We start from the raw sequence: 57,671 nt of genomic DNA, 5'->3' as shown, positions 1-57,671 counted from the left end.
ATAGTTGGGGTTTATCAGACTGACCACAACAACGATCACAAGCAGGGACAGCAAAACGGCAGTTTCCTGCCCATAGGCCCGGATAAACTTGAGAAGAGCGGAGGAGGACATGGGACGCAAGGCTTGGCTGGGAGAGTGGCTCACCGCTCGATCTCCTGATGACGGGCGCTATGGGTCATTGCTGCGCCAACGCTCTCAAGCGTGGCTTCGGCGCGCGGAATTTCGGCGACGAGCTTGCCCTCGTTCATCACCATGATGCGGTCGCTCATGCCGAGAACTTCGGGCAACTCCGAGGAGATCATGATGATGGCGATGCCATCGCGAGCCAGTTCGCCCATCAGGGTATAGATTTCAGCCTTGGCTCCGACGTCGATGCCACGCGTTGGCTCGTCCATGATGAGAATGCGCGGCTTGGTTCCAAGCCACTTGGCCACAACCACTTTCTGCTGGTTGCCACCCGACAGTTGGCCCGCGATCTGATCCGCCCCCCATGTACGAATGGAAAGTTGTTTGATCGACTGAACCGCAAGCGAGCGTTCCTTGCGGAGACTGACCAGGAAATAGCGCGAGATACGATCAAGGATCGGGTGGATGATGTTTTCGCGGATTGTTTGCGCCTTGACCAATCCTTGCCGTCCGCGATCTTCGGGGATGTAGGCGATCCCGAGATCACGCGCCTCACGCGGCGAGCGGATTGTGACGGCCTCCCCCCCGATCCGGATTTCACCGGCCGTGGCCGGGGTGATGCCGAACATGGTCAGCGCCAGCTCGGTACGGCCGGCCCCAATCAATCCGGCGATGCCAACGATCTCGCCTGCCCTGACGCTAAGGCTGACATTGCGAACACGCTCGTTGCAGCACAGATCGCGCGTTTCAAGCAGCACATCGCCAAGCGTGACCTCCGCCTTCGGATAAAGCTGAGCGATATCCCGTCCGACCATCATGGACACCAGGGTCGGCTGATCCACTTCGTCTCGGTTGCGCGTACCGATCATGACGCCGTCACGCAGAACGGTGATGCGATCGGCAATGGCAAAGATCTCCGCCATGCGATGGCTGACATAAATGATGCCGACACCGCGATCGCGCAGGCGGCGGACGATATCGAGCAGACGTTTGGCGTCGGTCTCGGCGAGCGCCGCGGTCGGCTCATCCATGATGACGATCCGCGCATCCTGAGACAGCGCCTTGGCAATCTCCACACGCTGGCGATTGGCGACGGAAAGCGTACCAACCACGGCATCTACATCGAGATCCGGACTGTCGAGACTGTCGAGCAGAACTCGCGCCTTGGCTCGCATGCTGCGCCAGTCGATATGACCGACCGAACCGCGTGGGGCATGCCCCAGAAAAATGTTCTCGGCTACGGTCAAATCGGGAAAGAGCAGCATTTCCTGATAAACGGTGGCGATGCCACGCGCGTTGGCTTCCTTGGGCGAAGAAAACTGGACCGCCTCTCCATTGACCCGCATCTCGCCGCCGCTCGGAGTGAGAACTCCGGCAACGATCTTGATCATCGTCGACTTCCCGGCGCCGTTCTCGCCCATCAATGCATGGACTTCACCAGGCCGGACATCGAAGTTTACGCCGGTGAGAACACGAACGCTGGCGAATGATTTGGAGATGTTCGATAGCTCAAGTAGGCAGGTCAATGCATCTTCCCTCCGCCCAATAGACAAACTGCGCGCATTGCATTCGCAGGGGAGCTAGATCAGACAACAGAACCACGCACGTCGCCGGCATCGGCGACGCTAAAACCGGAAATATTGTTCTGCTCGCTTCGCTGACCGCACAATAAAGAGCGCCTCTACCACTCCGGCGGAACGAAGACTGATCTAGCCTGAAACCTCCGCGCGCCTCTCCGCGCATCAACTCAGCTGATTGCCGTTGATCATGTCGGCGAGTTTAGGAGTCCATATGATTGTCGTCAATCTTATATGATTGATTTTTTCACATGAAATGCACGACTCTGCCACAAATCAATCGCAACGTTACAACACTCACCAGCCAGAAATCGCCATCAATTCTATTATCATATTGATTTTAAGTGATTTTCTTGATCTTCCAATTGAGTTTAACATTTGAGATCATTTGCACTGAACAAACACCGTATGATTGCGGATCCTCGTATCATGATCAACGACGATCATAGGCCAATAGCTGCCGATCAGATTGCAGGCCTTCTCGGTCCGCCAAATAGTGGAGTCAGTATCGCCCTAGGCGTCATGCCCAGGAGGGCTGTTCGGTCGTCTGGATGGCGATCATGCCGTTGAGGGCGAGGCGCCGACAAGAATGGCGGGCTTCCAATGCGCGCCAGAGCGCTGTTCGATCCGACTGAATCAGATCAACGCTTTACGCTTTTGTTCCCAAAGCACCATCTTGCCGATCCTCGTTTCACTCCGGTCGGATGATGTTCTTGGAGTGGCAGCTCGGCAGGGCTCGTGTGCAGAGATTATCCGCGAAAGCGAGCCGCTAGATCGCGTCCGGCCAACTCAGGTTAGCCGGACGCGCTCCATCCCATTGTTTCACGCAACTCCGGACGCAAAGTCGGTATCCACTTTTGCCGGGACTAAACACCTAGTTAGGCTTCGTCGGATCCGACGGGCCGCGCGGCGGCCGGAACAAGCCGGCCGCCACACCATCTCACACCCCGATACCGTGGATGCGGAGCAAGGCTTCGGCGTAACGACCGAAGGCATCGTCATAGGCGGCGCGCCGGGCAAGATCGGGCCGCATGGTCTTGTCGGCGTCGACGGCAACGCAGCGCGCGGCGATACTCGGCAGGGATTCCGGCGCACCGGCCTCGCGCCCAGCAGCCCACATGGCTTGCAGGGCACCTCCAAGACAACCGGCCTCCTCGCCCGCCGGTACGACGATCTCGGCGCCGCAGGCGTCGGCGATCAGTTGTCGCCAGGGCGCACTGCGGGCGCCACCGCCGATCAGGAAGATCCGGTCCGGGTCGCGATTGCCGAGGATACGACGCATGGCGCCAGTCACCCCGAAGCTGACCCCCTCGACCATCGCCCGCATCAGGTTTTCAGTGGTCAGGTTGTCGCCCCTGAGGCCGACAAGACTGCCCGTCGCGGTCGGCAGGTCGGGAGTCCGTTCGCCGTTGAGGAAAGGCAGCAGCGTCAGGCCGCCGGCTCCGGGCAAAGTTGCGTCGAGCGCCTCCGACAGGAAGCCTATGTCACGACCGAACGCCGAGGCCATGCGCCCCGTAACGTTGGTGGCGTTCATCGTGCAGATCAATGGCAACCAGCCGCCCGAACTGGAACAGAATGGCGCCACCCAGCCTTCGGCGTCGGTAATCGCTTCGTCGGCGTAGCAATAGGCCGTAGCCGACGTGCCGAGGCTGATCGTGACGACGCCGGCCTCGACGTTGCCGGTGCCGATGGCACCCATCATGTTGTCGCCACCGCCGGCGGAGACGAGGCAGCGAGTCGAAAGCCCGAGCGCCTCGGCGGCAACCGCCGTGAGAGAACCAACGATCGCGTCCGGGGCGATCAATTCGGGAAGCGCGGCGGCAAGGAGACCGCTGCCACCGTCGATGAGATCGAGCGGCGCCGTCGCCCAGACACGGCGGCGGATATCGAAGAAGCCGGTGCCGGACGCATCGCCATATTCGGCCACTGCTCGGCCAGTCAGCCAGTAGTTGAGATAGTCATGCGGCAGCAGGATGCGGTGGATGCGGCGGAAGTTGTCCGGCTCGTTCTCCTTGAGCCACAGCAGCTTTGAAATGGTGTAGCCGGTACGGGGCACGATGCCGAGCTGGTCGAACCAGGCGGTGGCACCTCCCAGTCCTTCGATCAGTGCGTCGTTCTGCGGCGCCGTCTCGGTGTCGTTCCAAAGCTTGGCCGGCCGGATCGGCGCTCCGGTATCGTCCAGAACCACCAGGCCGTGCTGCTGCCCCGAAATGCCAAGGGCAACGATATCGCCGCCAGCAATGCCGGCGTCGGCGATGGCGCCACGAACGGCCGTCGCCATCGCCTCCACCCACCAGGATGGCTCCTGCTCGCGGGCGCCGTTCGCCCGCTCGATGAGCTTATGGGCCGCATGGCCACGGCCAAGCGTGTGGCCGGAGTCATCGACGATCAGCGCCTTGGTGCCCTGGGTGCCGCAATCAATTCCAAGAAACATGGGATTCTCCTCCCGACGCGTCGGGGTACCGACGAGCGACGACAGGAGGGAGAGGCCTCCGCCGTCGCCCGTCGGCCGCTTCAGCAGTAGCGGCGAACGGTTTCCAGCGCTCCTGCCGAATGGAGCGAGGCAAGGGCCTCCTGGTAGGCGGCGACGAAGCGCGGCTCGTCGGCAAGGTCTCCGAACAGCTCGCGATTCTCGATGAAGGCGGTCGGGTTGTCGCGATTGTGGGCGGCGATCGCCATCAGCTTGTCCTTGAGGCGATCGACCACCTCGATCGGCTTGCCCTGTTCGTCGGTGCCCTCGGCATAGCGAGCCCAGCTCGCCACCACCGCCGCCGAGCGGGAGATGTCCCCGCCTGCCTTCAGCTGGGCGCGGATCACGGGCAGCAACCACTTGGGGATGCGGTCGGAGCTCTCGGCGCACAGACGGGCCAGGGTGTCGCGCACTTCCGGATTGGAAAAGCGCTCGATCAGGGTACGGCGATAGCCGTCAAGATCGACGCCGGGAACCGGCGACAGGGTCGGTGTCCCCTCAAGAGTCATGTAGTTGAGCAGGAACTCGGCGAACAGCGGGTTGGCCATCACCTCATGGGCGTAGCGATAGCCGGAGAGATAGCCGAAATAGGTGAGCGCCTGATGGCTGGCATTGAGCAGACGCAGCTTCATCAGCTCGTAGGGCACCACGTCGGCCACCAATTGCGCCCCAACCTTTTCATAGGCCGGACGACCAAGCGGAAAATGATCCTCGATCACCCACTGGGTGAAGGGTTCGCAGACGACCGGCCACGCATCTTCGATGCCGAACCGGCGGGCGACCTCGGCGATATCCTCCTTGGTGGTCACCGGCGTGATGCGATCGACCATGGCGTTGGGGAAGGCGACGTGGCTGGCGATGAAATCGCCCAACTCGGCATCCTTGGCGCTGGCGTAGGCGCAGAACATCTTCTTGGCGACATCGCCATTGCTCTGGATGTTGTCGCAACTCATCACCGTGAACGGGGGGATGTTGCGCGCCCGACGACGGCGCAACGCCTCGGTGACGAGACCGAACACCGTCTTGGGCACCGCATCGGCCTTGAGGTCGTGAGCGACGTCGGGGCTACCGAGATCGAACTCGCCGGTGACGTGGTGGAAGTTGTACCCCCCCTCGGTGATGGTCAGCGACACGATGCGGGTCGATGGCGCCGCCATCAGCTCAAGAACAGTCTCGGGATCGTCCGGAGCATAGAGGAAATCGACGATCGACCCGATCACCGACGCCTCGTAGCGGCCGTCGGGATGCTTGACCATAAGGGTGTAGAGCCCATCCTGGCTGTTCAAAGCGTCGCGCATGCGCTGATCGGCGGCCATGACGCCAACGCCGGTGATGCCCCAGTCCAGCGCCTCGCCCTTGTTCATCAGCCGGTCGAGATACATCGCCTGGTGAGCGCGATGGAAACCGCCGACACCGAAGTGGACCATGCCGGTCGTGACCTTGCTGCGGTCATAGGTGGGGCGGGCGACGGAGGCGGGCAGCGTCGCCAGGTTGGCATTGCTAAGCTTGATCATGATTTGAGACCTAGGAAATCCGTTCAGGAACGCGAGGACAGGCGGAGCTTCAGGCTCTCGAGCAGCACGGCGAGGACGATGATGACGCCTTTGACCACTTGCTGGTGATAGCCGGGAATGTTGAGCAAGTTCATGACGTTGGAGATGACCGAAAGGATCAGGGCACCGATGATGGTGTTGAACACCCGGCCACGACCGCCGGCCAGGCTGGCTCCGCCCACGACCACGGCCGCGATGGCGTCGAGCTCGAAGCCGATGGCAAGGATGGGTGAACCGACGCCGGTGCGGGTCGAGGCGATGATGCCGGCGACGGCACAGGCAAAGCCCGAGATCATGTAGACGCCGAACTTGTAGCGCTCGACGCGAATACCGGCGAAGCGCGTGGCGATCTCGTTGGAGCCGATGGAGATCACCAGCCGGCCGAACACTGTCTTCTTGTAGAGGAACAGCGCCACGGCGAAGCATATGAACAGCACGTAGACGGTGGTCGGCAACCCAAGGAAGGAAGCGATGCCGAAATCGTTGAAGCCTTCGTCGTTGATGAACTCCGGCTGCCCCTTTGAGATGATCAGACCGGCGCCACGGGCGATCGTCATCACCGCCAACGTGGCAATGAAGGGAGCGATGCGGAAGTAGGCGACGAGAGCACCCGAGATGGCGCCAAAGAGCGTTCCGGTCAGAAGGCCGATGATCAGGGCACCGAAGAGGCCGTAGGTCGGGATGGAGAGCGCCACGACGACCGAGACGATGGCCATCAGCGAACCGACCGAAAGGTCGATGCCGCCGGTCAGAATGACGAACAGCAGGCCAAGCGAAACCACACCGAGCGGCACGCACTGCCGCATGATGTTGGTGAAGTTCTCAAACGTGTAGAAGCGATCCGTCAGCAGCATGGCGATCACAAGCATCGCCACGAAGACAATGAGCGTGGACTGGTCGAGCAACAGGGCGACGACGCGCTCGCGCGACCATCTGGACGGCTGGGCGCCGACTGGCACACCCTGGTCCGATACGATCTCGGTCATGGTGGTTTCCTTCCCTTGGGGCTGGTTGGTCATCTCGTTTTCCCCTCACTGGATGCTGCGCTTGGGGATGGCGAGCGACATGATCCGTTCTTCCGAAAGCTCGTCTCCGGCCAGTTCGCCCGCCACATGGCCGTCGGCCATGACGTAGACGCGGTGGCAGAGACCGATGACTTCCGGCAGTTCGGAGGAGATGACGAGAAGGCCTTTGCCTTCCTCGGCCAGCCTATGGATGATGTTGTAGATTTCGGACTTGGCCCCGACATCGACGCCACGCGTCGGCTCGTCGAACACCAGGAAGTCGCAACCGACGTTGAGCCACTTGGCGAGCACGACCTTCTGCTGGTTGCCGCCGGAGAGGCTCATCACCGGATCGCCGAGCTTGCCAAGCTTGATGCGGAGCTGCTCGCGCAGCTTCTGCGTCAGCGTCTGTTCGTGACCGTGGCGGATGACACCGAACCGCGACACGCCGCCGAGGCGCGACATCGTCATGTTGGCGTCGATCCCCATGGCAAGGACGGCGCCCTGCTCCTTGCGGTTCTCCGGGACCAGCCCGATGCCCTGGGCGACGGCGTCGGCGGGATGGGCGACCGACACCTTGCGGCCGTTCTTGACCATCTCGCCATGTTGGTAACGGGCGAAGCCGAAGATGCATTCGGCGATCTCCGTCCGGCCGGAGCCGATCAGGCCGGCGAGGCCGACGATCTCGCCCTTGTGGACGGTGAGATTGATGTCTTCGATGACGCCGCGGCGGGTGAGATGGCGAATCTCGAACAGCGGCTCCTCACGCGGAGGCAGCTTCTCCGGAAACAGCGACTTCAGCTCACGACCGACCATGGCCGTGATGATGTCGTTCTCGCTGCACGTCTTGGGATCGAGATCGCAGATGGTGACGCCATCCTTGACGACGGTGATTCCGTCGGCAATGCGGAAGATCTCCTCGAGCCGGTGCGAGATGTAAAGGATGGTGACGCCCTTGGCCTTGAGGCGGCGCAGGTTGTCGAACAACAGGTCGATCTCGGGCGCCGTCAGCACCGCTGTCGGCTCGTCGAGGATCAGGATGTTGACTTCCTTGGCGAGCGACTTGGTGATTTCCACCATCTGCTGGTAGGCAACGGTGAGATCGCCGGCACGACGACGCGGATCGATCGGGAAGCCAAAGGACTTCAGCAACTGGCCGGCGCGGGCATTGATCGACGTCCAGTCGACAAGCGGTGTCCCCCGGCCCAGGTCGTCGAGAAAGATGTTCTCGGCAACCGACAGATCCGGCGACAGCGCCAGCTCCTGATGAACGATGCCGACACCCTTTTCGCGACTCTGCTGCGGCGTCTCGAAATGGACCTCCTCGCCGTCGAGCAGGATGCGGCCGGCGTCGCGGGTGTAGATGCCGGACAGGATCTTCATCAGTGTTGACTTGCCGGCGCCGTTCTCGCCGACGATCGCGTGGATGGTGCCTTTCTCGACCGTGAGGTTGAAATCGGACAGCGCCCGAACGCCGCCAAAATGCTTCTTGACGCCCTCGATGACGATGGCTGGACTTTGCATGGAAACGACCCTCCCGTCGTTCTACCTGTGGATACGGGTGGGCAAGCTCGCCTGCCCACCCTGCCCTATATCAGTAGAGAGACTCGGGATCGTAGTATTCGTCCACGTTATCCTTGGTGATCAGCAGCGGCTTGATGTACTCGTAGTTATTGAAGACCCGCTTGCCCTCGTGATGGGCCTTGATGATCTCCATGACCTTCTCGGTCAGCAGCTTCGGGTTGTTGGAAGCCGTCGCCTGCAGATCGCCACGCTTGATGGCGTCAAGGGCGAACTTGTAGCCGTCGTGGGCGAAGACCTTGACGTTCTCCAGCTTGCCGGCCGCCTTCAGGGCGCGAATGGCGCCCAGCGCCATGTCATCCATTTCGGAGTAGACCATGTTGATCTTGTCGCCCTGGGCGACGATCGCGTCTTCCATGGCCTTGAGGCCGCCCTGCTGGTCCCAGTTGCCCCAGCCCTGCGTCAACACCGTGAAGGTGGTCGCGCCATAGTCGCGCATCTGGGCTTCCATCACGCCGGCAATGAAGTTGTCGCGGCGAGCTTCGCCGACGAGGTTGCCCTGGTTGCCGGAGATGATCACCGCATTGATCGGGTTGTTGCCGAACTCCTTGACGGCGAAATCGCCGATCAGCCGGTTGTTGGCGGCATTGTTGGCCATGACGCGGGTGATGACGGGGGCGTCGAGCGAGATGTCGCTGTCGAGGTCGATGACCGGGATGCCCTTCTTGGCCGCCATTTCGGTGATCCTGACGCCGGCCGCCGGATCCTGCGGGTTGAGCACCAGATAGTCGATGTTCTGGGACAGCATGTCCTCCACGTCGGCGACCTGCTTGTCCATGTTGCCGGCGGCATCGGTGGTGATGAGCTGATAGCCGGCCTTCTCGGCATTGATCTTCATGTACTCGGTCAAGCCGACGAAGAAGGCCCCATTCAGCGTACGGTTGGCAAAGCCAATTTTCAGGGCATCCTCGGCGCCCGCGGTGGAAGAAAGGCCAAGCGTCATCATTGCCGCGGCAAGCGCAGCGCCCACTAACCTATTCATTTTTCTCTCCGTGAACTTGATATATCGATCGATGATCTATCCACACGATGTAGATCAGGCAGTCGATCGATCCGAGCAGCGTCCTTACACTTATGTGTCTCCCTCGCTGGCCCGATGATTAATGCTCGCATGACGCTTTGTGGCTGACCAAGCAATCTCTGTCGATTATTGTGCAATTTTTGCAAAGATCGAAGACAGTCACCAAGGCTACATGTCTTTCAAACTGCATGATCTTTCTCTCAACCGATTGAGATTTAAGGGATCCGGCCAGACCCAACTGCAAAATCGTATCCAACGGGCGCTTTCCTGCCCTTTTCCACGGTTGTAGAACTTCGGAACAATCGCGGCTTTTCGTGCCGCGGCCGGCAGCGCGTTGTGCATCATTCCCGCCTATCGTCGGAGTCCGCGATGCCCAAACCGTTCGTCAGCCCTGCACGAAGGATCGGCCAGCCATCTCAGGAGGGAAGGCAGGAACGCGCCTGCGGCGACAAGCTTACAAAGTATATTGACTTCAGGGATAACGTTCGCCGGGCGCGCGTTTGCTCCAACTGGCGACATCTCGCGAATGACGAGGCGGCGGCGGAAGGCAAAGCAACAGGCCGCCATTCACACGCGTAAAGTCGGCTTTACCGACCCAATAACACTATCTAGATGAAAGAAGAAAATGGCGCGCTCGAAGAGATTCGAACTCCTGACCCTCAGATTCGTAGTCTCGGGCTAGGCTTTGATTCTGTTGAGCTTTACGGCAAACCGCGTTCAAATTGCCTGACGAAGGATCAATACGTTAGCCTCGGATATGCAAACCGTCGCGGAAGGCCACCCGCCCAAAACGAAACCGCCGCCCAGGCTGGCACCTGGAACGGCGGAGATCGGTATCGCGGAAAATCAAATAGGGTTGCAGTATACCGCGAACGGGCTCGTTTGTCGATAGACCCGCGAGTCGCGGCGGCTATTTTGGGCGGCGAGGCTAACGGCGCAAACGCCTATGTTCCCGGCCCTGGTCACTCCAAAACAGACCGTTCGCTGTCGATCCGCTTCGACCCGGCTGCGCCCGAGGGGTTCGTCGTCAACTCGCACGCCGGAGACGATCCAATCGCTTGCCGGGATTACGTGAAGGCCAAGCTCGGCTTTCGTGGCGAGGTCATGCCGGCAGTCCTTTACGCTCCGCCAAAGCCGACGAATACGGCCGACGCTGATGCAGAGACCAAGACGGCCATCGCTCTGCGCATCTGGCGCGAGGCACGCGATCTGTCAGCAACGCCGGCAGAGACCTATCTCAACCGGCGCGGCGTCTGGCATGTCCTGCCCAGCGGTGCGGACGGCGAGGCCCTTCGGTGGCATCGCGACGGCTTCATGGTTGCCTTGGTTCGCGATATCGAGACGGACCAGCCGAAGGCGATCCATCGGACCTACATCGATGCTAGCGGCAACAAGATTGACCGGAAATGCCTTGGCCCGGTCGGCGGTGGTGCGGTGAAATTCACCGACTCCGCAGACGTGACGCTTTCACTCGGAATCGGTGAGGGCATCGAAAGCACCTTGTCGCTTCGGCGCTTGCCTGACCTCGAAAGCCTCGCGGTATGGTCCCTGCTGTCGGCCGGAGGCGTCGAGCGTTTCCCCGCCCTGCCGGGTATTGAAAGCCTATGGGTGGCGGCCGACGCCGATCCGACTGGACAAGCCGCAGCCGACACCGCTGGCAACCGTTGGGAAGACGCGGGCAAGGAAGCCATCATCATTTCGCCGACCAAGGCCGGCGCCGACATGAACGATATCGGCGGCGAGGTGGCCTCAAATGCTGCACACTGAAATCAACCCGACCGGCTTCCCCGTAATCCCCGGCGTCGAAGTCAAACGCCTGATAAAGGAAATCGACGAGGGCAAGCCTGAAGCGCCGAAGCCCGAACGCAAGCCGGCCCGGAAGTTCGCTTGCCGGTCCGGAAAGTCGATCATGAACACGGAATATGCGGAACTGCGGTGGACGGTGCCGGGCTACCTTCCCGAGGGTCTTTCGATCCTCGCAGGCCGGCAGAAACTCGGGAAGACTTGGCTCGCTCTCGACTTTGCCGTCGCGGTCGCAACTGGTGGTCTCGCCATGGGCGCCGTGCCGTGCCAGCGTGGGGATGTGCTGTATATCGATCTTGAGAATGGCGAACGTCGCATCCAGCGCCGTCTCAAGACTATGTTCCCCGGTGACGGAAGCACCCCGGACCTTGGTCGTTTGGAATTCACCACGGAAAGCCCGGACCTTGGCCCTGAGTTCTTGGCCGCATGTGACGACTGGCGCCTAAGCTGCGACCGGCCGGCGTTGATCGTGGTGGACGTGCTCCAGCGGATCAAGCCGGCGGGAAGCATGGCCCGAAACGCCTACGAGAATGATTACTCCACGATCAGTAGCTTGCAGGCTTGGGCCACGCGCCACGGCGTTTCCGTCTTGGTCCTTCACCATACTCGCAAGGGCGGCGCGGATGATCCACTTGAGGCGCTGTCTGGCTCCAATGGTCTGTCCGCATGTGCCGACACGACATTGGTTCTCGACCGAGACGGCAATGGGGTGACCCTCTACGTACGCGGCCGAGATGTGGAGGAACAGGAGACGGCTCTCAGGTTCGACGGCGGCCTGTGGTCAATCTTGGGTGCGGCGTCCGAGGTGCGACGGACGGATGAGCGGCAGGAAATCTTATCGGTTCTTATCGAGGCGGATGAATCCTTATCGCCTCGCGACATCTCAGTGGCAACCAGCATGCCGCGAAACAACGTGGATCAGCTTCTCTTCAAGATGGGCAAGGCTGGCGAAGTGCTGAAAGCCGGTCGCGGACGCTACATTCACCCCAAAAGGACCGACCTTATCGACGCTCAACCCTCAACCCCCGGTAAGAGCGATAAGGAAATAAGAAACGGGGATGATGAGGAAGGGAGGGAAGGCGATGAGTGATCACGCCTCTTATCCCCTTACCAATCTTATCGCCCCTACATGGAGGCGGGCCGATAATTTCCTCGCACTAGCGGACAAGGTGGCCCGTCTCGGACCGGATCGGCGCGACCCGGAGCGCTTCCATATCGACAAGAGCGAGATCGTCGCGGAGCTTCGCAAGCTGGCGCGGGAGGTGTCGCGTGGCTGATTGGCCGTACAACACCGCCGCATGGCAGAGACTCCGAGCGGCTAAGCTGGCAGAGTCTCCGCTGTGTGAGCCGTGCAAGCGGCGCGGCGTCGTCCGCCCCGCTCGGCACGTCGACCATATTCGATCTATCACGTCGGGCGGTGATGCCTTCCCGAGCTTCGACGGGCTTATGTCGATGTGTGCCAGCTGTCATTCGATCAAGACGAACGCGGTGGATCGCAGAGGCGGCAGCGGCATTCGCTTCAAGGGCGTGGACATCGACGGTCTGCCAATCGATCCCGACCATCCATTTTTTGCAGAGGGATATACCCCCTCCGATCACCAGCCAGCGGGGATGCCCGACCGGCTTGGGGGACGAACGCGCACTAAGTTTTGGAGGTCTGAATAATGGGTCAGCGCGGACCGGGCGCGAAGCCCATCAAAAAGCCGGTTGCGACTGTCGATCTCGCCTCACCGGCTATCGTTTCCGAGGTCATGCCGTGGCAGCGCCCGCGCATGTCTAGGGTTGCACGTGTCGTCGCCTTCCTTGACAGCCTGCCCGTGACCAGTGGCGTTCTGACCGGCAAGCGGTTCAAGGTAAGGCCATGGCAAAAAGACTTCCTAGAGGCTGTCTATACCGGGCAAAAGGGGCGCCGTGACATTCGGACCGCCGTCCTTTCCATGGCCCGCAAGAACGGCAAAACCGGCCTTGCCGCTGGCCTTGGCCTCTGTCATCTCGCCGGCCCGGAGGCAGAGGAACGCGGCGAAGTCTACTCGGCTGCAAACGATCGCTTCCAAGCCGGGCGGCTCTATTCGGAGATGGCCGCAGTCGTCGAGCGCGTCGACTGGATGAGCGAGCGAATCTCGCTGCGCCGTCATGCCAAAGAGATGGAAGACCTCGGAGGAACCGGCAGTGTGTATGCCGCTCTATCGGCCGACGTAGCAACCAAGCACGGGCTCTCCCCGAGCTTCGTCGTCTACGATGAGCTAGGGCAGGCCGTAAGTCGCGACCTGTTTGACGCGCTGGATACAGCTATGGGCGCCCGCTCTGAACCGTTGATGCTCGTCATTTCGACCCAGGCGGCGACCGATACGGCGCCAATGTCGGAGCTGATCGATTACGGTCTGCGCGTGAGCCGTGGCGAGATCGAGGACAAGACATTCCACCTCACGCTCTACGCGGCGCCAGACGACGCTGATCCATGGTCCATGGAGGCATGGCAGGCGGCAAACCCCGCGCTTGGCGACTTTCGGTCCCTGCCCGACGTCGAGCGCATGGCGAACCAGGCGAGGCGCCTGCCGTCGAAGGAAGCGGCCTTCAGAAACCTGATCCTGAACCAGCGGGTTTCCGCTGAAGCGTCACTGCTGACCGTTGGCGAATGGAAAGCGAACGGCGGTCCTGTCGACCTTGACGCCCTCGCCGGGCGGCCATGTTACGCCGGCCTCGACCTATCGGCTTCACGCGATCTCACGGCGCTGGTGCTGGTCTTTGCCGATGACAACGGGGGATTCGACGTGGTGCCATCGTTCTGGTTGCCCGACTCTGGCCTCGCCGACAAAGCCGAGCAAGACCGCGTTCCCTATGTCGTGTGGCGAGACCAAGGCCACCTAAACACCATCCCCGGCGCCGTCATTGACCCTCGCTATGTCGCTGCCGAGGTCGCCCGCCTGCATGCCCGCTTTAAGATTCGGAAGCTGGCCTATGATCGCTGGCGCATCGAAGATTTCAAGCGGGCTCTCGCCGACGAGGGCATTGATGACATTGAGCTTGTTCCCCATGGACAGGGGTTCCGAGACATGGCGCCCGCAGTTGATCGCCTTGAGCGGCTTGTCGCCGAACGGAATCTCCGCCACGCGATGCAGCCCGTTCTGATGTGGAACGCTGGCAACGCCCGCGCAGTTCCCGACCCAGCCGGCAACCGCAAGCTCGATAAGTCCAAGTCGACGGGCCGGATCGACGGTATCGTGGCGCTGGCAATGGCTTTGAACGTCGCCGAGCGCCATGAAGATGTGGAGGAGTGGTTTCCAATGTGTGAGATAGTATGATTATCCGAGCGATTTGGAGACGATCAGGCCTACTTGGTCGATCTCCGTTCTGGCGAGTTCATGAACGGGGTATTTTTGACCAAGCTCGCCCAGATACCCTTCGTTAAAGTCGATTTTCTCATGCATCCCACTGACAAACGACTTCACCCAGGCCTTCGGATCGCTCTTGTCGCGTGCCATATCCGAGATAACTTGCAACATGAACGCCCTAAGCACAAATCCATTTGCCATCAGGTAGTCGTATAGTTCTGGCTCTTCGCTCATCGAGGCTTTCCTTCGGTAACGCCTGTCCGACCCGTCACTTTGATCGGCAAACTGCACGTGACGTGATGGTGACAGGTAACGCCAAACACAACGGTTGCAAATCAGGCGTTCGGAGCAACCGCCAAGCCTACCGAGAGGCCCGCCGGGTTCGTATTCACGGAAACGTGATGCTTCATTATGTGTCTCACACAGAATAAGCTTGCGGGCACCATCATTCTGTGCGATAAACAGAATGAAAGGAAGCACCATGGCTAAGCTGCCTGCACTTGTGACCGCACTTACCGAAGTCGACGGACGTGATCGTCCGACGATTGACCATTACGCCCGCACGATCCGCGAGGCGGGTTTCATTCCTACCGGCAAGCGAGGTGTCGGGGCGGCTGAGATGGACGTGCGCGCCGCTGCTAACTTGCTCATCGCGCTAAACTGCGGTTCCGATGCAAAACAAGCTGCTGAGAGGGTGGCTTTTTTCCGAGCCTTCATTCTCAACGACGCATCCGATCCGCAGGGCTTTCGGACATTCCAGGCAATCAACAGCGCGCAGAATTTTGGCGAAGCGTTGGAGCTTCTTATCGGGGGCGTTCCCGAAATCATTCTTAGGGGTGTGCGATACATCGACGAGAAGTGGCCGGAAAAAAGTGATGAATTCCGCCAGATCGCGAAAAGTCGGATGCTTGCCTCCGGTGACGTTGTGAATTGCGTGGTCAAGCTGAGTTTAAGCGGAGTTGAGATCAAATACCGCGCTTGGGACGATATCGAATGGTCCGCCGAGTTCAGCATACCGGTCTCTTTGATTGAGACAGCACTCATCATGGAGAGGCTAAAGACAGATCGGCGCGTAACCTGCTCTTTTGGTTTGCCGACGCTAATTGCGGCTTTCAAAGCGCTACTAGTCGACGATCACGAAAACGTGATTTCAGCCGTTACCTGACCTCTTGAAAATCACAAGAGGATTATCTACCTCTTGTAAATAACAAGAGGTGAAGAGGTAGGTTGAAACATGACAGTGAAGCTCACCACCGCAGCGGCCTGCCGGGTTGCTCGCATCGATCGAGACCGGTTCAACGAGCACGTCGCCGCTGGTCGATTTGGTTGTGCTCCGGCGACGATCCCCGGTCGTACGCGGCTCTTTGACCCTGACGACATGATCGCGCTCTGGCTCTTTCGAGAACTGATGGACGACGGGATGGATGCAGCGACGGCAGGCGCAACCGCATGTGAGGTAGCTGCTGTCGCGCGCCGGAGGCCGGAAGCTCACGCTGTCTCGGCATATTACGATTATTTCGTTCCGCCTGGTGTTCATGCACTCCCGGCTGACGAGGTTCCTGATCCGAGTGATTGGGACAAAGTGATGCTTGGTGGAAGCGACATTCGGAAGGTCACTACGTTCAATATCCGCAAAACCCGCGAGTTGATCTCCCACTTTACCGAGGAAGAGCGATCAATAGTTGGCGAACTTGATTGAGTTGAAGGACACGATCCTCGATGAACTTTGCTCTCCAGTCCTTGAGGTCGATGCCGGTCGACCAAAAACGAGAAGTTCGATGCCAGGAGAGCGCCTTGCTGGTCCATATGGTTCAATCGAACAAACCGGCAACATTCGCCGCCCGTCGTGAGACGCGCCCGGCCCATAGAAGGATAAACTGTATGCTTAAGCTGCACGAACTGAAAGAAACCCGCGCGGCCAAGGTCGGCGAGATGCGTAAGTTGCTCAACGACGCCGAGACTGCCGGCCGTGATCTGAATGAGACCGAGGCTAAGCGCTTCGGTGAGATCAAGGCCGAGGTCGGCCAGATCGAAGAGCGGATCGCCCGCGTCGAGTCTGTCGACGAGATGGAGCGCCGGGCCAATGCTGAGCCGGTCGGCGGCCGCGAGATGGCGGCGGAGATGCGTTCTTATAGCCTCGCAAATGCCATCAGCGGCGCGCTCTCTGGTCGTCTCTCAGGCCGCGAGGCCGAGATCAGTCAGGAGCTTTCTCGCGGCCGTGAAGCCCGTTCTGGCTTTGCCAACGGCATCCGCATTACCGTTCCCTCGGAAATTCTTCTCGGTGGTGAAACACGCGACGGCCAGCTTGTCGGCACCCCGGCGGCTGGTGGTTATCTGGTCCCGACTACGCTCGCGGCTGTCGCCGGCCGCATCAATCGCCCGGCGCTGAAGGTCGAAGGCATGGGCGCTACGGTGATGCGTGGCCTTACCGGCGACATGGAATTGCCGAACATGCTGACCTCGGGCACGGCACATTGGATCGCAGAGAATGCGGACACGACGCGTTCCACGGCCACCTTCGGCAAGGTCGCCATGTCGCCCAAGACGGTGAGCGGCGAATATCGCATGTCGCGGCGCTTGACGTTGCAGTCCGGCACTGCCGTCGAGAATATTCTTCGCCAGGATATTGGACAGCTGCTCGCCCAGGCGCTTGATCTCGCGGCGATTGCCGGCACCGGCACCGCGAACCAGCCTCTTGGCCTCCTGAACACTACCGGCATCAATACGGTGACGGCATCGACGCTCCTGAGCGACACGGCGGCCGACCTGATTGCCGCCTTGGAGATGGACGACATCACCGGAACCGGCGCGTTCCTGACTAATCCGACCGTCATGAAGGCGGTGCGCAAGCTGAAGGACGCGGACGGCCACACGATGCCGGTGGCTGAAATCTTCCATGACCAGCGCGTCGAAACGACGACGCAGGTGCCCGCCAACCTCGGCACCAGCACGAACAAGTCGGCCCTGATCTTTGGCCTTTGGTCTGAGCTTGTTGTCGGCTACTGGTCCGCCGTCGACATCCTGCTCAACCCCTACCATCCGGACGTTGCCAGCAACGGCGGCGTCCTCCTTCACGCCTTCCTCGACGCTGATGTTGCCGTTCGGCATCCCGAGGCGTTCGCGTTCGCGGAGGTCTGATGGTGGCTATTCTCACCCTCGCCGAGGCCAAGGCCCATCTTAAGATCGCCGGGAACGACGAGGATGGGACTCTTACCCTGCTGGTTGATGCGGCCGAGGATTACCTCGGCCGTATCGGCTGTCCCGTCGATGCCGATCCTCTTCCGCCCGCGCTCAAGGCTGCGGCTCTGCTCGGTGTTCAAGCTTTGTGGGCAACTCGCTCGGATCTCGCTTTGAAGAAGGATTCCGTCGCCGGCATCGGCACTTTCGAGATGGATCAAGTGGCAGCCGACAAGATTCTGACCACGACTATCGACCGTCTGGTCGCCTCAGTGCGGGAGGTTTCTGTATGAGCGACACGGCAACTCTTGAACGCCGGGCGGCAATCCTTGAAATCAGCGCCAATGGGCGCCGGCTGGAAGGCTATGCCGCCACCTTCGGCACCGAGACCCGCATCGGCAATCGCTTCGTGGAAGTGATCATGCCGGGCGCCTTCTCGGCTTCTCTCAAGGCCGGAGGCGACATCCTCGCTCTTGTCGACCACGACGCGACCCGTGTTCTCGCTCGCACCCGGTCGGGTACGCTTAGGCTTTCTGAGGATACGCGCGGGCTCGCCTTCAGCCTCGACCTACCCGGCACCACCGCCGGGCGCGATGTGCTTGCCCTTGCCGAACGTGGTGACCTTGGCGGGATGAGCTTCGGCTTCTCGGTGCGCAAAAACGGCGAAAGCTGGCTTGGCGATCGGCGGGAGCTTCACGCGGTCGATCTCTTCGAGATTTCGGTCGTGTCTGCCTTTCCTGCGTACCCGGATACCTCGGTTGCTGCCCGTTCTCGTCTGGCATTTTCCCCGCGCCTCGCCATCGCCCGGCGCTATCTCGACCTTATGGAGGCGATGCGATGAACTGGTTTTCTCGGTTTCTTAGCCGCGAAGAACGTGCCGTTCAGTCGGACGATCCGTACCTCGGGGAGTTCTTCGGCCTTCGTGGTGCGCCCGGCTATGGCGTCTCGCCGACTGAAGTCGAAAGCAACCTTGCCGTCGCGGCCCGCTGTATCAGCCTGCGATCCGAAACGCTGGCGTCAGTCGGCCTGTTCCTGTTCCGCCGTACCGATGACGGCGGGCGGGCACGTGCTGACGACAATCCGCTCTATGGCGTGCTGCATGACATCGCGAATCCGCGAATGTCGGCTTTTGAGCTTCGCGAGTTCCTAATCCGCCAGCTCGACACCTTCGGCAACGCCTTCGCCCGCATCGAGCGCAACGCGCGTGGTCAGGTTGTTGCCCTGTGGCCGGAACCGTGGGGGAACGTTGGCGTGGAGCGGCTGGCGTCTGGTCGTCTGCGCTACCGCATCACCGATGCGCATGGCGGTTCGGCCGTGCTGCTCGACGACGAGGTGTTGCACGTTCGCGGCCCGAGCCGCGACGGCATTGTTGGTTTGTCGCCGATCCAGATCGCTCGCGGTGCCTTTGGTCTTGCTCTTGACCAGAAGCGCACGGCCGACAGCTTGATGGAAAACGCTATGCGGCCGTCTGGCCTTCTGTCGTTTCCCGACAAACTCGGAAAGGAAGCTCGCGAGGCGACGAGGACGGCCGTACAGTCCAGCCATGCCGGGACGGGCAACGCCGGAAAGCTGATGATTCTCGACGGTGGCGCCAAGTTCGACGCCATCACCTTCACCCCGGCCGATGCCGAATTTTTGGAGACCCGGAAACTTTCGGCACTCGACGTCGCCCGCGTCTACGGCTGCCCGCCGACTACTGTCGGCATCACCGATAACGCCACATATTCCAACGTCGAAGGCGAAAGCACCGCCCTGGTGCGCAATGCTCTTGGACCACTCGCGGCTCGCATCGAACAGGCTATGACCCGCTGCCTGCTCACCGAAGCCGGCCGGCGGACGCTCTACATTGAACACGATCTGTCGGCGCTTCTCCGTGGCGACGTGCAAGCCCGGTTTGAAGCCTACCGCATCGGTCGCGAGATAGGCGCCTTGTCGCCAAACGACGTTCGTCGTCGCGAGAATGAACCGCCGATTCCCGGCGGCGACACCTACCACCAGCCGGCAAATTGGGTTCCGCTCGGAACCGTTACACACAACGGGGGCGCCAATTGATGATGAACAGGCCCGCGACGATCAGGCAAGCCGACATCGCGCGCACCGTCAAGGGTGTGGTCGCTGCCGGTTTGTCGGTCTCGCGCGTCGAAGTGGATGGTGGCAAGCTGGTCATCTACACCAACGAGGGCGTGGCGCCGCAGGAAAGCCCGCTTGAAGCATGGAGGCGCCAAAATGCGAGCTAGGCTTCAAGGCGTTAACACGGTGAGGAAACGCCTCGCCGATGGCGACGTCCGTGTCTACCATTACCACCGCGCAACCGGTCTCCCACTAAGCGGGAAACCTGGTTCGCCGGAGTTCCTGCGGGATTATGGCGCGGCGGAAAAGCTCATGCTTGACCGTCACGCCGGAACGATCAACGGCTTGATGCGCGACTACGCACTGTCTCCGGAGTTCGGGAAGCTCAAGGATAGCACCCAGCGCGAATACAAACGCATGCTCGCCAAGGCAGAGGCGAAATTCGGCGATATGCCTTTGGCTGCGCTCGAAGACCCGCGTGTTCGTCAGGATTTCTTGTCTTGGCGAGCAAAGGTGGCAAAAGCTTCTGGCGAGCGCGAGGCGGACAATCGTCTGAGTGTTATCTCGGCGATGCTCTCGTGGGCTAGGGAAAGCGGCATCATATTCAGCAACCACATTGCGGGCTTCCGGCGTCTTCACAGCGTCGACCGGTCCGACATGATTTGGTTGCCGGAGCAAATCCGCGCCTTCATGGCCGTTGCACCTATTGAACTGCAACGCGCTCTGATTCTTGCCCTTCACACTGGACAACGCCAAGGCGACTTGCTTCGTCTGACGTGGGGAAACTTCGACGGCGCCTTCATCTCGCTCCGGCAGGGCAAGACAGGACGCAAGGTAGAAATTCCTTGCACCGCTGCCCTTCGGCACATGCTTGACGGCATGGAACGAACGGCCGCTGTCGTCCTTACTACCAAGACCTCAAGGCCGTGGACGGCGCGCTATTTCAAAGCCAAGTGGGAAGAGGCATCAAAGAAGGCCGGCATCGAACAACTGCACTTCCACGATCTGCGTGGCACGGCCATTACCATGCTTGCCGAGGCTGGATGCACTACGCCTCAGATCGCGGCCATAACGGGCCACTCGCTCAAGACGGTTACCACCATCCTCGACAAGTACCTTGCCCGCACTCGCGTGCTCGCAGGAGAGGCGGTTTCGCTATTCGAGAACGCAAGGAGCACGAAATTTGCAAACCAACTGCAAACTAAGGTCCATCCCGCCACGAAAGGAGACGCTAAGTGATTGAAAGAAATGGCGCGCTCGAAGAGATTCGAACTCCTGACCCTCAGATTCGTAGTCTGATGCTCTATCCAGCTGAGCTACGAGCGCAAGCCAATACGATTTGGACACCGCCGCGATGAAGTGACGGTCCCGATCGCTGGGGAGTGTCTACCCAACTGGCCGAATGAATGCAAGAGCTTTTCTGTTCGAGCGACAAGGCTTTTTGGAAATTGGCGGATTTTCCGCATTTTCAGATAGTTAGCTCGCGCGACGCAGCGTGGAAAACTTGGCCGGCACAGCTTTTGGCCCGTCAGCCAAGCGACGTCTCGCCCCAAACCCGAGCTTTTCTCGCCCCCGTCATACCTGACGGACCGCCCTGCGCACAGTGCGCCGCTCGGACATGACGGCTCCCGATTGGGTCGCGACGGCAGGAACCGGGGATTGCGTCGGCCGGCGCGAGGCGAAAAGAGCGCCCGCGACGACGGCAAGCAACATCGGCAACCAGAACAAGGTGCCCAACCAGGCCAAAAGCCGGTTGAAGGGACGATTGCGCCCGTTGGTGGCCAGCTCGTGCAACGACAGCACCGAGAAGCCGAGACCGATGGCGAAATAGGCCAAGCTTGCAAAAAGAACGAGAATAAACATTGGCGCCAACCCGAATGCTACCGGCCGACAACCGACCGGAATGGAAAAGAACCCCTCCGAACCGAAGGCTCGTCGGGCGCTTTCCGGGCCTATCCAAACCCGCATGAACCTATTGGAGTCCGTATCGCTCGCGCAAAAACGAAATCCATCGGCTTGGGTGAGGTGGCCGCCACGGAGCTGGCGCGCTCGCTGTTCACCCGACCCGCGCCGAGACTGAAGCCCAGCCTCGCACGGAGAAGGTTAATGAAAGATGAGTCAATCGCCCCGATCCGACGCGTTTGCTCGCTTTCATAGGGTGGAAGTATACACCTTTTTCACCAAGAGTCGTTCAAAAGTAGAGTTAATGCGCACAGTTTCCGCGCCAATGACGTGCTCCTCAAGGCCGATCACGCCCTCAGGTTTTTGATTTCTCTGGAATTTTCCTGACGATACCGACAAGCCGGGGCTGTGGAATCAGCCGCGAGGCAACCGGCGACCGGTTGGTGAAAACGGTTCGAGGCGCCGGTGCAGATCTTCGATCGATGCCAGACGCCTCTCCGCGTCCGGACCGAGCGCCGCGCCCACTGCCGAAGCGAGATGGCTGATCAGCGACATCGGCGCCACGTAGCTGTCGAACAGACTGGCGCCCTGATTGGGGCAGCGAAGCGTCACATGCGCCAGATGGGCGGTGCGCGCCGCCGATGCATCCGTGACGAGCAGGATGCGGGCGCCCGCATCGCGAACGGCCGCCATCACATCGCGCAGCGCCGGAGGTCGACGTCGGAAACCAAACACCAGGAAAGCATCGTCTGCGGTCAGGTCGACAAGTTCCTCGGCGAGAGTCTGACCGGCCAGCGGCAGCAAGCGAACGTCCGGCTTCACGTGGGCAAGAAGCCCGCGCGCATAGGAAGCCAGCGCCGCCGAGTTGCGAAAGCCGATGACATGAACCCGCCTTGCCGAAGCGAGCAAATCCACGGCGGCGGCAAGGGACGCCGGCGGAAGCTCGGCGGCCAAGCGTTGGAGATTCTCGATGTCCTGGGCGACATGCCGAGCGAAGTCTGCCGGTTGCTCCGCGGAGGAGAGTTCGTAGAGCGGAGAGCCCCAGGTGCGAGCATCGCGGACCGAACGGCGCAGGTCTCCGTAGCTCTCGTAACCAAGACGCCGGAAGAAGCGGGCCGCCGTCGCCGCCGACACATCGGCACGGGCCGCAAGCTCGCCGGCCGTGAAGGCGGAGAGGTCACTGGCTGCCTCGAGCACGACCTCGGCAAGACGCCTTTCGCTCTCCGTCAGCTCGTCGAACAACGCGGCGATCCGGACGTCGACGCCATCGCCGGTCGTCACGCCGCTTCGTCCGCCTATGCTGTCGGCAATCGCCTCTTTTTTCATCTTTTCCATTTCATGAAAATTCTCTTTCATATATGCTCCACTGTCAAGCTGGGACGCCGGCAACAAGAACCTCGGACCGATGACCGACCTTTTCTCACTTCAGGCCTTCTCGCCCGACACGGCGACCTTTTTCGGCAACCCCTCGCACAAGAAGGGCGCCTATCCCGCTCCCTTCAAGTCGACGCTGTCGCACGCCGGTTACGTCAGGGCCGCCGGGATCATCACGTCCTGGCCGGGTTACGCACCGACACCGCTCGTCGCGCTCAATAAGCTGGCGGAGCGTCTCGACGTTGCCAGCATTCACTACAAGGACGAAAGCGGCCGCTTCGGTCTCGGCTCCTTCAAGGCTCTCGGCGGCGCCTATGCGGTGCTTCGCCTGCTGGTCAGCGAACTTCGTCGGCGCCATGGCGACATAGACGAAACGGCGCTGGCGACCGGCCGGCTCCGGGAAGCGGCCAAGGATATCACCGTCTGCTGCGCGACGGATGGCAACCACGGGCGGTCCGTCGCCTGGGGCGCGCGCATGTTTGGCGCGCGGGCGGTGATCTTCATTCATGCCACCGTTTCCGAACAGCGCGCCGACGCCATCCGCCGTTACGGCGCCGAGGTGGTGCGCACATCGGGAAACTATGACGGGTCGGTGCACGAGGCCGCCCAAAAAGCCGCCCAAAACGGCTGGTTCGTCGTTTCCGACACGTCCTACCCCGGCTACACCGACGTGCCGAGCGACGTCATGCAAGGCTACTCGGTGATGGTGGCCGAAGCGCTCGGCGCGAGCGAAGCGCCGCCAACCCACGTGTTCCTTCAATGCGGCGTCGGCGGCCTCGCCGCTGCCGTTATCGCCCACCTCTGGGAAGCCTACGGCCCTGACATGCCCATCGTAACGGTCGTGGAGCCGGTCAAGGCCGCCTGCCTCTACGAGAGTGCGCGATCAGGAAAGCCGACAGCCGTCACCGGCGACCTCGACACCATCATGGCCGGCATGGCCTGCGGCGAGCCCTCCATGATTGCCTGGCCGATTCTCCAAGAGGGAGTGTCGGCATTCATGGCCATACCCGACGATGCGGCTCTCGCCGCAATGCGCCTCTTGGCGTCGGGCGCTGCCGGGGCCACCATTGTCGGCGGCGAATCGGGGGTCGCAGGCCTTGCCGGATTGATCGTCGCCGCCGGAGCACCGGACTGGCGGCGGTCGCTTGGTCTTGATCGCGCCTCGCGTGTCCTGCTCATAGGCAGCGAGGGCGACACCGATCCGGATCTTTACGCCCGCATCGTCGGCCGGACCGGCGATGCGGTTCGCGCTGGAGCACAGAGATGACAGACCTTTCTCCCGCCCTGCCCGTCAACGGCGAGCGCCTCGTCGCGCGCCTGAAGGCTCTTGGCCAAGTCGGCGCATTACCGGAAGGCGGTGTCTGCCGCCTTGCACTGACGCCCGAAGATGGCGCCGGCCGCGATCTCGTGGTCGGCTGGATGCGGGAACAGGGCCTTGACGTTGCGATCGATCCGATCGGCAACATCTTCGGCACCCGCAAGGGCACGCAGGACGGCCCGTCGATCATGATGGGCTCGCATATCGACACGGTGGCGACCGGCGGTCTTTACGACGGCAACCTCGGCGTGCTCGCCGGGCTCGAAGTGCTGCAGGCCCTCGACGATGCCAAGATATCCACCGTTCATCCGGTCACCGTCGCCGCCTTCACCAACGAGGAAGGCGCTCGCTTCCAGCCGGACATGCTCGGCAGTCTCGTTCACGTCGGCGATCTGCCGCTTCAGGACGCGCTCGACACCATCTCCATCGACGGTACGCGGCTCGGCGACGATCTTGCCGACATCGGCTACGCCGGTACCGCGCCGCTCGGCGGGGTCAAGGCGGCAGCCTATCTCGAGTATCACATCGAGCAGGGACCGGTGCTGGAAGCCGAGGGCATCGACATCGGCGTCGTCGAAGGGGTGCAGGGCATTTCCTGGACCGAAATCACGCTGTCGGGCCGGGCGAGCCACGCCGGCGCCACGCCGATGCGGCTTCGGCGCGACGCAGGGCTTGCCGCCGCCCGCATCGCTCATGGCGTTGCCGACATCGCCAAGTCGATCGGCGGCGACATGGTCGGCACCGTCGGCTCGCTGCGCCTTCGCCCCAACCTCGTTAACGTCGTCGCCGAGATGGCGCAGATGACCGTGGATCTCCGTCACCCCAAGGAGAAGGTGCTGGCCGAGGCAGAAGCGCGTCTGGCTGCTCTGGTCGCCCGCGTGGCCGAGGAGGAGCATGTCTCCTTCACCCGCCGTCCGCTGGCCCGCTTCGAACCCGTCGCCTTCGACGGCGAACTGGTCGGCCGCGTCGAAAGGACGGCCAAGAGCCTCGGCCTCACCACCCGCCGCATGTTCTCCGGCGCCGGACACGATGCCCAGATGCTGGCCCGCACCTGCCCGGCCGCCATGGTGTTCGTCCCGTCCATCGCCGGACTCAGCCACAACATCGCCGAATACACGGCGCCCAGCGACATCGCCAACGGTCTCGCCGTGCTCGGCACGCTGGCGCTGGAGCTGGCCGGCCGCGCCAACACACCCGCCTGAGGAGGATTAGAGAATGTCCCGCACCATCGTCGTCGGTGCCGCCCAGCTTGGTCCGATCGCCCGCGCCGACAGCCGCGAGACGGTCGTCAACAGGATGATCGCCCTGCTTGAGAAAGCCGCCCGACGCGGCTGCGACCTGGTCGTCTATCCGGAGCTCGCGCTGACCACCTTCTTTCCACGCTGGTTCATGGAAGACCAGGCCGAGGTCGACGCCTTCTTCGAAACTGAGATGCCCGGCCCGGCAACGGCGCCGCTGTTCGCAAAGGTCAAGGAACTCGGCGTCGCCATCAGTTTCGGCTATGCCGAGAAGACGGTGGTCGATGGCCGTATCAGGCGCTTTAACACCTCCATCATCGTCGACAAGACCGGCGCGATCGTCCACCGCTACCACAAGGTTCATCTGCCCGGTCACACCGAGAACGAGCCGTGGCGGGCGTTCCAGCACCTCGAAAAGCGCTACTTCGAGCCGGGAGACACCTTCTTTACCCCGGCCGACTGCCTCGATGGCAAGATCGGCATGGCGATCTGCAATGATCGCCGCTGGCCGGAGACCTATCGCGAGCACGCGCTACGCGGCACGGAGATGGTGCTGATCGGCTACAACACGCCGTATCATTATCCGCTCGCCCCCGAGCACGATCATCTTCAGTGCTTCCACAATCACCTGGCCATGCAGGCCGGCGCCTATGCCAATGGCATGTGGGTGGTCGGCGTCGGCAAGGCCGGCAATGAAGAGAACTGCGTGCTGATCGGCCAGAGCTGCATCATTGCCCCGACCGGCGAGATCGTCGCCATGGCCTCGACGCTCGGCGACGAACTGGTTACGCACGACTGCGACCTTGATCGCTGCACCGAGATTCGCGCCAATATCTTCAACTTCCAGAAGCACCGGCGGCCGGAAATGTATCCGCTCCTGTCGGCGCCGGTCTGACGCCCTTCGGGATAGACTTATATGGCCGACCTGACGCCGATTCCGCTGCCGGTCCTCGTCAAGCGGATGTTCCGCGAACTCGAGGCGAAGAAGAGCGCCTTCCACCTGCCGCGCTTCAAGTTCGCCAAGGCGGCGAGCGGCCGCGATCTATCCACCTCGATCTTCGGTCGAAGGGCGGCGACGCCCTTCGGGCCGGCGGCTGGCCCCCACACCCAGCTGGCGCAGAACATCGTTCTGAGCTGGCTTGCCGGCGGCCGGGTGATCGAACTCAAGACGGTGCAGGTACTCGACCATCTCGAGATCGCCCGCCCCTGCATCGACATGGAGACGGTCGGCTTCAACATCGAGTGGTCGCAGGAACTGTCCCTCGAGCAGTCGCTCAAGGAATACGTCAAGGCGATGATGCTGATCGAGATGGCCAATGCCGAAGGGCTCGCGCCCGGCCTGGAAGACACCGTCATCGACATGAGCGTCGGTTACGATCTCGCCGGCATCCGATCTGACAAGGTGCGCGCCTTCATTGCCGGAATGAAGGATGCCAGCACCATCGTCGACCGGCTGCGGCTGGAGATTCCCGAAAGCTACGCCCGCTTCCGCGATCTCGCCTTTCCGACCTGCATCTCCGACAGCGTGACCATCTCCACCTTCCACGGCTGTCCGCCGAGCGAGATCGAGGCGATTGCCGCCCATCTGATGGCCGAGGAGGGGCTCGACGTCGTCGTCAAGCTTAACCCGACGCTGCTAGGCAAGGCCGATCTCAACGCCCTTCTGCATGAAAAGCTCGGCTATGCCGACCTCGTGGTACCTGACGCAACCTTCGAGAAGGACGCCAAATGGCAGGATGTCCGAGGCATAGTTAGCCGGCTAGGCGATCTGGCGGAGAGGATTGGGCGTGGCTTCGGCGTCAAGTTCTCCAATACCCTTCTCGTCCATAATCACAAGCAGTTCTTTCCCGTGGATACGGGGGAAATGTATCTTTCGGGGCCGCCGCTCCATGTGCTGGCCATCGAACTCGTCGCGCGGTTCAGGGCCGAATTCGGCGACCGCTTCCCGATCTCGTTCTCGGCCGGCATCGACGTCGGCAACTTCGCCGACACGGTGGCGCTCGGCCTCAAGCCGGTCAGCGTCTGCACCGACCTCCTGAAGGGCGCCGGCTACGGCAAGGGTACCGACTATATTGCCGACCTCGCGGACCGAATGGCCGAGGTGGAGGCACCTGATCTCGACGTCTACACCCTGAAGGCCTTCGGGCTTGCCGCGCTGGCTCTCGACGATCTCGCCATTCCGGCAGAGCGAAAAGCGATGCTCGCCGCTGCGCTCGAGGCCGGCGAAGACCTCCGCGTCGCGGCCGGTCCGGATTTCCAGACGTGGGTATCGGCCGCCCGGCTTCGCAATACCGCCCACTATGCCGCCCGTGTACGCGATGACTGCCGCTACAGCCGCCCCGAGGTCGACCATCCACCACGCCGCACCGGCGTAGCGCTCGCCCTTCTGGACTGCGAGACCTGCGGAAAGTGCGTCAACGTCTGCCCCAACGATGCCATCTTCCGTTATCCGCTGCCGCAGGAGCCCATCGCCTCAGCGACACTTCGCCCCGGCGAGGGCGTGGTTGAAGGCGAAGCCCAACCGGTAACGCGCGCGCAGCAGATCGGCATCTTCGCCGACATCTGCAACTGCTGCGGCAACTGCGACGTGACCTGCCCGGAAACCGGCGGTCCCTATGCCCAGAAGGCCAACCTGTTCGGCTCGGCCGCAAGTCTCGATGACGCACCGGACCGAGACGGTCTGGTCGTCGAGCAGACGGCAACGGGGCTGCGTCTGCATGTGCGCGACAATGGTCGACGCTTCATGATCGATGACGACGGCGCCAGCCTCCTCTGTCGTGGCGACGGGTTCGAGCTCTCGGTCGATCCGACCTCGCCCGAGACTGCCTCAGGGAAAGCCGACCAGCCGGTCGACATCGGTCGCATGATCCTTCTCGCCCGTATCGCCCGCGCCGTCACGGCGTCGACGATCGTCACCTACGCCAACGCCGCCTTCGACTGAACGGACACCCGCCAGATGCCCATGATCACCCTTACCGTCAACGGCCGCGACCATCAGCTCGATGTCGAGGCGGACGAGACGCTGCTTTCCGTTTTGCGCGACCGACTGAAGGTCACTTCGGTGAAGGATGCCTGTTCCGGTCAGGGCCAGTGCGGCTGCTGCCTGGCGCTGATCGGCGGCAAGCCGAGCAAGACCTGCACGCTCAAGGCCACCGCCGTAAAGGGGCGCCCGATCGTCACGCTGGAAGGTGTGGAGGACGCGGAACGGCAGCTCTACGCCGACGCCTTCCAGGCCGCCGCCGGCGTCCAGTGCGGCTTCTGCACGCCCGGTCTCGTCGTCCGCATCAAGGCGCTGACCGATGCCGGTGGCGCGACGGATCGGCAGGAGATCGCCGCCGCCCTCGACGGACACCTCTGCCGTTGCACGGGCTACAAGAAGGTGATCGACGCCGTCGAACTGATCCGCGACGTCAAGGCTGGCATCAAGCCGCATCCCAGGCCGACGGTCGATGGCGGTGTCGGTCAACCGGTCGAGCGCTTCCGGGGCGGAGACCTCGCCTTGGGCGACCGGCCGTTCCTTGCCGACATCGACATGCACGGCCTGCTGCATGGAGTCTTCGTCCTGTCGCCGTATGCCCGCGCCAAAGTGAACTCCATCGATCTCTCGAAGGCGCTCGCCCATCCGGGTGTGGTGCGCATCGCCACTGCCGATGATGTGCCCGGCGACCGCTGGGTCGGGCAGATCAAGAAGGATTGGCCGGTATTCGTCGCGGTCGGCGAAGAGGTGCGTTACGTCGGCGACGTCATCGCTGCCGTCGCAGCCGAGACGCCGCGCGCTGCCCGCGCCGCCGCCGCGCTCGTCGCCGTCGACTACACGGTTCTGGAGCCTACGCTGTCGCCGGAAGAGGCGCTGAAGCCTGGCGCACGGCAGGTCAACCCGCGCCAGCCCAACCTGTTGTCGGAAACGGTCATCGAACGCGGTGATATCGAGGCGGCGCTCGCAGCCTCCACCCACGTCGTCTCCGGCACGTGGCAGACCCAGCGCATCGAACACCTGTTCCTGGAACCCGAGGCGGCGCTGGCAGTGCCGCTCGAAGATGGGCGCCTCCACCTCTATTCGCAGGGTCAGGGCGTGTTCGAGGATCGCAAGGCGGTGGCCGGCGTGCTCGGCGAGCCGGTGGACAACATTTTCGTCGAACTGGTCCCGACCGGCGGCGCCTTCGGCGGCAAGGAAGACATGACGGTGCAGGCGCAGACGGCCGTTCTGGCCCGTCTCACCAACCGTCCGGTGCGCGTCGTCCTGACGCGCGAGGAATCGGTTCGCCTCCACCCCAAGCGCCATCCCATGAAGATGACCTATTCGGTTGGCTGCGACGCCGATGGCCATATCACCGCCGCCAAGATCGACATTCTCGGCGACAGCGGCTGTTACGCCTCGGTAGGCGACAAGGTGCTGGAGCGCGCCGCCGGCCACGCCTGTGGCCCCTATCGGGTTCCCGCTCTGTCCATCCACTCGATCGCCGCCTACACCAACAACCCGCCCTGCGGCGCAATGCGTGGCTTCGGCGTCAACCAGACGTCGTTTGCCATGGAAGGTTGCCTCGACCTTCTCGCCGAGAAGGTTGGCATCGACGGCTGGGAAATGCGCTGGCGGAACGGCGTTCGCGTCGGCGACGTGTTCTCCTCCGGCCAGATCCTCGAGAAGTCGGTCGGCCTTGAGAAATCACTGCTCGCCGTCAAGGACGCCTATTACGCGGCGAAGGCCGAGGGCAAGGCAGTCGGCGTCGCCTGCGCGGTGAAGAACTCCGGCATTGGCAACGGCGCCCTCGAATGGGGCAAGTGTCGACTGGAGATCGAGGCGGAGGACCGGATCGGCCTCCACATCGGCTTCACCGAAATGGGCCAGGGGCTCCTCACCATCGCCGCCCAGTCGGCCGCCGAGGTGACCGGTCTTCCGTCATCCATCTTCGTGCCGCAGGTCAACAGCCGGTACGACGTCGGCTGCGGCCAGACCACCGGATCGCGCGGCACCCTGTTGGCCGGCAACGCGGTGATCAAGGCGGCAAAAGCGCTTCGCGCCGCTCTCGATGGAGGCAAGACACTGAAGGATCTTGTTGGTGAGGTGTTCGCCGGCGATATCCTGATCGACGACACGACCGCGCCCGGACAGCTCAAGAACGGCAAGATCAAGACCCACACGGCCTTCGGCTGGGCGACGCAGGTGGCCATCCTCGACGAGACCGGCCGCGTCGCCAAGGTGATCGCCGCTCACGACGTCGGCAAGGCTCTCAATCCGCAGCTTGCCGAGGGGCAGATCGAAGGAGCCGTACACATGGGCCTCGGTTACGCCCTGACCGAACAGCTTCCCTGCAAGGATGGCATGCCGGTGACGGTCAACGTTCGCGAAATCGGCGCGCTCAGGGCCTCCGACATGCCGGAAGTCGAGGTGATCATCATCGAGGAACACGAGCCGGAAGGGCCGTTCGGCGCCAAGGGTATCGGCGAGATCGGACTGGTGCCGACCGCCGGAGCCGTCGCCTCGGCGCTGGCAGCCTTCGACGGCGTCCGGCGCACGGTGTTGCCGATGATCGACAGCCCGGCGGCGCGAGCCCTGACGGTCGGTCTCGACCCCGATCTCGACCGGAGCAACTGGCATTGACCCAATCGATCACGATCGGCCCCGATCGAACCGGCCGTACCGTTGCCATCGTCGACGGCATCATCGCCGAGGTGGCAGACCCGGCTGCCCCCGTCATCGCCTGCCCCGGCGGCGAGATCGCGCCGGGCGCTGTCTGTGCCCACACCCATCTCTACTCGGGCCTCGCGCCCTATGGCATGCCGCCGGCCGAACCGGCGCCCGCCAACTTCATCGAGATCCTGCAGAAGGTATGGTGGCGGCTCGACCGGGCGCTCGACCGTGAGGCCCTCAGGGCGTCGGCCCGCGACTACATCGCCAAGGCGCTCCTTGCCGGCACCACCAGCCTTGTCGACCATCACGAGTCGCCGCATTTCATCGGCGGTTCGCTTCAGGTGCTGGCGGACGCCGCAGAAGAGCTCGGCGTGCGGGCGCTTCTCAGCTTCGGCGCCACCGAGCGCAACTTCGGCCGCGCAGAAGCCGAGGCCGGACTTGTCGAATGCGGCAACGTCGAGGAGACGCCGCTCGTGCGCCGTTTGGTCGGTCTGCACGCCAGCTTCACCGTCTCCGACAACACCATCCGCGCGGCGGGCGAGCTTTGCGACAGGCTTGGCACGGTCATGCACGTCCATGTGGCCGAAGCCGTTGACGACGTGGAGGATGCCCGGGCGCGTGGCTATGCCGGCCCGCTCGAGCGACTGCTCGCGCTCGATGCGCTGCCGCCCGGCTCGATCCTTGCCCATGGCGTGCATCTCACGGCCGACGAGGTCCGCGAGGCCGAAAGGCTTGGCCTCTGGTTCGTCCAGAACCCGCGCTCCAACGAGGGGAACCGGGTGGGCTACCCGACCAATCTCCGCCACTCGGATAATGTCGCGCTCGGTTGTGACGGCTGGGACGCCGACATGACCGTCGAGGAAGCCGCTCTCTTCCGCATCGCCGCGGCCGAAGGCGATGATCGAGCGGCTGGCCGTCTCGACGCCGGCCAACGGTTGATCGCCGAGCGTTTCGGCTTCTCCGCGACTGGACTCGCGACCGGAGCGGCCGGCGACGTGGTGGTGCGCGAGGGCGGCAAGATCACGGCGGTGGTGGTCGGCGGGCGGCTCGTCGTCCGCGACGGTCGTCTCGTCGGCAGCGATGCCGGAGCGATCGAAGCCGAGGCGCGAGACGAAGCGATGCGTCTATGGCGACGGATGGAAACGCTCTGACCCCGTGACGGCGCGACCGGCCGAGGTTATTGTCGCGCCAGGGAGAGACCAATGATCTATTTTCTCGACACAGCCGACGCTGCCGCCATCGCTCGCCTTGCCGATCTCTATCCGATCGCCGGGGTGACCACCAATCCGACATTGATCGCACGTGAGAAGCGGCCGTTTACCGACATCATCAAGGATATTCGGGCGGTCATCGGCGACGGGGCCATGCTGCACGTTCAGGTGACGGCCCGCGACGCTGACACAATGGTGGCCGAAGCGCGCAAGCTGGCCGACTTCGTGGGGACGGGATTTCATCCCAAGGTTCCCGTGACCGCCGAGGGCCTCAAGGCGATCCGACGGCTGTCGGGGCTTGGCTTCCGCGTCACCGCGACGGCGATCGTGACTGCCCAGCAAGCGCTGATGGCAGCGGTTGCCGGCGCGACCTTTACCGCGCCCTATGTCAACCGGCTCGACATGATCGGCGGCGACGGCGTCAAGGTCGTCGCCGACATCGCTCATCTCTTCCGCATCCACGCCCTGCCGACCCGGCTGCTCACCGCCTCGTTCAAGAACGTTCAGCAGGTCCACGACGTCACCATGGCCGGCGCGCATTCGGCGACACTGCCGCCCGACATTCTCGAGGCGCTGATCCGCCATCCGCTGACGGACTCGGGCATCGCCGGCTTTGCAGCCGACTGGGCCGATGCCTACGGCGAAGGCCGCACGACGCTCGATCTCATCTGAGGTCGAGCTCAGGCGGCGGACTTCTTCTTGCCAGCATGGTGGGTGGCGTCGTCGCTCGCCTTGGCGAAGACATCCGTCACCGAAGCGGTCTTGGATCCGCCGGCAGGCTTGGTCGCCTTGGGCTTGCGCGCTTCCTTGGTTTTTCTCATTTGTCCCTTGGCCATATCGCTCTCCTCAGCGAAAGCGCGGCCGACGCGACAGTCGCCGCGCGCCTTTCCTGCGTCGGGCCGGTCTTCCGGCTGGCCACCGACGGCGACATGATGAGCCGGCTCAGAGGCGGATACAACTAAGCGAAGGTCCAAGCTGCACCGACAAGTGCATCCCTGCATGGACAGACGATCTGGCGCGAAACATCCCCTTGGCTTTGGCCGATCAGTCGGAGGGCGACTTGGCAGGGTCACCGTTCAGCAGAGCAAGTTCTCGACGTATCGCGCCCAAGTCGATAATGGGCAGATCGTCAGGCGCGCCACACTGTTCTTTCTGGCCGCTGGCGTTCAGAGCGGCGGAGAACTCGAGAAGCGCCCGCCGCTTCTCGTCAAGAGACGCCAGAATGAACCCGCGCAAGGCCCGTATTGGACAACCGGCCATCCATGATCGGTTCGAGTCGACGTACTCCACCGCGTCAACAATGTCGCCTCGTTGCAGACTCTGGCTCGCAAGAGCGAGAGCGAGCTGTGTGTCAACATCTCCCTCGCCGATCAGCGAATAGGACATCTCTGCGACAAAGCCAAAGATCTGCCGGGCTTCGGCGAGCCGACCACTGCGAAGTGCATCTTTGCCCTGAGAAGCAGCCACGGAAGCAAGGCTGTTACTGTAGCTCGGATCTGGGGCCAGCTTCATCATGAAGCCGTGACGGCACTCGTCGAAGTCGAGAAGATGGGTGCCAGCTCTCCGCCAATAATCCGGCGGGATGTTTGTTCCCATATGCGCGGCTTCGCCCGTCGTTGACGCCATTTCGTTCAAGATCACTGACAAAGAGGCGGAACCGCTTGATTCCAGGCACATGTCGGCGACCGAGGCGAAGAAGCGCCAATCGCTTGCGGGCTTGCTCCAGGGCGGGTTTCCCGCGTCTGCCGCCATCTCGGGCCAATCGATGGAAAGCCCCATCTCGTCCGAAGCGGAGTAGCCCTTGGGCGAAACGGCGATTCTCAGTTTTGTGCCGGCAGCAGATATGGCATCGGTGGCGACAAACGATCCGAGCAGATCTTCATCCGGCAGGTTCAACAGCGCATTCAACGTTGCCGGAACCCTGTCAAAGTCCGGAAGCCCCCTGGAGCTTTTCAGGCTGTCCCTGATGAACAACCTGACCAGAAGACCGCGCAACTCTCCGACGGCGCGGACGGTAGGCTTTTCTTCCCGCATGAACGGCGGAGCCAGCGTCCAGAAAGCGGCGCTCAGCCGAGGATTCTCCCCGGCTCCACGCAGATAGTCCATCCATCCGTCGAGCCCAGCCTCAAGCTCTCGGCGCCGTTCCGGCGATGCGCCCCGGTACTCCTCGATGACTCTTCGCAGCTTCCTTTCCCGTTCCACTCTGGGCGCGATCGGTGGAAGTCGGCCACTGACAGGTTCGCCGGAGGAGGCGAGCTCCGCCCTGAGGCTGATGACATCCCTGTAGCCGACAACGTCCTTAAGCTGGGCCCCCCAGGGCTCATCGCGAGGAGCCTGAGATCGGACGGTCACGAGCGTATCCAGCAACTCCGCGAACTTCTGGTCGGTGAAAGAGTCGCTGGTTGCCGCTGTTTCAAACAGCGAGAGCGCGAGCTCATCGAGGGTCGCTTCCGCGGGCTGGCTTAGGAAATCCTGGTTGAACACCACGGGGAGAAGCATCAGGCCACCGATCAGGATCCCGGTCGCGGACAGGAAATCAAAAGCCGAGGCGACAACGGCAAAGGGGGGGAGCCTGCTTACGGAGACAAGAAACGCACGACGTCGATGCCCAAGCAGTCCGAGCCTGTCCGCCTCCTTGACCCATTTTCCGAGCTGGATGAGCTGATACTTGCCAACCAGAAATCCCGCCGCGATGCGCAGCCCGACGAACGTCGCCAGCCCGAAAAGCACAAGGTTCAGGTGTTGCTGCGGAACGGTCAGCACCAGAACGGCCAGTAGCGTCGAGAACGCCGCCAAGGCGAAGGCCGGCATGTAGAGGCCGTGTGAGCTGAGAATATCGACCGGCGCAAAGAGGCAGCGGAGATCAAACCTTGTTGGCCAGCGACCGTTGGCTTCTCTGCTCCTCTCAAAGCTGGCTTTCGCGCGCCTGCCGGTTACCAGCACGGCGACATCATCGGCGGGCAAGGCGCACGCCCCGCCCGGAGGGACCGCATAGACATGCTCGGCGTCTGCCCGCCTGTTGAGCAGCTCTCGCGCAGCCTGTGCCTGGGCCAGCCAGTGAAGATAACGCTCGGCCACCTCTTTGCCGACGATCTGGGTCAAGCCTGAGCCCGACCAGTTGAGCTGGCACTCCCGCTCGATCAGCTCGGCAAGCGCCGCCAGTCCCTCGCCCCGTTCGAAAGACGAGACGTCGTCGAGCCCTCGACGATCAACCAGAGGGAAAATATAGGGCAGTCGCTGTGCGACAGCGGTGTGAAAGGCCTGGCTCGCATCAAGGTCCAGCTCGGAAGCAAATGCGAAAAGAGCTCTCCATCCTTCGTTATCGGCCCGCGGTCCCTCCAACGGCGCCCTGTCGGGGAGAAGCGAATCCAACATCTCGATCGCTCTCTCAAGAAGCGTCGGTTCCGAAACCTCCTCGTCGGCCTCGATTCCACCGATCGATACCGCGTCCAGCGGGTCAGACTCGAAGAGGACAGGATCCGATGACTCCGTCGCCCGGTTGTCGGCTTGCGCGTCCTCTTCGTCCGCCCCGAGAGGTTGTTGAGTGTCCTCTGAATCCTCGACAGGATCGGCTGCCAGCCTGGCCGACAACCGCATCGCCTCCTCGCGCGCCTCGACAAGCCGTTGGAATCCTTCCGGATCGTCGTCCGGTCGGCAAGCTTTGAGGGACTTGGCATAGGCCCTGAGAATGGCGCGCTCATCGTCGGTCGGCTCGATCCCCAGGATCGACCAACACTTGCTCCGACTACCGGGGCCCATCAGAACCCTACCCCCTCGAACTGCTGAAGGGCCGCGGCGAACTGTTGCCGTACCTCCTTGATGTCGCGACGGGTCTGATCCTCGATACAGCCCTCGAACCAGAAGATCAGTTCCTTGATCCGTTCGCGCTCACCGCCGAGAGCGTCCGCGTAAACGCGTTCGGCACGGGCAAGGAGAGCCCTGTTCTCATGCTGATCGCGCGGCAAAATCTTGATTGTCGCGAGTTCCGCAAACCGCTTTGTCAGCTCCTGATCCGTCAGATTGGACTGGTTGCTGAAGACATTCCGGATGACCTTGCCCGTCGAGACGACCTTGACCTCGACCTCCAGAGCCCCGTTCACATCGTAGGTATAGCGAACATCGACACACTCTTTCCCTTCCGGCCCAGGCGGGACGGGGACTTCGATCTGACCGATCAGTATGTTCTGCGATGGGCGGATATGCTCACCCTGCAGGACTTCGATCAGAATCCTGTTTTGGTGGTCGAAGGCCGTGTAGTAGCGGTTTTCCCGGCTGATCGGGACAATCGCATTTCGCTCGATGATCGACGACATCACCCTTTCGTTGGACGACCGCCTTTCGAGAACGGCCGTTCCCAGCGTAAAGGGGCAAACGTCGGTCATGACGACTTCCTGAAGCGCTCCATCCCTGGCCTTCAGCGCCGCCTGCACCGCCGTACCGAGCGCGATGATATGGTCCGGTTGCGGGTGCAGAAGCGGGAATCGCCGGAAGAGGCGCGTCACGAGGTCGCGCACAAGCGGCATGCGGGACGCTCCGCCCACGAGAACAACCTGATCGAGCCGTGTGATGTCGATACGCGAGTCGCGAATGGCTCGCTCGATCGGAGCCTTCATCCGGCGGACAAGCGCCCGGCAGCTTTCCTCGAACTCGGCCCGCCGCAAGGTCCCACCCGCGACCTCGCCTGCGACCGTGATGGAGTACTCCTCGTCAGAGCGATCCGTCATCGCTCGCTTCAGTCGCTCCGCCTCCTCGATCAGCTTCGCCTTTTCCATGCCGCTTATGCTGTCCAGCGGTGGCAGCCGGTGGCGTTCGACAAGCAATTCGATAATCGCACCACGGAAATCGTCGCCGCCGAGGCGGGAGTCACCTGCCGATGCCTTGATCTCCATGATTCCATCGAACTTGTGCAGGAGCGAGACATCGAATGTCCCACCGCCCAGATCGAGAATGAGAAAGCTGCCCTCCTCCATGCCTTCGAGACCGTGGGCGAGAGCCGCCGCGGTCGGTTCGTTGATCAGTCGTCCAACATGAAGTCCGGCCAGACGGGCAGCGTCGAGTGTCGCCTTGCGCTGCGTGTCGTTGAAGTAGGCGGGAACCGAGATAATCGCTTCGGACACGTCCTCGCCGAGCGCCACCTCGGCATCCTGCTTGAGCGATTTCAGGACGAAGGCGGAGAGCTCCTCGGCACGCCACAAGCGGGAGCCAAGCTTGAAGCTCTTTGCGCTCCCCATCGCCCGCTTGAACGACGCGGCGGAGCGGTCCGGATGTGTCACGAGGCGATCAATGGCCGCGCGGCCGATCAACACCTCGCCGTCGTCTCCCACACTGACCGCCGAGGGGGTCAGCGCCTCCCCAAGGGCATTCGGGAGTGTTCGGGGGCCGTCCTCTGTCCAGATAGCGACGAGCGAGTTCGATGTCCCAAGATCAATGCCGATAGTCGTCATGCCACACGCTTTTCCCGCAGCGCGACCCGTGCCCGAGGCATCCCGTACAGTCGGCTTGCGGCCCTCTACTCGAAAAAGCCCGGGCCATACTCTCTCGCCCACAAGCGAGCTGCTGCGAAATGCGATGGACGCCTCGACTGGCCACGCGCCCAATCGGCGAGAGGGCCATTTGTCTCGGCGACACGCGACATGTTGATAGGGTCGGAGAGCGGTTGCCCAGGAAGCACCGTTTTCGTCGTCCTGCCACTCCGCGCGTCACAGGCAACCAATGCGCCGCTTTCTCTATTTGGTTGCATGGGAGTGTCAAGCTCGCCAACGAGGAACAAGACGGAAAACCCGGACTAACCACTGACAACGCTAACAGTTCCTATACTCCGCGCGCCCTCGACGGGACAGCATGCTGGCCGCGCGGGATCGAGTGCGGCGTCGGCAGAGCTTGAGAGACCAGTTTGGCTTGGTCCTCGCGTGCAGCAGAGCCTCAGTCCAGATGGAGAACAGGAAGCACCGGCGCCTGACGACACACCCCGAGGCGTCTGGATCAGCGCCTTTCGATCCGGCTGAGTCAACCCGATCGGCGGATGCGCTAGGTAGGCAGCGCCCCGGCGAGAGCACCACCGGCCCCATCGCTGTAGCTTGCAAGCACCGCCTTGAAATCGCTCGGCTCGCTGAAAAGGTATCCCTGACCGTAACCGACGCCGAGCGCGGCCAACTCTTTCAGCGTCGCCTCGTCCTCGATGCGCTCGGCGATCACCTCGACGCCAAGTTGGCGGCCAATATCGTTGATCGCCCGGACGACGGTGCGGTCATAGGCGCTGTTGGCCATGTTGTGAACGAAGCTGCCATCGATCTTGATGGCATCGACATCGAAGCTTTTCAGATACGTAAACGACGACAGTCCGGACCCAAAGTCGTCGAGGTTGACGCGGCAGCCGATGCCACGCACGGCGCGGATGAAATCGCGCGCCACCTCGAAGGAGTTGATCACCGCAGTCTCGGTGATTTCAAGCGTCAGGCGCCATGGTGAGAGGGGACTTGCCAGGAGAAGGTCGGCAACGTACCGCCACAGCGTCGGGTCGTTCAGCGAGTTGGCCGACAGGTTGACGGCCACGCGCAGGTCAGGCACCGCCATGATCGCCGGTCCGAAGTCCTTGATCACCTTGGCGAGCACCCACCGATCGATTGCGCCCATCAGATCGAAGCGCTCGGCGGCCGGGATGAAGCTATCCGGCTTCAACACGCCACCTTTCTCGTCGAGCATGCGGATGAGAATTTCGAGCGACCGATCGGGCGATCCTTTGGCGGCTATCGGCCTGATCTCTTGGGCATAGAGCACGAAGCGATCGCTCTCGATAGTCTCGCGGATACGAGCGGCGAGACGGAAGTCGCTCATATGCTGCTGCGCCTCGCCCGTATCCTGCAGGAACACCGACACGCGACCGCGTCCGGCGGCCTTTGCCGCGTAGCAGGCGACGTCGGCCTCTGCCAGGACCGCTTCGGCACTCGCGGTCGCGACATCAACCTGAGTGACGCCGACGCTGGCGCCGACCTCGTAGACCTTGCCCTCCCAGGCAAAGCGGATGGCTTCGATGGCATGGATCAGCTTTTCGCCGACGAAGGCCGCGAACTGACGATCGCAGTTTTCGATCAGCACGGCGAACTCGTCACCGCCGAGCCGGGCAAGGCAATCGCTGACCGGCACGATCGCTTGCATGGTACGCGCCACTTCCTGAAGAAGAGCATCGCCGGCCAGATGCCCTGCCGTGTCGTTGACAATCTTGAAACGGTCCAGATCGACGAACAACAGACCATGCAGGCTGGAGTCTTCGCGCGCCGCGGCGATCATGCCTTGAATACGCGTTTCGAAATGACGGCGATTGGCAAGACCGGTGAGATCGTCGTGGGTCGCGGCATGGGCAAGGGAACGCTGCATGGCACGCTCGGCCGAGACATCCTGGAAAACCAGAACGGCGCCGGCCCGACCGTCGGTACCGGCAGCGACAATCGGCGACGCTGCCTCGCGAATGTAGTGCACATCGCGACCGCGCACATCGATGACCTGCGTTCCGAGCCGTTCAACCGGCTTCCCTGTCTCCAGGACCTGTCGCACACAGGACTCGGCGGGCTGGCCAGTATCGTCATGGACGGCCTGGAAGACCTCTTCGATCGGGTGGCCGGAGGCTTCCGCTTCGGAGAATCCCGTCATTCGTTGCGCAGCGGGATTGATAAGCGCGACGCGACCGTCGGGATCGGTGGCGATCACGCCATCGGAGATGGCATGCAACGTCGTCCGAAGGCGTTCCTTCTCGTCGCGCAGAGCTTGGGCGGAACTCACCTGCTCGCTGATGTCCCATGCCGTACCAAGCAGCAGACGGTCGCCGTTCGACAACGTCACCCTGTCGGCGAGCACACGAATATACACCACACCACGCGTCGGACTCAGCAGGCGGCACGTCGTGTTCACCCTTGCTTCCGGGTCCAACGCGGCTTTGCGCAGCATGTCCGACAGAACCGGCCTATCCTCCGGGTGCACGAAGCGCAACCACTCCATAGACCTCTCATCGGAGCTCTCGCTGGCCATCTGCCCGAAGGTCTCTCCATTCCACGTTGCCGCACCGGTGGCCAGATCGATGCTCCACAGACCGATGCCGCCGGCCTCGACGGCGAGGCGCACCCGTTCCTCAAGAAGCTGAATTTCCAGCTCAGCAGCCTTGTTGCGCGAAATGTCGGTATGGGTACCAATGATGCGAAGTGGACGCCCGTCAGCGTCGCGTGAGATCACCTTGCCTCGATCGAGAATCCAGACCCAGTGGCCGTCCTTGTGACGCAGGCGAAACTCCGCTTCGAGCCACTCCGTCTCGCCACGCTCGTGCTCATAGTTGACCTTGAGAAAGTTGTCGCGGTCGTCCGGATGCATCAGCTCGAGCCAGGCGTCTCCGCCGTCGATCGACACATCGTCCGGTTCGTAGCCAAGCATGCGTTTCCAAGTGGGCGACGTGTAGAGACGTCCATTTATCTTGTCGACATCCCAAACGCCTTGCTGGCCATTCTCCAAGGCAAAGGCCCAGCGGCTTTCGCTTTCCGCGATTGCCTCCAGCGTTCGCTTCTTGAGGTCGATGTCCTCGATCTGGGTGATCAACCGATCCGGCTTGCCGGATGCCCCACTGACGAAAACAATGATGGACAACTCGACCCAGAAAACCTCACCCGACTTTCGCACGTAGCGCTTTTCGGCCTTAAGGCTACGGATCCGGCCATCGGAGATACGTTCGTAGGAGCTGTCCAGGCCGTCACGATCCTCCTCGTATGTGATGTCCTTGAAGCTTCGACCGAGGAGTTCCTCTTCGCTGTAGCCCGTCATGGCGCAGAAGGCCGCGTTGACCTTCTGGTAAACGCCATCCAGGCCGATGATCGTCACGCCGATGCTGGCGTCGTCCATGGAGCGGCGGAACAGGCTCTCGCTCTCGGCGAGATCTCGCTCGCGCTGGCGCAACCGTTCCAGCAACACACAGGTGGCAATTGGCAACAGTATGCCAATGGAGACACCGAGAGGCATCAGCTTGGGAGCCTGCGAGGCCTCGACCATGCCATAGGCCGCCATCATCGTCACGAACCAGACCGTGCCTGACAGCGCCGCCATATCCACCGGGCGGAGAACGAAACTCGCCAGTAGAAGGGGGACGACGAAGAACACCATCGGTTCCGACAGCGTGGCGGTGGCAGCGACGGCACCGATCGAAAACACCAGAACCATGGCTGCAAAGATCCAGCCATTCAGCCAAGCCGACCGCTGACCGAGCCGAGCGGCGTCGCGTTGCAGATAGAGCAAGGTCGGAAGGAAGATGGCAAAGGCGGCGGTACCGCCTCCCCACCAAACGCCGAGCGACATTGGCGCGTTGCGCAGGATTCCAGCTCTCGAGAGGGAAAAAGCCAGGGCGAGGCTAGCGAGAGGAGCCAGGACGGCTGCTGCCAGCGCGGCAATCACTTCGAATAGTTCTTCGTTGTGCGACCGTTCCGTCCAGACCCTGACGAGATCGATCACCCAGAGGCCGACACCCATGGAGAGAGCCCGCACGAGCAGGATCGAGACGATGAAATGGGCGTCGCCGCCAAGATACCGGGCGACCAGAAGCCACCCAACCAGAGCGCCAGCGACGCCTGTCAACCGATCTCCGACCGACCTGTTGACCAAAAGGGCGACGATCACGGCATCGGCCGGCCATACGGGCGTTCTGACGCCGGCCAACACGACGATCGAGATCATCGCTGCGGACAGTCCGGCATACAGCAGGCCGCAGCCCACAAACACTCCGAACCGACCGCCGGGGAACACGCCTTTCAGCACCGCAACACCAATGCCATGAGATGAGAATGGGGCGACATTGGCAGGCCGGCGTGAAACAACGCTTAACGGCAACACCGATCCGGTGAATACACTTGAACGAGAAGATTCAAATCGTTGAGGCCGGATGGGGGGCCCATAACGAGGAGATGAGGCAAAACCCCATCTCCTCGGTAAACTTTCGCGACAGATTTCAAGATCTACCGATACGTGACGACATCACTCTTCGAAAGAGAACTGCCCCACTTCACAGACATTGACGCCTGCCTTCGTGGCTTCCGTAGCGTCTTCAAACACGGCGCGAAAATCATATTTGCAGTAGCCAGAGCCGTCGTCGATATTGACCGTCATCTCGGCGCCCGGCTGCAGCATGTCTTCGCCCAGAATGTCCTCCTGCCAGTCGTTCTGCCCTGTATTCGAGGCATAGAACTCCTGGATTGCCGTGGATGTATTATTGATCACGACGACACGCCGATCATAAGCACTGGCGTCGACCGCGCACACGAAAAGAACGGCAACGGCCAGGGCCGATGCCTGCATCTGGAAATTCATGTTCATAGACCCCTCTGTCTTTCAGGGACCGGCGAGATCTGCCTTCTGAAGACACCGCACCAAAGCATGCCGGTAAATTGTGGTCACCAGCGACTTTCGGGGATCCCCAGGAACTCGTCGTCTGAAAGCGTCAGGCGAAGACGATGGTCTTCTTGCCGTGCATCAGAACGCGCGCCTCAAGGTGCAGCTTCACGGCGCGGGCGAGCACACGAGACTCGTTGTCGCGGCCGACGGCGACCAGATCCTCGGCGGAGAGGGCATGGGTGACGCGCGAGGTTTCCTGCTCGATGATCGGGCCTTCATCAAGATCGGGCGTTACGTAGTGGGCGGTGGCGCCGATCAACTTCACCCCGCGCTCGTGAGCCTGATGATAGGGGCGAGCCCCCTTGAAGGACGGCAGGAAGGAATGATGGATGTTGATGATCTTGCCGAACAGCGACGACGACAACTTGTCGGACAACACCTGCATGTAGCGGGCGAGAACGACCAGCTCGGCGCCGGTTTCCTCGACCAGGGCCACGACCTTGGCCTCCTGCTCCGCCTTGTTCGACTTGTCCTTGTCGACCGGCCAGCAATAGTAGGGGATGCCCTGCGCCTCGGCGAAGGCACGGCTGTCCTCGTGGTTGGAAACGATGGCCGCCACCTCCGCTTTCAGCCAGCCGACGCGGATCTGGTACATCAGATGCTGCAGGCAGTGATCGAACTTCGAGACCATGATGATGATCTTCGGCGTGCGGGCGGCATCGACGAGGTCGACGGTCATGCCGAAGGTTTCGATGGTGTCGGACAACGCAGCGCGGATCGTATCGGCGCTGAGGGCCGACGGCGTCTCGAAGGCGATGCGCATGAAGAAGCGGTTGGTGACCCGATCCCAGAACTGAGCGCTTTCGGCAATGTTGCCGCCGAGACCGGCGAGGATGGTGGTGACCGAGGCGACAATGCGCGGACGATCGGCGCAGGAGAGCGTGAGAATGTGAGTGCGCTTGTGGGCGTCGGCCATGGTCGGAAAACCTCGTCGCAATTTGATCGACGCTAGTTAGCTTGGCCTGCCCCCGGAGGAAAGAGGCTAAAGCATTCAGAAGCGCCCGACGGTTGCCTGTCTTTCACAACGGACGCTCGTCAAGCGCCACCGATTTCACCAAGGCAAACACTTGCCGCCCCGGCTTGAGATCCAGCTCGGCCACCGCTGCCCGAGTGACCGAGGCAGCGAGATGAGAGCCGCCGTCGAGCTCCACATCGATGGTGACGCTCGAGCCGGAGCCTTCCGGCACCTCGGCCACGGTGCCGGCCAGCACGGTCCGTATGGTGACGCCATCCGGACGGTGGGTGGCAAGCGCCACGTCGGTCGCATGGACCAACACGCGCACCTCTCGGCCCAGCGGCCGCACGAGACCGTTCAGCCAGACGATACCCGCCGGCGTTTCGACGGGTGTCAGATGGAACGGGGCGTTCGGCGGGCCAAGTCGTCCCTCGATTACCGACATGATCTCGAAGCGATCGGCCGCGACGCGGAAGACGTCGGTGGGAGAGCCCACACGCGCCACCTTGCCCGCCTCAAGCACCACCACCTTGCTTGCGAGCCGCACCACCTCCTCGACGGCATGGCTGACATAAACGATCGGTATGGCAAACTCGTCGCGAAGGGCTTCGATCAGCGGCAGGATTTCCAAGCGACGCGGTGCATCGAGGGAGGCGAGCGGCTCGTCCATCAGCAAAAGACGCGGCGATGCAAGCAGCGCCCGGCCAAGGGAGACACGCTGCTGTTCGCCGCCGCTCAGTGTCGCCGGATGCCGATCAAGCAGGTGACCGATGCCGAGCGTATCGATCACGGGCCCCTCGGCAATGTGACGCTGACCTCGGGGCGTGAACAGTCGGCCGTAACGCAGATTGCGCCCGACGGACATGTGCGGGAAGAGCCGCGCTTCCTGGAACACCACGCCGATCCGGCGGCGATAAGGCGGCACATGCCGCCCTTGCCCATCGGCCATGACCGCATCATCGACGACAATTCGGCCGGATCGAAGCCGTGTCAGACCGGCGATGAACTTGATCACCGACGACTTGCCCGAACCAGAGGGACCGAACAGCGCGGTGACGCCACCGTCTCCGGAGAAATCAACGTCGAGCTGAAAGTCGCCCAGGCGCTGATGGATTTCCACGTCGATCACGACGAGGCCCTCCTGAACCAACGGGCGATGATTTCCGAGGCGACCAGCGCGGTGAGACCGATACAGGCGGCAATCACCGACAGGAGAAGCGCCTCACCATCGCCTTCCGGGCTCTGGCTCGCGGTGTAGATGGCAGATGCGATGGTGCGCGTCTCGCCGGGGATGTTCGAGACGAAGGTGATGGTGGCTCCAAACTCGCCAAGCGCCTTGGCAAAGCCAAGCGTCGCCCCAACCAGGATGCCAGGCAGCGACAACGGGAGGGTGACGAGGAAGAAGGTGGCAAACGGACCGGCGCCCAAGGCGCCGGACGCCTGCTCGAGCCGGGTGTCGACCGCCTCGATCGACAGGCGGATGGCGCGCACGATGATCGGCAGCGACATCACCACGGCGGCAACGACCGCGCCTGTCCAGCGAAAGGCGAAGACGATGCCGAAGTGCTGGTCAAGGAAGGCCCCGATCAGTCCCTTGCGCCCCAGCAACAACAAAAGGGCATAACCGGTGACCACCGGCGGCAGCACCAGAGGCAGGTGAATGAGTCCATCGAACAACGCCTTGCCGGGAAACCGCCCGCGCGCCAGGATCAAGGCCAACACGGTGGAGACGGGAACGCCACAGAGGGTCGCCACGGCGGCGACCTTGAAGCTCAGGGCAATAGCGATCCAGGCGTCTGGGGAGAGATCCGGCATCAGCTTACAGTGGTCGATCGGCACCCGGCCGGCAAGGGGTCATCGGCGAACGGGCATCCCGCCCGAAATCGGTCGGAGGGCGGCCGCAAAGCCGCCCGAGACCACTCACTTGGCCGGCTTGATGAAACCGGCAGCCGTAAACACGGCGTCTGCCTCAGGTCCCTTGAGATAGGCAATGAAGTCGGCAGCACCCGGGCCAGCGTCCTTGGTAAGGCCGATCGGATAAACGATCGCCTTGTGGCTCGCTTCGGGGAATGTGGCGACAACGGCGACCCCCGGCTCGGCGGCGGCGTCGGTTCCATAGACGATGCCGAGCTTGGCTTCGCCACGAGCGACCATCTGCAGGGCAACGCGGACGTTCTCAGCCGGGGCAAAGCGTGGCGCCACTGCCTCAAAGAGGCCGAGCGACTTCAGCGCTTCCTCGGCATAGGCTCCAGCCGGAACACTCTTGGCCTCGCCGATGGCAAGGCGCTCATCGCCGAGTACGGCAGGCAGCGCAGCCTTGTCGGCAAGGTCGACGGCGACCTTGTCATCCTTCGCAGCGACCAGCACCAGAGAATTTCCAAGGAGGTTGAAGCTGCTGCCAGTCTTCATCAGGCCCTTCTCGTTGGCATAGGTCATCCACTTGAGATCGGCAGAAATGAAGACATCGGCGGGAGCACCGGCCTCGATCTGCCTGGCCAGGGCGCCGGAAGCAGCCGGCGTGACCAGAACCTCCACGCCCTTGTCGGCCTTGTAGGTATCGGCGATCTTCTGAAGCGACGGCGCCACCGAGGCGGCGGCGAAAACTCTCACCTGATCGGCGGCGGAGGCAGCCGAAGTCAGGAGGCCGAGCGCAAGCGCGGCGACGAGGGCGAGCGACTTTTTCATGGAGAGGGATTCCCGTCTGGTCGTTATATACTTCACGATATAGCGATAGCCGCGGAAGCGCAAGCGTTGGCGGCGGCTCTGTCAGATCAGGCCGTTCGCCGACAGTTCTTCCTTGACGTAAGCATAGAAGACGGGCGCCGCGATCAGGCCCGGCACGCCGAAGGTGGCTTCCATGGCAAGCATGATCGTCAGCATTTCCCAAGCGCGCGAGTTGATCTGGGTGCCGATGATACGGGCGTTGACGAAATACTCGAGCTTGTGAATGGCGATCAGGAAAATGAGCGCCGCGATGGCCGCTGGCGCCGATACGCCGAGGCTGACGATGAAAATCACGGTGTTGGAAATGATGTTTCCGATCACCGGCAGCAGGCCGACGATGAAGGTAACCGCCACCATGGTCTTCAGGAAGGGCAACTGAACGCCGATCAGCGGGTCGAGGCCATAGAGAAAGAGGGCAGTCAGCGTCGTGTTCAGCAATGAGATGCGGATCTGCGCGAAAACGACACGGCGGAAGGACAGCGTCAGGCGACGAACGCGACCGATCAGCTCGATGGACAGAGGACCGTGCGGCTTATCCGGCGGCCTGCGGAACAACACCAGCGAGCCGATGATGATGCCGAACAGGATATAGACGAGGATGCGACCGACGTCCTGGCCGAAGCGCTGTAGCTCCCAGGCATTGTTTTGCAGGAACTTCACCGCCTGTCGTCGAAGCTCGTCGGTGTTGACGGGCAGGTAATCGCCAATCCACGGCGGAAGATAGGTGCGGCCGGTTTCCAGGACCTGCGCCATCTTGTGAATGAGGGCGAACAAGCCTTCCGACCCATTTGTGAACAGCGAGCCGGCCGAGACGACGGCGGCTGTGATGCCGAGCGAAATCAACGCCACGATGGCGACAAGCGCCACCGCCTTGCCCATTTGCTGCGTCCAGCCGGTGCGATTGCGGAGCCAAGGCGCCGCGCTGATTGCTGTTTCGTGAACAAGCAGCCCCGCTAGAAGCCCGGCGAGCAGCCCCATCTCAAGGCATAGAAACAGGGCGATGCCAACGATCAGATAAGAGGCGATCTTCACCCAGTTGAACGAAGCCAGCTTGTCCATCGCCCGCAGTCATCTCCATCAGTGAAGCCCCAATACAGCCCAATCCGGATGAACGCAAAAAGAAACGACGGGGGCTTCCGGGGTGAACCGATTCATGGCAATGCGTTGTGTTCGACGAGGAGGAACCCTATGTCCAGCGCTGAGCTTTCGAAACGTTTTCCCCGCGACTTTGTTTTCGGCTATGCCACCGCCGCCTACCAGATTGAAGGCGCCCATGACGAAGACGGTCGCAAGCCGAGCATCTGGGACGCATTCTCCCGCATTCCGGGGCGCGTCAGGAACGGCGACACCGGCGACGTCGCTTGCGATCATTACCACCGCATGCCCGAAGACGTCCGTCTGCTGCGATCCCTGTCGGCGGATGCCTATCGGTTCTCGATCGCCTGGCCGCGAGTCATTCCCGACGGTCGCGGGCCGGTCAACGAAAAGGGCATCGATTTCTACGACCGGCTGATCGACGAGTTGCTGAAAGCCGAGATAAAGCCCTACGCAACCCTTTATCATTGGGATCTGCCGATCGAGCAGCACGGTCGCGGCGGCTGGTGTGCCCGCGACACCGCCTATGCCTTCGCCGAGTACACCGATGTGGTGATGGCCCGCCTCGGCGACCGCCTCTCGGGCATCATGACGCTCAACGAACCCTGGTGCTCCGGCCACCTGTCCTACCTCATCGGCGAACATGCCCCTGGGGAGCGCAATCTGACGGCAGCGCTCGCGTCGATCCACACGCTCAACCTCGCCCATGGGCTCGCCATGCAGGCGATCAAGGCTCGCCGATCCGATTTGCCGGCCGGCATCGTCTACAATGCCAAGGCTCTCTATCCAGCCAGCAACCGCCCCGAGGATATTGACGCCACCGAGCGCTACCGCGCCTTCCACGATGGCGTATTCCTGGATCCGGTGATGCTCGGCCATTACCCTGCCGACGTTCTCGAAGCTTTCGGCCCGATCATGCCGAAGATCGAGGCCGACGACCTCAAGATCATCTCGACCCCCATCGATTTTCTCGGGCTCAATTTCTACGCTCCCGAGCGGATCGTTGCCGACCCCGCCCTGCCCTTCCCACGCGCCCGCTCCGTCCAGGCGGAGAACGTGCCGCGCACGGCCATGGGCTGGGAGATCCATGCCCCGGCCCTCGATCGCCTGCTCACCGACCTCGACGCCCGCTACAAGCTGCCGCCCATCTACATCGCGGAAAACGGATGCGCCCAATATGACGAGCTCATCGACGGCAAATGCGACGACCCCGGCCGCATCGACTATCTCGAAAAGCATCTGACAGTCCTCGCCGATGCTCGCGACAAGGGGATCCGCGTGGATGGCTACTTCGTCTGGTCGCTGATGGACAACTACGAATGGTCGCACGGCTATGCAAAGCGCTTCGGCGTCGTCTACGTCGATTACGAGACGCAGGTGCGGACGCCAAAGTCCTCCGCCCTCTGGTATCGCGACCTCATCGCCGGCCGGGCGCAGGCCGCGTCCGTGTGACTATCGAAGGCAAAAACCCCGGGAGCCGATGCCCCCGGGGAAGGTTATCGGCGCGCCAGGAAGGGTGACGGCCGAGAAGGACAACCAAGGCAAAACAAAAGTCAGTCAAAAGGTTCAGCAGAAGGGCTGGACTGGGATCACGTACTGAAAGCCTCGACCTTCGAGCGCCCCGTCAGGCCAAGCCCATCGCGGAAGAGGGAATACTGGCGGCGGCCGCGCCGCGCCGGCTTTCCCGCCCCATGGCGGGCAAGGCGTCGCACAGCGCGCTCGGCGGCAAAGCCATTGTCGAAGACCGCCCCTTCGAGAGAGCGAAAGCGCGGATCCACTGCATGAAACTCATAGACGCCGCCACTGGCGCCAACCAGAAGGCCAGCTGCCTCGCCGGCCAGCTCGACGATATATCCGCTATCCATTTCCTGCCTCCAAGACCGGCGCGCGCCGGTCACCCATCAAACCCGTTCGAAAGCGTTCGGTTTCCGCCACGTTCGAGAAATTCGACAACAGCATCGTCCGGCGGCATGGCAGGGCATCGTCGAGTGGGTGTTGGTCATGGTCGGCTCCAGGAAAGGCACCACCATGCCTGGGGCATGGCGCTTTAGCGTTTGATCCGGCGGTCGCAAGCTACTGGTCAAATCCCGCCGCATCCGTCTTCGGATGCCTGCTCATTTGGCATCGGAAGACGAGGATCTTCGAGAAACCTCGGTCCAAATATGTCCTGGAATGGAGATAATTCGTCCAGATGCATCGCCGAGGGCGAAATGCTTCAATTTTTCCGCATCGCGGCAAGGTGGGCTTAGCTTGTCAGCCCTCATGATGAGGGTCTTGGAGTGACCGGAGCCACCCCGATGTCCATATCGTCGATTTCCTTGTCGGGGATGCAGGCCGCCACCACGCGCCTCGAAGCCTCGGCGCAGAACATCGCCAACGCCCAATCGTCGGGTCGATTGGCGAGCGGCTCTACTCCCTCAACCGCCTACACGCCGGTGACGGTGACGCAGTCGGACGTCAAGGGCGGCGGCGTCTCCGCTCGCATCGTCAACGCCGGTGATCCCCATGTTCCCAGCTATGATCCGTCCTCGCCGGATGCCGACGCCGAGGGCATGGTTGCTGCCCCCAACGTCGACATGGCCAGCGAGCTCGTCAACGTCATGACCGCCCGCATCAGCTACGAAGCGTCGATCAAGACCCTGAAAGTGGGCAACGACATGCTGAAGACGACGCTCGACGCCTTCAGCTAATCAAGATCCTTTCAAGCGCGCAGACGCTTCACCGCATCGATATGGCGGGCCATGGCCTCTGCTTCCGCCGGTGTGAACACCGCCGCGACGATCTCCGTCGCGAAGCACTCCCCTTGGGCCAGCGGAGCGTGTTTCACCTCTTGCCCGTTCACGCGTGCCATCTCGTCGGGAGAACGCACGGGGAAGGCCATTCCGACCGCCTCCTGATCGCCAGTGCGGCAGATCCACCGGGCAGCGGCTCCGGTGTCCTCGGGTTTGAACGAGGTGTAGTCGGCCGTCCCGTCGGGATGGACCTGCATGAAATGCGATCTGCCCTCGTCGTCGGTCAACGGATCGAAGGCGAACACCACCTCCGGCGCGAAAATCTTGTCCGACGTCAAGGTTCCGGCTCGACTGGGGTCCTTGGCGAGCTCGGCGATCCATTCGACGTAACCCGGCCCCGGCTTGATATGCGGAGGGACTTCCTGGCGGACCCGCAGACTCTCGGCCGTCTCGTGCACCGTGCCGAGCAGTCGGCCGCCTTCGCGGGCGCGCCAGTTGAGATGGCCGAGATAATACACCGTGAGCGGAGACGATTTGAGGTTGGTGACGGTGATGCCGATGGAAATCCGCGACCGCCCCTCATAGAGTTTCAGGAGCGGCACCGCCTCGTAGTTGGTGGCAAAGGCGACCGTGTGGTTGTAGCTGCCGGTGACGGCGATGTAGCGGCCGTTCGCGTCCTCGCCGAGAAGAACGGCGGCATCGCGATAAGGGGCGTTGGGCAACTCGCCGTGCTGCTCGCGGCGCTCCATCGGGCCGGGAGCGCCGATCGCCGTGATGCCGGCGTGTTGGAAATAGCCGCCGTAGGTCTCGAAGAACTTCTGCGTCGGTCTCGGCATGTCGAACATCGACTTCATGCCGACATCGCGTCCTCCGAGACGAGCCGACCAGACATGCTGCCCCTGGAAAGGCAGAACCACCACCTCGTCGGCGCCATTCGACAGCCTGACGGCATCGACCCCGGACGCAAATCGAAAAGCTGCCGCCGAGAGAGGTCCGGCGCGGAAAACCACCCGCTCGCTTTCAGAAAACGCAACGCTGCGAAGGTCGACGGCAGCCGCCGCCCCTTCGCCCAACTTCGACAATGTCATACCATCCTCCCGCGCGCGACGTCCGATCTCCTCCCGAGTCGACGCCCGTCGGGGCAGCAGTCTGTCGCGTTTCTCCTGGCGTTCCAAGGGCTGGAGACACAGCAATAGAGCGTATTGTCTGGGGCTTACTCGGCCGCAGCGGCGGCCGTCGCCGAACCGGGGGCCGTCTGCCAGCCAAGATCGGGAAGCTGGATCATTCTCTGACCGCGCAGATCGGACGCACAGACGAGAAAACCGCGTTCCTCCATATAGGCGAGCAGTCGACGGGCGCGGGAGGGCGAACGGGTGCCATAGGCCCTGGCAATCTCGGCGTCCGAGGGACAAGGTGCCTTCTGGAGCGCCGCCTTGGCCACCAGCAGGAAAACGCCGCGCATGTCTTCCGGCAGCGAAGCCGAAATCAGCGTTGCCTGCTGCCAGGCATCCTCATCGACGGTCTCCGTTTCGACGCCGGCGCGGGCCAAAGACAGTCGCTGACGGAAGGACTGCAGATCGAGGCTGTCACCGGTTACGCGCTTGATGCGGCACCGGACCAGGAAGTCCTGATACAGCATGGACACCGACTGGAAGGCGGCATCCGGCTCGGCCATCATCTCCACCAGAATATCCTCGATCGCCTCGTCACGGGCGAGGCGGCCCAACAGATCCGCCTGGGGCGGATTATCCTCCGGCGCAGGCGCCAGCGCCGCGCGCGAACGGGACAGCTCCGAAAGGATATCGGCGGTGGAAACGGGCGCAGCGGCGGCGCGCGGCGTTTCCTCGCCTGTCGTCGGACGGAAGATCAGCTCGCGAGCCGCTTCGCCGCCCTGCTCGGGCAGAGGCGTCAGCTTGGGGCCACCACCACGACCTGTGGTTTCCACCGGACCGATCCTGACCGGTTCGGGACGGCGGCCGATCGCCGGGCCGAGCGAGACGAACTCGCCGCGCTGGAGATTGCGGAACATTTCCGCTTGTCGTCTCTCCATGCCGAGAAGATCGGCGGCGCGGGCCATGTCGATGTCGAGGAAGGTCCGCCCCATCAAAAAGTTGGATGCCTCGGCGGCAACGTTCTTGGCAAGCTTGGCAAGGCGCTGGGTGGCGATGACGCCGGCAAGGCCGCGCTTGCGGCCGCGGCACATCAGGTTGGTCATGGCGCCAAGTGAGGCGCGGCGCGCCTCACCGTCGGCCTCACCGGACGCGGCGGGCGCGAACAGCTGCGCTTCGTCGACCACCACGAGCATGGGATACCAATGGTCGCGCTCCGCATCGAACAGGCCATTCAGGAACGCGGCAGCGGCCCGAACCTGCCCATCGACATCGAGCCCCTCGAGATTGAGCACGACGGACACGCGGTGTTTGCGAACGCGGGCTGCGATCAGCGCAAGATCACGCTCCGAACAGTTGGCGTCCACCACGACGTGGCCGAAGCGGTCGGCGAGGGTCACGAAGTCACCCTCGGGATCGATGATCGCCTGCTGCACCCACTCGGCGCTCTGTTCGAGAAGCCGGCGCAGGAGGTGCGACTTGCCGGAGCCGGAGTTGCCCTGGACCAGCAGACGGGTGGCCAGCAGTTCCTCAAGGTCGAAGGCGGCACGCGTGCCGTTCGACCTGTTGCCGATGTCCACGCTGAAGGTCATCCCGATGTCTTTGTCCCACGCACCGAAAAACTAGGCGCGCTTTCGCAAGCGCGTTTCTTCTGTCGACCGATTCGGCCGCCTTGGCCAAGGGCGAAGCAAGATGCTAACCCTGTCTTCTCCCGTGATTCACAGGCTGGAGCTTCAAACATGGTCCGCATTGCGCTTCTCACCGTATCCGATCGTGCCGCGCGCGGCGAGTATGAAGACCTCTCCGGCCCGGCGATCGCGGCCTGGCTCGCCAAAGCCGTGACTTCGCCCTACGAGATCCTGACGCAGGTGGTGCCCGATGGGGTGGATAGCGTCGGCGGAGAACTGGTGCGCCTTTGCGACGAGGAACGGGTCGACCTGATCCTGACGACCGGCGGTACCGGTCCGTCGCCGCGCGACCTGACCCCCGAGGCGATGGAAGTCGTGATGGAGAAAGAACTGCCGGGCTTCGGCGAGTTGATGCGCAAGATCAGCCTCGAGAAGGTGCCAACCGCCATTCTGTCCCGCCAGACAGCCGGCACGCGCGGCTCCACCCTGATCGTCAACCTGCCCGGAAAACCCGCATCCATTGCCGTCTGCCTGGACGCGGTCTTCCCCGCCATTCCCTACTGCCTCGATTTGATCGGCGCCGGCCGCATCGAGACGGATCCGGCTATCTGCAAGGCATTCCGACCATCCTGAGCCTACATCCAAAGGTTGCTTGCAAAAAGTATGCTTCCCGTAGTATGAAGTCTCATCGATTTTGGCCAGACCATCGGCCCTGAACGCCTGGGGTCAATCCCCCGCGACGTGACGACCTTTCCAAACTCGGTAACCACCTGTCACGTGCTCCGGTGCGGGCGCGCGGCTTTCTTTCAAGTGACTTTCTGAGGAAAGGATCTCATCATGGCTCTAGGTACCGTCAAGTGGTTCAACGCCACCAAGGGTTACGGCTTCATCGCTCCGGACGCCGGTGGTCCGGACGTTTTCGTTCACATCTCCGCCGTCGAGCGCTCGGGCCTTGGCTCGCTCAACGATGGCCAGAAGGTGAACTTCGAGGTCGTTCAGGACCGCCGTTCCGGCAAGTCCTCGGCTGACAACCTGTCGGCCGCCTGATCTCACGATCAACCGGCTTGAGAAACGAAACCCCGCGGGAGTCCTCTTCCGCGGGGTTTTCCTTGCTCTGAGCGCCGCCTTCAGTGGGTACCCGGCACCATCATGCGCCGCAGGGTGGAGTCCTTCAGCACGAAGTGGTGGTAGAGCGCCGCCGCCGCGTGGATCAGGATGAGCAGGATGAACACGGGCTTGTTGGCGGAATGGATCTCGCCAAACGTGCCCATGTCGACATACTGGGCGAGAAGGCCGGTGATCGGCGTGACGATCAGCATGACATAGAAGAGATAGTGCAGCGCCTCGCCCGCCTTTACTTGCAGGGCCGGCCCTGGCACCGATGGCGGCACGCCGATCACAAGACGCAAACCGAGACGGAACAGCGTCAGAACCAGGACGGCGATGCCGACGCCGAGATGAAGATAGTAGCCGGTCAAAAGCGGCGTGACATCCTGCCCGGAGCGCAGGAAATAGTTGTAGCGCCCCATGTCTTCGCCGAAGATCAGCTGGAACAGGACGAGAAGCACGATCAACCAGTGGAGTGAAAGCTGGAGAACGGTGTAACCGGTGGACTGCTTGGCCATGGCGGACTCCGCGGTGGTTAACGGAGCGGAGCTTACACCAAATCCGTCGACACAATCGGCAAGATTGTATCGATCACCGGGAAATATGCCGTCACTGACGACAAACGCCGCATTACCGTCGCTTCAAGGCAGCTGCCAGTGCGGCGGCCATGGCGTTGTTGCCAGTCGAGGGCGGCGGAGGACTCCGCCGGTCCGGCCGCCCACCTCCGCTACCTTTCGGCGCACCGTCATCGTCCTTGCGCATGGACAAAGCGATGCGCTTGCGCTTGACGTCCACTTCGACGACACGAACCTTCACCACGTCGCCTGCCTTCACCACGTCACGTGGATCTTTCACGAACCGATCGGCCAACTGACTGACGTGAACGAGACCGTCCTGATGAACGCCAATGTCGACGAAGGCTCCGAAGGCGGCAACGTTGGTCACGGTGCCTTCAAGGACCATGCCGGGCTTCAGGTCGGCGATCTCCTCGACCCCGTCCGCGAAGCTCGCCGTGCGGAACTCCGGACGCGGGTCCCGGCCGGGTTTTTCCAGCTCGCTCAGAATGTCGCGCACCGTCGGCAGACCGAAACGCTCGTCGACGAATTTCGCAGGATTGAGCGCCTTCAGCGCGGCGCTATCGCCCATCAGTTGACGAATGTCGCGCCCGCAGGCCGCCACGATGCGGCGCGCAACGCCATAGGCCTCCGGATGCACCGACGAAGCATCGAGAGGCTCATCGCCATCGCGGATACGCAGGAAGCCGGCGGCCTGCTCGAAGGTCTTGGCGCCAAGGCGCGGCACGTCCATCAGCGCCTTGCGGCTCCGGAAAGCGCCGGAGAGATCACGATAGGCGACGATCGCCTCCGCGAGTGACGGTCCCAAGCCGGAGACACGCGACAGCAGCGGGGCCGACGCGGTGTTGAGATCGACCCCGACCGCGTTCACCGCATCCTCGACCACGGCATCCAGCGCCTTGGCGAGATGCCCCTGATCGACGTCGTGTTGATACTGCCCGACTCCGATCGACTTCGGCTCGATCTTGACCAGTTCGGCCAGCGGATCCTGGAGGCGACGGGCGATCGAGACCGCCCCGCGCAGCGAGACGTCAAGGCCGGGAAACTCACGGGCGGCCAGCTCGGAGGCCGAGTAGACGGAAGCACCCGCCTCGCTCACGACCACCTTGGTGGGCTTGGGCGCCGGCAGATCGGATATCAGAGCGGCGGCCAGACGGTCGGTCTCGCGGCTCGCCGTGCCGTTGCCGATGGCGATCAGATTGACCTTGTGCTTGCGGACCAGAGCCGACAGCGTGGCCAGCGAGCCAGCCACGTCGTTCCTCGGCTGGAACGGATAGATGGTGGCGGTATCGACGAGCTTGCCGGTGGCATCGACCACCGCCACCTTGACGCCGGTGCGGATGCCGGGATCGAGCCCCATGGTGGTGCGAGCGCCGGCTGGAGCGGCGAGCAGCAGATCCTTCAGATTGTCGGCGAAGACGCGGATCGCCTCGGCCTCGGCCCTCTCCCTCAACGTCCCCATCAAGTCGAGGGAAAGGGAAAGCTGCAGCTTCACCCGCCAGGTCCACCGACAGACATCGAAGAGGAAGCCTTCGGCAGGCAGTTTCGCCGGAACGTTGATCGAGAAGGCCTCCGCCACCATGCGCTCGACGGGCTTGACCGGCGCCGGGTCGTCGGCATCGATCTCCAGCTCCAGGGCGAGAACCTCCTCGTTGCGACCGCGCAGCATGGCGAGCGCGCGATGGCTCGGCACCGCCGCCCAGCGCTCGCGATGATCGAAGTAATCGGCGAACTTCTCACCCGCCGCTTCCTTGCCGGCAATCACCGCCGAACGCAGGACCGCGCGATCGCGCAAGTAGGTACGCAAGCGACCGACGAGTTCCGGCGTCTCTGCGAAGCGTTCGGCGAGAATATCGCGGGCACCGTCGAGAGCCGCCTTGATGTCCGGCACAGCCTCGGTGACATAGGCCGCCGCTGTCGCGGCAGGTTCCAGCGTACGGTCGGTGAAGAGTGCGTCGGCCAGCGGCTCCAGCCCCTTCTCCTTGGCGATCTCGCCCTTGGTACGACGCTTTGGCTTGAAGGGCGCGTAGAGATCCTCGATCTCCGCCTTGGTAACGGCGGCGCCGATCTTCTCCGATAGCGCCGGCGTCAGCTTGCCCTGCCCCTCGATGGCGGAGAGGACGGCGGCACGGCGGGTTTCAAGCTCGCGCCGATAGGCAAGCCGCTCCTCGAGCTTGCGGAGTTGGGTGTCGTCGAGCCCGCCGGTGACTTCCTTGCGGTAGCGGGCGACGAAGGGCACCGTCGCCCCTTCGTCGAGAAGACCAACGGCCGCCGCGGCCTGCGCCGGCCGGCAGCCGATCTCGCTGGCAATGGCCTCGACAATGCGGGCTTCGACGGCTGCGGAAAGGGTCATGTCACGGCTCCCAGACAAGAAGGCCGCGACATTAGGCATCCCGCCCGGACGGCGCAACGGCGCCGGCCGGTCTTGTCAACAAGCTGTCCATTGACGCCGGATGCGGCCTCAGCCGGAAACCACCTTGAGCGACGGCTTCTTGGCGGCCTCTTTCTTGGCGGCCGGCTTCTTGGCAGCCGGAGCCTTAGCCTCGGCGGGTTCTTTCTTGGTAGCCGCCGCACGCGGCTTGCGAGCGGCCTTGGGCTTGGCCGCCGCCTCGGCTTCGGCGCGAACGATCGCCTCGGCCTCGAGCCAGTGCTGATCGGCCCTGCCCTCAGGCTGCCCCTCGGCCAGCCAGAGTTCGCGCGCCTTTTCCCTGATCTTGGCTTCCATATCGGACATGTCGAAATCCTCTTTTGTTCGGAACCCGGCCAGAGGATGCCACATCCGGCACCCCCACAGGGGCGTTCGGGACAAGAAACTGGACCCTTCGACCCGACGGCTTCGTCGACGAAACCGTGACGAGAGTAATGTAGCTCAGCACTCGTCATCTGAGAAGGAGATGAATGGCCGAAAACTGCGCACTGGCAAGGACTTTTGCCCCCAACC

Annotated in this window: 50 protein-coding genes and 1 tRNA gene (1 of these 51 cut by a window edge); 24 read left to right on the top strand and 27 right to left on the bottom strand. The window is 62.5% G+C overall.

Going from position 1 to position 57,671, the window contains the following annotated elements; translation table 11 throughout:
- The 7 genes from M4J40_RS10505 to M4J40_RS10475 all read right to left on the bottom strand — a co-directional run.
- Positions 1-54, bottom strand: the beginning of a protein-coding gene (locus M4J40_RS10505) for an ABC transporter permease (protein ID WP_251754065.1). 843 nt of this gene lie to the left of the window's left edge; only the first 54 of its 897 coding nucleotides appear in the window; its start codon is at positions 52-54; the stop codon falls past the left edge of the window.
- Positions 55-140: 86 nt separating this feature from the next.
- Positions 141-1,652 (bottom strand): sugar ABC transporter ATP-binding protein, encoded by a 1,512-nt coding sequence (locus M4J40_RS10500; RefSeq protein ID WP_251754063.1) that lies wholly within the window; start codon positions 1,650-1,652, stop codon positions 141-143.
- A 991-nt stretch (positions 1,653-2,643) separates the two neighbouring features.
- Entirely contained in the window at positions 2,644-4,137 is a 1,494-nt protein-coding gene (gene xylB, locus M4J40_RS10495) for a xylulokinase (protein ID WP_251754061.1), read from the bottom strand.
- A gap of 80 nt (positions 4,138-4,217) precedes the next feature.
- Positions 4,218-5,687: a mannitol dehydrogenase family protein gene (locus tag M4J40_RS10490; RefSeq protein WP_251754059.1), complete on the bottom strand. Its 1,470-nt coding sequence runs from the start codon at positions 5,685-5,687 to the stop codon at positions 4,218-4,220.
- 23 nt (positions 5,688-5,710) lie between these two features.
- A complete protein-coding gene (locus tag M4J40_RS10485) occupies positions 5,711-6,745 on the bottom strand; it encodes an ABC transporter permease (RefSeq protein ID WP_251754058.1) in 1,035 nt (344 codons plus the stop codon).
- Positions 6,746-6,757: 12 nt separating this feature from the next.
- Positions 6,758-8,254: a sugar ABC transporter ATP-binding protein gene (locus M4J40_RS10480; RefSeq protein ID WP_251754055.1), complete on the bottom strand. Its 1,497-nt coding sequence runs from the start codon at positions 8,252-8,254 to the stop codon at positions 6,758-6,760.
- 70 nt (positions 8,255-8,324) lie between these two features.
- Positions 8,325-9,293 carry a substrate-binding domain-containing protein gene (locus M4J40_RS10475; protein WP_251754053.1) on the bottom strand — a complete coding sequence of 323 codons (969 nt, stop codon included), beginning with the start codon at positions 9,291-9,293 and terminating at the stop codon, positions 8,325-8,327.
- Between the two features lie 651 nt (positions 9,294-9,944).
- Here M4J40_RS10475 and M4J40_RS10470 point away from each other — a divergent pair.
- Genes M4J40_RS10470 through M4J40_RS10455 form a run of 5 tightly spaced genes read left to right on the top strand, consistent with a single transcriptional unit; the run spans position 9,945 to position 14,437 of the window.
- Positions 9,945-11,099, top strand: coding sequence for a toprim domain-containing protein (locus tag M4J40_RS10470; RefSeq protein WP_251754051.1), 1,155 nt, complete (start codon positions 9,945-9,947; stop codon positions 11,097-11,099).
- Positions 11,086-12,225: an AAA family ATPase gene (locus tag M4J40_RS10465; RefSeq protein ID WP_251754049.1), complete on the top strand. Its 1,140-nt coding sequence runs from the start codon at positions 11,086-11,088 to the stop codon at positions 12,223-12,225. Before M4J40_RS10470 ends, M4J40_RS10465 begins: the two co-directional genes overlap by 14 nt.
- The gene (locus M4J40_RS10460) at positions 12,218-12,412 is read left to right on the top strand and encodes a hypothetical protein (RefSeq protein WP_251754047.1); all 195 of its coding nucleotides are present in this window, start codon (positions 12,218-12,220) and stop codon (positions 12,410-12,412) included. The genes M4J40_RS10465 and M4J40_RS10460 overlap by 8 nt, the downstream gene beginning before the upstream one ends.
- The gene (locus M4J40_RS22610) at positions 12,405-12,800 is read left to right on the top strand and encodes an HNH endonuclease signature motif containing protein (RefSeq protein ID WP_405030735.1); all 396 of its coding nucleotides are present in this window, start codon (positions 12,405-12,407) and stop codon (positions 12,798-12,800) included. Before M4J40_RS10460 ends, M4J40_RS22610 begins: the two co-directional genes overlap by 8 nt.
- Positions 12,800-14,437 carry a terminase large subunit gene (locus M4J40_RS10455; protein WP_251754045.1) on the top strand — a complete coding sequence of 546 codons (1,638 nt, stop codon included), beginning with the start codon at positions 12,800-12,802 and terminating at the stop codon, positions 14,435-14,437. The genes M4J40_RS22610 and M4J40_RS10455 overlap by 1 nt, the downstream gene beginning before the upstream one ends.
- Here the strand turns inward: M4J40_RS10455 and M4J40_RS10450 are convergent, their stop codons facing one another.
- Positions 14,438-14,950: a hypothetical protein gene (locus M4J40_RS10450; protein ID WP_251754043.1), complete on the bottom strand. Its 513-nt coding sequence runs from the start codon at positions 14,948-14,950 to the stop codon at positions 14,438-14,440.
- Here M4J40_RS10450 and M4J40_RS10445 point away from each other — a divergent pair.
- From M4J40_RS10445 to M4J40_RS10410, 8 genes are all read left to right on the top strand, one after another.
- Positions 14,949-15,632, top strand: coding sequence for a hypothetical protein (locus M4J40_RS10445; protein ID WP_251754040.1), 684 nt, complete (start codon positions 14,949-14,951; stop codon positions 15,630-15,632). The genes M4J40_RS10450 and M4J40_RS10445 overlap by 2 nt on opposite strands.
- Before the next feature lie 69 nt (positions 15,633-15,701).
- On the top strand, positions 15,702-16,166 hold the full coding sequence (locus M4J40_RS10440; RefSeq protein WP_251754038.1) for a hypothetical protein: 465 nt from the start codon (positions 15,702-15,704) through the stop codon (positions 16,164-16,166).
- A 20-nt stretch (positions 16,167-16,186) separates the two neighbouring features.
- A complete protein-coding gene (locus M4J40_RS10435; RefSeq protein ID WP_251754036.1) occupies positions 16,187-17,605 on the top strand; it encodes a phage major capsid protein in 1,419 nt (472 codons plus the stop codon).
- Positions 17,605-17,937 (top strand): head-tail connector protein, encoded by a 333-nt coding sequence (locus M4J40_RS10430; RefSeq protein ID WP_251754034.1) that lies wholly within the window; start codon positions 17,605-17,607, stop codon positions 17,935-17,937. The genes M4J40_RS10435 and M4J40_RS10430 overlap by 1 nt, the downstream gene beginning before the upstream one ends.
- Positions 17,934-18,485: an HK97 family phage prohead protease gene (locus tag M4J40_RS10425; protein ID WP_251754032.1), complete on the top strand. Its 552-nt coding sequence runs from the start codon at positions 17,934-17,936 to the stop codon at positions 18,483-18,485. Before M4J40_RS10430 ends, M4J40_RS10425 begins: the two co-directional genes overlap by 4 nt.
- On the top strand, positions 18,482-19,696 hold the full coding sequence (locus M4J40_RS10420; RefSeq protein ID WP_251754030.1) for a phage portal protein: 1,215 nt from the start codon (positions 18,482-18,484) through the stop codon (positions 19,694-19,696). Before M4J40_RS10425 ends, M4J40_RS10420 begins: the two co-directional genes overlap by 4 nt.
- Entirely contained in the window at positions 19,696-19,881 is a 186-nt protein-coding gene (locus M4J40_RS10415; RefSeq protein WP_251754029.1) for a hypothetical protein, read from the top strand. Before M4J40_RS10420 ends, M4J40_RS10415 begins: the two co-directional genes overlap by 1 nt.
- Before the next feature lie 145 nt (positions 19,882-20,026).
- Complete coding sequence (locus tag M4J40_RS10410) at positions 20,027-20,953, top strand: tyrosine-type recombinase/integrase (protein ID WP_251754027.1); 927 nt, start codon at positions 20,027-20,029, stop codon at positions 20,951-20,953.
- A gap of 10 nt (positions 20,954-20,963) precedes the next feature.
- Here the strand turns inward: M4J40_RS10410 and M4J40_RS10405 are convergent.
- The 3 genes from M4J40_RS10405 to M4J40_RS10395 form a co-directional block, all read right to left on the bottom strand.
- Positions 20,964-21,040, bottom strand: a tRNA-Arg gene (locus M4J40_RS10405).
- Between the two features lie 249 nt (positions 21,041-21,289).
- Positions 21,290-21,577, bottom strand: coding sequence for a hypothetical protein (locus tag M4J40_RS10400; protein WP_251754025.1), 288 nt, complete (start codon positions 21,575-21,577; stop codon positions 21,290-21,292).
- 453 nt (positions 21,578-22,030) lie between these two features.
- Positions 22,031-22,951, bottom strand: a complete 921-nt coding sequence (locus M4J40_RS10395) for a MurR/RpiR family transcriptional regulator (RefSeq protein ID WP_251754023.1) — start codon at positions 22,949-22,951, stop codon at positions 22,031-22,033.
- Between the two features lie 70 nt (positions 22,952-23,021).
- On the opposite strand from M4J40_RS10395, the gene M4J40_RS10390 reads away from it, so the two are divergent.
- Genes M4J40_RS10390 through M4J40_RS10360 form a run of 7 tightly spaced genes read left to right on the top strand, consistent with a single transcriptional unit; the run spans position 23,022 to position 33,058 of the window.
- On the top strand, positions 23,022-24,257 hold the full coding sequence (locus M4J40_RS10390; RefSeq protein ID WP_251754021.1) for a diaminopropionate ammonia-lyase: 1,236 nt from the start codon (positions 23,022-23,024) through the stop codon (positions 24,255-24,257).
- Positions 24,254-25,510: a Zn-dependent hydrolase gene (locus M4J40_RS10385; protein ID WP_251754019.1), complete on the top strand. Its 1,257-nt coding sequence runs from the start codon at positions 24,254-24,256 to the stop codon at positions 25,508-25,510. Before M4J40_RS10390 ends, M4J40_RS10385 begins: the two co-directional genes overlap by 4 nt.
- 13 nt (positions 25,511-25,523) lie before the next feature.
- Positions 25,524-26,441 carry an N-carbamoyl-D-amino-acid hydrolase gene (locus M4J40_RS10380; RefSeq protein WP_251754017.1) on the top strand — a complete coding sequence of 306 codons (918 nt, stop codon included), beginning with the start codon at positions 25,524-25,526 and terminating at the stop codon, positions 26,439-26,441.
- Between the two features lie 21 nt (positions 26,442-26,462).
- Entirely contained in the window at positions 26,463-28,487 is a 2,025-nt protein-coding gene (locus M4J40_RS10375; RefSeq protein ID WP_251754016.1) for a 4Fe-4S dicluster domain-containing protein, read from the top strand.
- 15 nt (positions 28,488-28,502) lie between these two features.
- Positions 28,503-31,145, top strand: coding sequence for a selenium-dependent xanthine dehydrogenase (xdh, locus tag M4J40_RS10370; protein WP_251754014.1), 2,643 nt, complete (start codon positions 28,503-28,505; stop codon positions 31,143-31,145).
- Positions 31,142-32,326, top strand: a complete 1,185-nt coding sequence (locus M4J40_RS10365; protein ID WP_251754012.1) for an amidohydrolase family protein — start codon at positions 31,142-31,144, stop codon at positions 32,324-32,326. Before xdh ends, M4J40_RS10365 begins: the two co-directional genes overlap by 4 nt.
- 51 nt (positions 32,327-32,377) lie before the next feature.
- Positions 32,378-33,058 (top strand): transaldolase family protein, encoded by a 681-nt coding sequence (locus M4J40_RS10360; protein ID WP_251754010.1) that lies wholly within the window; start codon positions 32,378-32,380, stop codon positions 33,056-33,058.
- 8 nt (positions 33,059-33,066) lie between these two features.
- Here M4J40_RS10360 and M4J40_RS10355 read toward each other — a convergent pair whose 3' ends face one another.
- The 10 genes from M4J40_RS10355 to M4J40_RS10310 form a co-directional block, all read right to left on the bottom strand.
- Positions 33,067-33,222, bottom strand: a complete 156-nt coding sequence (locus tag M4J40_RS10355) for a hypothetical protein (protein WP_251727849.1) — start codon at positions 33,220-33,222, stop codon at positions 33,067-33,069.
- A 208-nt stretch (positions 33,223-33,430) separates the two neighbouring features.
- Positions 33,431-36,145, bottom strand: coding sequence for a hypothetical protein (locus M4J40_RS10350; protein WP_251754008.1), 2,715 nt, complete (start codon positions 36,143-36,145; stop codon positions 33,431-33,433).
- Positions 36,145-37,830 carry a molecular chaperone HscC gene (locus tag M4J40_RS10345; RefSeq protein WP_251754006.1) on the bottom strand — a complete coding sequence of 562 codons (1,686 nt, stop codon included), beginning with the start codon at positions 37,828-37,830 and terminating at the stop codon, positions 36,145-36,147. The genes M4J40_RS10350 and M4J40_RS10345 overlap by 1 nt, the downstream gene beginning before the upstream one ends.
- 583 nt (positions 37,831-38,413) lie before the next feature.
- The gene (locus tag M4J40_RS10340; protein WP_251754004.1) at positions 38,414-42,091 is read right to left on the bottom strand and encodes an EAL domain-containing protein; all 3,678 of its coding nucleotides are present in this window, start codon (positions 42,089-42,091) and stop codon (positions 38,414-38,416) included.
- A 297-nt stretch (positions 42,092-42,388) separates the two neighbouring features.
- On the bottom strand, positions 42,389-42,727 hold the full coding sequence (locus M4J40_RS10335) for a hypothetical protein (RefSeq protein ID WP_251754002.1): 339 nt from the start codon (positions 42,725-42,727) through the stop codon (positions 42,389-42,391).
- A gap of 124 nt (positions 42,728-42,851) precedes the next feature.
- Positions 42,852-43,721, bottom strand: coding sequence for a formyltetrahydrofolate deformylase (gene purU / locus M4J40_RS10330; RefSeq protein ID WP_251754001.1), 870 nt, complete (start codon positions 43,719-43,721; stop codon positions 42,852-42,854).
- Positions 43,722-43,824: 103 nt separating this feature from the next.
- Positions 43,825-44,889, bottom strand: a complete 1,065-nt coding sequence (modC, locus tag M4J40_RS10325) for a molybdenum ABC transporter ATP-binding protein (protein WP_251753999.1) — start codon at positions 44,887-44,889, stop codon at positions 43,825-43,827.
- Positions 44,886-45,575 carry a molybdate ABC transporter permease subunit gene (modB, locus tag M4J40_RS10320; RefSeq protein WP_251753997.1) on the bottom strand — a complete coding sequence of 230 codons (690 nt, stop codon included), beginning with the start codon at positions 45,573-45,575 and terminating at the stop codon, positions 44,886-44,888. Before modB ends, modC begins: the two co-directional genes overlap by 4 nt.
- A gap of 105 nt (positions 45,576-45,680) precedes the next feature.
- On the bottom strand, positions 45,681-46,445 hold the full coding sequence (modA, locus tag M4J40_RS10315) for a molybdate ABC transporter substrate-binding protein (RefSeq protein WP_251753996.1): 765 nt from the start codon (positions 46,443-46,445) through the stop codon (positions 45,681-45,683).
- A gap of 81 nt (positions 46,446-46,526) precedes the next feature.
- Complete coding sequence (locus tag M4J40_RS10310; protein WP_251753995.1) at positions 46,527-47,543, bottom strand: AI-2E family transporter; 1,017 nt, start codon at positions 47,541-47,543, stop codon at positions 46,527-46,529.
- Between the two features lie 129 nt (positions 47,544-47,672).
- Between M4J40_RS10310 and M4J40_RS10305 the strand changes: the two genes are divergently transcribed.
- Positions 47,673-49,031: a GH1 family beta-glucosidase gene (locus M4J40_RS10305; protein WP_251753994.1), complete on the top strand. Its 1,359-nt coding sequence runs from the start codon at positions 47,673-47,675 to the stop codon at positions 49,029-49,031.
- Between the two features lie 137 nt (positions 49,032-49,168).
- On the opposite strand, the gene M4J40_RS10300 is transcribed toward M4J40_RS10305, so the two are convergent.
- Entirely contained in the window at positions 49,169-49,444 is a 276-nt protein-coding gene (locus M4J40_RS10300) for a hypothetical protein (protein WP_251753993.1), read from the bottom strand.
- A gap of 432 nt (positions 49,445-49,876) precedes the next feature.
- Between M4J40_RS10300 and M4J40_RS10295 the strand changes: the two genes are divergently transcribed.
- A complete protein-coding gene (locus M4J40_RS10295; protein ID WP_251753992.1) occupies positions 49,877-50,269 on the top strand; it encodes a flagellar basal body rod protein FlgC in 393 nt (130 codons plus the stop codon).
- Between the two features lie 11 nt (positions 50,270-50,280).
- On the opposite strand, the gene M4J40_RS10290 is transcribed toward M4J40_RS10295, so the two are convergent.
- Positions 50,281-51,399: a DUF4432 family protein gene (locus M4J40_RS10290; protein WP_251753991.1), complete on the bottom strand. Its 1,119-nt coding sequence runs from the start codon at positions 51,397-51,399 to the stop codon at positions 50,281-50,283.
- Positions 51,400-51,524: 125 nt separating this feature from the next.
- Complete coding sequence (locus M4J40_RS10285; RefSeq protein WP_251753990.1) at positions 51,525-53,012, bottom strand: ATP-binding protein; 1,488 nt, start codon at positions 53,010-53,012, stop codon at positions 51,525-51,527.
- A 147-nt stretch (positions 53,013-53,159) separates the two neighbouring features.
- Between M4J40_RS10285 and mog the strand changes: the two genes are divergently transcribed.
- Together mog and M4J40_RS10275 are read left to right on the top strand one after the other, a co-directional pair.
- A complete protein-coding gene (gene mog, locus M4J40_RS10280; protein WP_251753989.1) occupies positions 53,160-53,681 on the top strand; it encodes a molybdopterin adenylyltransferase in 522 nt (173 codons plus the stop codon).
- A gap of 204 nt (positions 53,682-53,885) precedes the next feature.
- Positions 53,886-54,095: a cold-shock protein gene (locus tag M4J40_RS10275; RefSeq protein WP_026781928.1), complete on the top strand. Its 210-nt coding sequence runs from the start codon at positions 53,886-53,888 to the stop codon at positions 54,093-54,095.
- 80 nt (positions 54,096-54,175) lie between these two features.
- On the opposite strand, the gene M4J40_RS10270 is transcribed toward M4J40_RS10275, so the two are convergent.
- From M4J40_RS10270 to M4J40_RS10260, 3 genes are all read right to left on the bottom strand, one after another.
- Positions 54,176-54,673, bottom strand: coding sequence for a cytochrome b (locus M4J40_RS10270; protein ID WP_251753988.1), 498 nt, complete (start codon positions 54,671-54,673; stop codon positions 54,176-54,178).
- A 112-nt stretch (positions 54,674-54,785) separates the two neighbouring features.
- Positions 54,786-57,083, bottom strand: coding sequence for a Tex family protein (locus M4J40_RS10265; RefSeq protein WP_251753987.1), 2,298 nt, complete (start codon positions 57,081-57,083; stop codon positions 54,786-54,788).
- 108 nt (positions 57,084-57,191) lie between these two features.
- Positions 57,192-57,464: a DUF2934 domain-containing protein gene (locus M4J40_RS10260; protein ID WP_251753986.1), complete on the bottom strand. Its 273-nt coding sequence runs from the start codon at positions 57,462-57,464 to the stop codon at positions 57,192-57,194.
- Between the last annotated feature and the right edge of the window lie 207 nt (positions 57,465-57,671).

The sequence above is a fragment of the Pleomorphomonas sp. JP5 genome, from assembly GCF_023721815.1.
GTDB lineage: Bacteria > Pseudomonadota > Alphaproteobacteria > Rhizobiales > Pleomorphomonadaceae > Pleomorphomonas.
The sequence above is the reverse complement of the archived record's forward strand: the minus strand, read 5'-3'. Positions and strand labels throughout refer to the sequence as shown.

What these genes read in the sequence shown, in the direction of transcription:
- xylB (WP_251754061.1), bottom strand. Translation starts at nt 4,137, where the DNA reads ATGTTTCTTGGAATTGATTGCGGCACCCAGGGCACCAAGGCGCTGATC.
- M4J40_RS10490 (WP_251754059.1), bottom strand. Translation starts at nt 5,687, where the DNA reads ATGATCAAGCTTAGCAATGCCAACCTGGCGACGCTGCCCGCCTCCGTC.
- M4J40_RS10485 (WP_251754058.1), bottom strand. Translation starts at nt 6,745, where the DNA reads ATGACCAACCAGCCCCAAGGGAAGGAAACCACCATGACCGAGATCGTA.
- M4J40_RS10480 (WP_251754055.1), bottom strand. Translation starts at nt 8,254, where the DNA reads ATGCAAAGTCCAGCCATCGTCATCGAGGGCGTCAAGAAGCATTTTGGC.
- M4J40_RS10475 (WP_251754053.1), bottom strand. Translation starts at nt 9,293, where the DNA reads ATGAATAGGTTAGTGGGCGCTGCGCTTGCCGCGGCAATGATGACGCTT.
- M4J40_RS10470 (WP_251754051.1), top strand. Translation starts at nt 9,945, where the DNA reads ATGAAAGAAGAAAATGGCGCGCTCGAAGAGATTCGAACTCCTGACCCT.
- M4J40_RS10465 (WP_251754049.1), top strand. Translation starts at nt 11,086, where the DNA reads ATGCTGCACACTGAAATCAACCCGACCGGCTTCCCCGTAATCCCCGGC.
- M4J40_RS10460 (WP_251754047.1), top strand. Translation starts at nt 12,218, where the DNA reads ATGAGTGATCACGCCTCTTATCCCCTTACCAATCTTATCGCCCCTACA.
- M4J40_RS10455 (WP_251754045.1), top strand. Translation starts at nt 12,800, where the DNA reads ATGGGTCAGCGCGGACCGGGCGCGAAGCCCATCAAAAAGCCGGTTGCG.
- M4J40_RS10445 (WP_251754040.1), top strand. Translation starts at nt 14,949, where the DNA reads ATGGCTAAGCTGCCTGCACTTGTGACCGCACTTACCGAAGTCGACGGA.
- M4J40_RS10450 (WP_251754043.1), bottom strand. Translation starts at nt 14,950, where the DNA reads ATGGTGCTTCCTTTCATTCTGTTTATCGCACAGAATGATGGTGCCCGC.
- M4J40_RS10440 (WP_251754038.1), top strand. Translation starts at nt 15,702, where the DNA reads ATGACAGTGAAGCTCACCACCGCAGCGGCCTGCCGGGTTGCTCGCATC.
- M4J40_RS10435 (WP_251754036.1), top strand. Translation starts at nt 16,187, where the DNA reads ATGAACTTTGCTCTCCAGTCCTTGAGGTCGATGCCGGTCGACCAAAAA.
- M4J40_RS10430 (WP_251754034.1), top strand. Translation starts at nt 17,605, where the DNA reads ATGGTGGCTATTCTCACCCTCGCCGAGGCCAAGGCCCATCTTAAGATC.
- M4J40_RS10425 (WP_251754032.1), top strand. Translation starts at nt 17,934, where the DNA reads ATGAGCGACACGGCAACTCTTGAACGCCGGGCGGCAATCCTTGAAATC.
- M4J40_RS10420 (WP_251754030.1), top strand. Translation starts at nt 18,482, where the DNA reads ATGAACTGGTTTTCTCGGTTTCTTAGCCGCGAAGAACGTGCCGTTCAG.
- M4J40_RS10415 (WP_251754029.1), top strand. Translation starts at nt 19,696, where the DNA reads ATGATGAACAGGCCCGCGACGATCAGGCAAGCCGACATCGCGCGCACC.
- M4J40_RS10410 (WP_251754027.1), top strand. Translation starts at nt 20,027, where the DNA reads ATGCTTGACCGTCACGCCGGAACGATCAACGGCTTGATGCGCGACTAC.
- M4J40_RS10400 (WP_251754025.1), bottom strand. Translation starts at nt 21,577, where the DNA reads ATGTTTATTCTCGTTCTTTTTGCAAGCTTGGCCTATTTCGCCATCGGT.
- M4J40_RS10395 (WP_251754023.1), bottom strand. Translation starts at nt 22,951, where the DNA reads ATGGAAAAGATGAAAAAAGAGGCGATTGCCGACAGCATAGGCGGACGA.
- M4J40_RS10390 (WP_251754021.1), top strand. Translation starts at nt 23,022, where the DNA reads ATGACCGACCTTTTCTCACTTCAGGCCTTCTCGCCCGACACGGCGACC.
- M4J40_RS10385 (WP_251754019.1), top strand. Translation starts at nt 24,254, where the DNA reads ATGACAGACCTTTCTCCCGCCCTGCCCGTCAACGGCGAGCGCCTCGTC.
- M4J40_RS10380 (WP_251754017.1), top strand. Translation starts at nt 25,524, where the DNA reads ATGTCCCGCACCATCGTCGTCGGTGCCGCCCAGCTTGGTCCGATCGCC.
- M4J40_RS10375 (WP_251754016.1), top strand. Translation starts at nt 26,463, where the DNA reads ATGGCCGACCTGACGCCGATTCCGCTGCCGGTCCTCGTCAAGCGGATG.
- xdh (WP_251754014.1), top strand. Translation starts at nt 28,503, where the DNA reads ATGCCCATGATCACCCTTACCGTCAACGGCCGCGACCATCAGCTCGAT.
- M4J40_RS10360 (WP_251754010.1), top strand. Translation starts at nt 32,378, where the DNA reads ATGATCTATTTTCTCGACACAGCCGACGCTGCCGCCATCGCTCGCCTT.
- M4J40_RS10355 (WP_251727849.1), bottom strand. Translation starts at nt 33,222, where the DNA reads ATGGCCAAGGGACAAATGAGAAAAACCAAGGAAGCGCGCAAGCCCAAG.
- M4J40_RS10350 (WP_251754008.1), bottom strand. Translation starts at nt 36,145, where the DNA reads ATGGGCCCCGGTAGTCGGAGCAAGTGTTGGTCGATCCTGGGGATCGAG.
- M4J40_RS10345 (WP_251754006.1), bottom strand. Translation starts at nt 37,830, where the DNA reads ATGACGACTATCGGCATTGATCTTGGGACATCGAACTCGCTCGTCGCT.
- M4J40_RS10340 (WP_251754004.1), bottom strand. Translation starts at nt 42,091, where the DNA reads ATGATCTCGATCGTCGTGTTGGCCGGCGTCAGAACGCCCGTATGGCCG.
- M4J40_RS10335 (WP_251754002.1), bottom strand. Translation starts at nt 42,727, where the DNA reads ATGAACATGAATTTCCAGATGCAGGCATCGGCCCTGGCCGTTGCCGTT.
- purU (WP_251754001.1), bottom strand. Translation starts at nt 43,721, where the DNA reads ATGGCCGACGCCCACAAGCGCACTCACATTCTCACGCTCTCCTGCGCC.
- modB (WP_251753997.1), bottom strand. Translation starts at nt 45,575, where the DNA reads ATGCCGGATCTCTCCCCAGACGCCTGGATCGCTATTGCCCTGAGCTTC.
- modA (WP_251753996.1), bottom strand. Translation starts at nt 46,445, where the DNA reads ATGAAAAAGTCGCTCGCCCTCGTCGCCGCGCTTGCGCTCGGCCTCCTG.
- M4J40_RS10310 (WP_251753995.1), bottom strand. Translation starts at nt 47,543, where the DNA reads ATGGACAAGCTGGCTTCGTTCAACTGGGTGAAGATCGCCTCTTATCTG.
- M4J40_RS10305 (WP_251753994.1), top strand. Translation starts at nt 47,673, where the DNA reads ATGTCCAGCGCTGAGCTTTCGAAACGTTTTCCCCGCGACTTTGTTTTC.
- M4J40_RS10300 (WP_251753993.1), bottom strand. Translation starts at nt 49,444, where the DNA reads ATGGATAGCGGATATATCGTCGAGCTGGCCGGCGAGGCAGCTGGCCTT.
- M4J40_RS10295 (WP_251753992.1), top strand. Translation starts at nt 49,877, where the DNA reads ATGTCCATATCGTCGATTTCCTTGTCGGGGATGCAGGCCGCCACCACG.
- M4J40_RS10290 (WP_251753991.1), bottom strand. Translation starts at nt 51,399, where the DNA reads ATGACATTGTCGAAGTTGGGCGAAGGGGCGGCGGCTGCCGTCGACCTT.
- M4J40_RS10285 (WP_251753990.1), bottom strand. Translation starts at nt 53,012, where the DNA reads ATGACCTTCAGCGTGGACATCGGCAACAGGTCGAACGGCACGCGTGCC.
- mog (WP_251753989.1), top strand. Translation starts at nt 53,160, where the DNA reads ATGGTCCGCATTGCGCTTCTCACCGTATCCGATCGTGCCGCGCGCGGC.
- M4J40_RS10275 (WP_026781928.1), top strand. Translation starts at nt 53,886, where the DNA reads ATGGCTCTAGGTACCGTCAAGTGGTTCAACGCCACCAAGGGTTACGGC.
- M4J40_RS10270 (WP_251753988.1), bottom strand. Translation starts at nt 54,673, where the DNA reads ATGGCCAAGCAGTCCACCGGTTACACCGTTCTCCAGCTTTCACTCCAC.
- M4J40_RS10265 (WP_251753987.1), bottom strand. Translation starts at nt 57,083, where the DNA reads ATGACCCTTTCCGCAGCCGTCGAAGCCCGCATTGTCGAGGCCATTGCC.
- M4J40_RS10260 (WP_251753986.1), bottom strand. Translation starts at nt 57,464, where the DNA reads ATGTCCGATATGGAAGCCAAGATCAGGGAAAAGGCGCGCGAACTCTGG.